Genomic DNA, 57,037 nt, shown 5'->3' with positions numbered 1-57,037 from the left:
TCAGCCACGCTAAGCAGTTTCCGCACCGGTCCACGTACCCCTTTTCGGCATGTCGCCGTCGCGGCGATCCCGCGCTGGAGCCGGGGCCGTCGCGGTCTCAGGACATGCCGAACCCGGCCGTCCTAGCGGTAGTCGCCCGGCGTCAGGCCGTGCCGGGCCATCTTGTCGTAGAGGGTCTTGCGCGGCAGGCCGAGAGCCTCGGCGGCGGCGCGGACATCGCCGCCGGCCATGATCAGCTCGTCGCGGATCAGTTGGCGCTCGAAGCGATCGACCTGATCGGCGAGGCTGCCGGCCGCCAGCTCGGCGGCGGGCTGCGCCGTCGCGGCGAGCCCCAGCGCGCAGCGCTCGGCAAAATGGCCGAGCTCGCGGACGTTGCCCGGCCAAGCGTGTCGGCGCAGGTGATCGCGGATTGCCGCCGTGACCGGCGGCACCGGGCGCCCGAACTTCTCGGCGGCGCGGCGCAGGAAATGCTGGAAGAGCAGCAGCACGTCGTCCCCGCGATCGCGCAGGGGCGGGATCGTGATCGTGATGACGTTGAGCCGGTGGTAGAGGTCGTCGCGGAAGGTGCCCTGCGCGGCCGCCTGCCCGAGATCGACCTTCGTGGCGGCCACCACCCGCATGTCGACCGGCCGCACCTCGTTGGTGCCGAGCGGTTCCACGGTTCGCTCCTGGAGCACCCGAAGGAGCTTGACCTGCAGCGGCAGCGGCATGCTCTCGATCTCGTCGAGGAAGAGCGTACCGCCCTGCGCGTGCTCGATGCGGCCGACGCGGCGCTTGAGGGCCCCGGTGAAGGCCCCGGCCTCGTGCCCGAACAGCTCGCTCTCGACGACGCTGTCGGGCAGTGCCCCGCAGTTCATCGCCACGAGGTTCCGCTCGGCGCGACGGCTCCACCGGTGCAGGGCGCCCGCCACAACCTCCTTGCCGGACCCGGTCTCGCCGAAGACCAGCACGTCGACATCGGCCCGCGCGACCTCGCGCACCAGGGCGCGCAGCCCCACGATCTCCGGGGACGTCCCGAGGAAAGCCGGATCCTCCCCGGTGGCCGCGTCGAGCCGGGCCCGCAGCGCCCGGTTCTCCATGACGAGCCGGCGCCGCTCGAGCGCCCGGCGAACGGACCCGACGAGCGCTTCGGCGGGATAGGGCTTGGCCAGGAAGTCGTACGCACCCTCCTGCATGGCGGCCACCGCCATGCGGATGTCGCCGTGGCCGGTGATGAGGATGACCGGCAGGTCGGGATCGACCCGGCGCAGTCGCGCCAGGAGGGCGACGCCGTCGAGCCCCGGCAGCCGCACGTCGGTGACGACCACGCCGGGCGGCGCGGCCAGGATCGCCGCGAGCGCCGGCTCGGCGGCCGCGAAGGTCTCGACGGTGAAACCTTCGAGTTCCAGGCTCTGGCCATTGGCCCGGCGCACGTCCGCCTCGTCATCGACGAACACGACGCGCTCGGTCTCCGCCTGCGCGTCTGCCGATCCGTTCACGGTGTCGCTCCCACGGGCTTGCCCACGCTCGGGACCGCGTCCCCCGCCCGGATCAACTCCATCCGGAAGACCGTCCCGGCGCCGTCGCCGCCGGCCAGGATCAGGTTCCCGCCGCAATCCTCCACGATCCCGCGGGATATGGCGAGGCCCAGGCCGAGGCCGTCCGCCTTGGTCGTGAAGAACGCGTCGAAAACCTGGCCGCACACCTCCGCGGGGATCCCGGGCCCGGTATCGGCCACCTCGATCGCGACCCGCTCGCCGCTCTCGACGAGGCGCAGGCAGACGCGGGCCTCCGCGCGCCCCGCCACAGCGTCGATGGCATTCTGCAAGAGGTTGACCAGCACCTGCTCCAGCCGCGGACCGTCTCCGAGGACGCGTAGCTCCGGGGCGGGCCGGTCCGCCTCCAGCAAGACCTGGAGCGCGGCGGCGCGCGCCGCCACGAGTTCCAGCGCGTTCGCCACCACCTCGCGCAGTAGCACCGGCTCCCGCCGCGGCGAGGCGCGCCGGGCGAAGCCCTTGAGCTGCCGCGTGAGGCCGGCGATCCGGTCGGTGAGCCGCCCGATGGCGGCGGCGTTCTCGGCCGCGTCCTCGCCCCGACCGCGGCGAATGAGGATCGCGGCGTTGTCCGCGTAGGAGCGGATCGCCGCCAGCGGCTGGTTGATCTCGTGGGCCATGCTGGCCGCGAATTGGCCCAAGGCGGCGAGCCGGCCGGCCTGCGCCAGTTCGCGGCCGAGGCGCTCGCGCTCGGCCTCGGCGCGCTGCCGCTCAGCGATCTCGGCGCGCAACTGGGCGTTGGTCTCACGCAGCGCCCGCGTGCGCGCCTCGACGCTGGATTCCAGCTCCGCCCGGCGCGCCGCGGCCTCGGCGAGCCGGGCCCGTGTCCGGCGCCCCCGATCGGCCAGGGTGAAGAGTCCGTACCCGGCGAGCGCCGTGACCAGGGCCGCGATGATCCAGGCCTGCAGGCGCTCCCGCTCGACGGCGGTCCCGACCGGCGTCAGTGTCCGCAGTTGCCAGTCCGTGCCGGGCACGGGCGCCTGCGACTGGATGGCGGTCCAGGCCGGGACCGACCCGCGTCCGACCCGCACCACGTCCGGTTCGCCCGCGACCGGATGGATCGGCAGCCGCTCGAGGCGCGCGGCGCCGAATTCCTGTCCCGCCTCGATCCGTGCGCGTTCGGCCGCGTCGACGGCGTGGAGGGTGTCGAAGCGCCAGTTCGGCTCGCTGGTGACGAGGACGATGCCCCGGGCATCGGTCACGAAGGTGACCTCGCGGGCGGCGCGCCAAGCCGCCTCGACCGCGTCGAACTCGACCTTCACCACCACCACGCCGGTCCCGGCCCCGATCCGGCGCGCGAGGTACAGGCCCGGCCGACCGCTGACTGTTCCCAGGGCGAACTGGGATCCGGCCCCGCCGGCCAGAGCCTGCTTGAAATAGGGGCGGAAACCGTAGTCCCGGCCGACGAAGCTGCGATCCTCCCCCGCGTTGCTCGCCGCGACCGAGAGACCGTCGGCGCGGATGACGTAGATGACCGCTGATCCGGTGGCGGCCGCGACCTGGGCGAGCCGCCGATCGACACGATCCAGGAGGTCGCGTCCGGGATCGGGGCCGACCGCGGCGGCGACCTCGGGGTCGGCGGCGAGCGCTAGCGGCAGGGACGCTTGCTTCTGCATCTCCGCGAGCAGCACGCCGACCTGCAGGCCGATCGCCGAGCGGGCGCCGCGCCGCAGGTCCGACAGGGCCCAGCGCTCTGCGGCCCGGCCGGCGAGCCACGCCGCCACGAGGATCGCGCAGAGCCCGACCAAGACGGCGAGGCCCCGGCGCGAGGGCTTGCCCTGGCCGGACAGCGTCAGCGCGCTCAACGGCGGCCGGCCTGTCCGGGAATCCGGACCGTTCCGGCTGGCCGCGTGCGAGAATCCGCATTCTGGCGCGCCTCGCCCACCGCCGCCTTCAAGAAAAAGCTCATCTTAATCAGCTGGTTAAAGAAAAGTAGCGGCCGGCGTCCGAGTGGCATGCCGGTTGCCATTCCCGTCACGTAACGCAGCCATGTCGCCAGTGAACGGCTGCGCGCCGAAAGGCCAACAGCAAGCGCGGACACCGTCGGCTCACGCCGACGCAAGCCGCCCCATCCGAAGCTCGCGACAGGGAGAACGCCCCATGGCTGCCGTGCCATCACCACTCACCGCCCCGCATCCGCCCGCCAGACCGAAGCCGCTGTACCGGACGCTCTACTTTCAGGTCCTGGTCGCCGTCGCGATCGGCATCCTGCTCGGACATTTCTACCCGCAGCTCGGCGCCGAGTTGAAGCCGCTGGGCGACGCCTTCATCAAGCTGGTCAAGATGATCATCGCCCCGGTGATCTTCCTGACCGTCGTCTCCGGCATCGCCGGCATGACCAATCTCGAGAAGGTCGGCCGGGTCGGCGGCAAGGCCCTGATCTACTTCCTGACGTTCTCGACGCTGGCGCTGATCGTCGGCCTCGTCGTCGCCAACGTGCTCCAGCCGGGCAACGGCCTGCACATCGACCCGAAGTCCCTGGATCCGAAGGCGGTCGCCACCTACGCCGGCAAGGCGAAGGAGCAGAGCATCGTCGACTTCCTGATGAACATCATTCCCACGACGGCGGTCGGCGCCTTCGCGGGCGGTGAGATCCTGCAGGTGCTGTTCTTCTCGGTGCTGTTCGGTTTCGGCCTCGCCTTCCTGGGCGACCGCGGCAAGCCGGTGCTCGACATCATCAAGGTCCTGTCCGAGGCGATCTTCGGCGTCGTCAACATCATCATGAAGGTCGCCCCAATCGGTGCCTTCGGCGCGATGGCGTTCACGATCGGCAAGTACGGGATCAGCTCGCTCGCCAACCTCGCCTACCTCGTCGGCGCCTTCTACCTGACCTCGGCGATCTTCGTTCTGGTCGTGCTCGGCGCGGTCGCCCGCTACAACGGCTTCTCGATCATCAAGCTCATCCGCTACATCAAGGAGGAGCTGCTCCTCGTGCTCGGCACGTCGTCGTCCGAGTCGGCGCTGCCCTCCCTGCTGGAGAAGATGGAGCGGGCTGGCTGCTCGAAGCCGGTCGTCGGCCTCGTGGTGCCCACGGGCTACTCGTTCAACCTCGACGGCACCAACATCTACATGACCATGGCTGCGCTGTTCATCGCCCAGGCGACCGACACGCCGCTGAGCCTCGGCGAGCAGGCGCTGCTGCTGCTCGTCGCCATGCTGTCGTCCAAGGGCGCCGCGGGCGTGACCGGCTCGGGCTTCATCACCCTCGCGGCGACGCTCGCCGTGGTGCCCTCCGTGCCGGTGGTCGGCATGGCGCTGATCCTCGGCGTCGACCGCTTCATGTCGGAGTGCCGCGCGCTGACGAACTTCATCGGCAACGCGGTGGCCTGCATCGTCGTGGCGCGCTGGGAGAACGAGGTCGACGAGGCCAAGCTCGCCGCGGCCCTGTCCGGTCAGACCCTGGCGCCGCTCGCGCCCGCGCCGGCTCTCCAGCCGGCCGAGTGACAAGTCGGCGGCGCGGGCCGCGCTTCGGCGAGGCCCGCGCACATCGTGCGGAACACAGATCGCGCCGCGCCCCGGAGGGATCCGCGGCGCGGCGCCCGTACGTCGGTGCGCGACGCAGCTGCGGCGGAACGCCGTCAGGCAGCGTTGAGGGTGTGGGGCGCGAAGGCGGCGACGACCGGCCGGAAGGCGCCGACGATCGCCGGGTCGAGCCGTCCCGCCATGCCCTCCAGGATCGCGTAGGCCGCCTCGCTGGCCATCGGCGGCTTGTAGGGCCTCTGCTCGATCAGGGCCGCGTGGATGTCGCAGACGGTGACCAGACGGACCAGGTCGGGGATCTCGTCGCCCTTGAGGCGGTCCGGATAGCCCGATCCGTCGAGCATCTCGTGGTGCGACCGGACCACGTGCAGCATCTGCTGCTCGAAGCCCTGATCGACCAGCATGCTATAGCCCTTCTCCGGATGGAGCCGCATGACGGCCAGTTCGGCGTCGTCGAGCCGCCCCGGCTTGTTGAGGATCGCGGCCGGGATATGGATCTTGCCGACGTCGTGCAGCAGGGCCGCCTTCGTCAGGCGATGGCGCTCCTGCTCGCCGAGGCCGAGGCTCGCCGCGAAGGCCGCCGCCAGCCCGGCGACGAGCAGGCAGTGCTGGTGCGTGGCATCGTCGAACTGCCGCACCGCCCGGACCCAGTCGCGGATCCCGGTCTCCCGGATCGCGAGGTCGATGGCCTGGGTCCCGTTGTCGATGACCTCCGGCGTGATCGGCTGATCCGGCACGAAGACCGAGGCGTAGAAGCCGCGCGCCGCCGCGGCCGTCCGTAAGGCGCAGGCGGGCACAGGCTCATCCGAGAAGGCCGCGACGCGCGCGGGTGCGCGCGACGCACCCAGCGTCTCCCGCAGGCGATCCGTGTCGAAGGGCGCGCAGAGCGTGTGCGTCGCGCCGAGGGCGACGCCCAGGAGCCGGGTCCGCGGGCTGTCCGTTTGGAGCAGGATGATGAGTGGGACGCCGTGCCGGACCTCGGCCAGACGGCGGCGCAGACGCTCGACGGAGGCCGATCCGAGGTCGAGGACGTCGGTGACGATCGCGGTCGCGCTGCCGAGAGGCGCCTCCGCGGCGCGCAGGTCGTGGACCTCGCAGGACAGGCCGTCGGAGAGATCCTGCGCCAATCCCTGGCTGCGCGCGGGATCGTCCGTGATGAGAAGTATCCGGCCCATCGGCACGCCTTCCGGACCGTGCCTTACGGGAACATCGCGTCGACCGTGTCCTGCGAGACCGAGGCGTCGCCGGGCAGGACGGGACCATTGAGCAGGGCCGCCTCACCGCTGCGCCTGTCGGGTGGCGGGCTCGTCGGCACCGACGCCTCGCCGGGCCCGGACCAGGCCCGTAGCATCTCGCCGATCCGCTCCTCGACGAGCACGATGGTGCGCACGACCTTCGAGATGCGCTGGCCGGTGAGGTCCTGAAAATTACAGGCCTCGAAGATGGTCTGCATCTCGATCTGGATCGCCGCGGCGTCGGCCCTGTTGGCGTCCTCGCCCGATCGCCGCACGATTCCGCGCGCGAGCGTGTCCACCTTCTCCGAGGCCGTCAGGATCGCGTTGGTGGCGTCTTCCGTGCCCTGCACGACGGCGTGGAGTTCGTCGCGGGCCCGGCTCGTCTCCTGTTCCTGCCGAAGTTCGGCGATCTCCTGACGGGTCCGCGCGATCGCGTCGGAGATCGACAGGAGCTGGGTTCGCAGGAGCCCGACCCCCTCTTCGATGGAGACAACGTCCGGCAGAGCACGGGCCATGATCGGGGATCGCCAGGCGGTTTATAGTGGCTCGCGAAAATATCGGCGATCTCTTAAGCTGCGCTTAATGCGATTTATCTCGATTTGGTTACCTATCTGCCAGGGAGATCACGACTTTAAAACGGCCTATTTCCGAACAGGGCGCCGCTCAAATCGCGTCGCTCGCGCACATTGTCTCGTGAAGTCGGAGAACAGGTGCTCACGTGTCCGTTACTTCGGCGCCGAACGGCGCTATTCCAGCGAAGCCCTGCTGCGTGACCGGGAACGCGATGTTTTCAACTGTTGGTTGACGATAAGAGACTATACCGTCATCTGCCGCGCAGGATTGTGGTGAGGAAGAGTCGACTTTGAGCAGTGATGCGCGGAGAAAAGTAAGCTTTTGATGCTTCATCGAGCTCGGTGGTTCCAACTTCGAGCTGGGATGTGAGCACGGCAATCCGAGCGGCGTGGCGCTCGCTCGTCATCCGGGAGCTGGCCTCGCGGTACGCGCAGGCCCGCGATGGTGCGACGGCCGTCGAGTTCGCTCTGGTGGCTTTGCCGTTCTTCGCACTGGTCGGGGCCTGCCTCGAGAACGGGATCGTTTTCTGGGAGCAGGAGATCCTGCAGCAGGCGGTGTCCGACGCCAGCCGGCAGATCTACACGGGCGCGTTCCAGACGACGAATGCGGGCACAACCGACACCGCGACGCTGATGAGCCGCTTCCGCACGGCGATCTGCACGCAACCGAATGGCACCCCCCGGGTGACGATCTTCACCTGCGCCAACGTCCGGGTCAGCGTGACCAAGGTGGCCGACTACGACTCCGCCAATCCGGTCTCGCCCGTCGCGGCCAACGCCAGCGGGGCGAGCGACTGGAATCCGAACTTCGCCGGCTACGCGTGCGCCGGAAACTCGGCCATCGTGGTCGTGCAGGCCGCCGTGGATATCCCGGTCTTCTTCCCTCTGCTCGGTGCCGGTGTGCCCAATCTGCCGAACAAGCGGCGAGTGCTACAGGCCGCGACGGTGTTCAAGGTGGAACCGTACACCGCACCGTCGGGGTGCTCTTGATGGACGGTCTGCCGGTCCGCCTCAGCCGCTTTCGCCGCGACGAGCGCGGGATCGCCGCCGTCGAGTTCGCGCTCGTCCTGCCCCTGCTGATCATCCTGTACTTCGGCACCGCCGAGCTGACGCGCGTCGTCGACGCGACCCGGAAACTGACCCTTTTCGCGCGCACGCTCGGCGATCTGTCCGGTCGCATGGACAATGCCCTGGCGACGCAGGACGGGATGACGAAGATCGCCGGTGCGGCGACCGCGATCCTGCGCCCGCTGGACGCATCCGGTTTGCAGATCGTCGTCAACGCGATGGGCGTGGAGTCGATCAACGGGACGCTCAAGGGCTTCGTCTGTTCGAGCTGGCCGCAGAACGCGACGAAGCGCCCGGCCAATCAGGCCAACGGGAGCAACGGGCTCCCCGCGACCCCGGCCGCCTATCAGTTCGACGGTGCCCGCTACATTTTGGCGGAAGTCACGATGCCCTACACCCCGATCATCGGGAGCGCCCTGTACCGTTGGATCTTCGGGGGCCGCGGCTTGACGTTCACGCGGCAGGTCCCGTGGTCGGAGCGAACGCCCAGCGAAATCGTCATGCCGGGCGGCGCCGCCTGTCCGGTCTACAACTAAGGTTCGAGGAAGGTCCGTGTCGGTATTCCGTATCCGGTTGAACCGTGCTCTCGAGATGGTCGCGACGGCGTTTTTTCGGGCGCGCTCCGGTCAAGTCGCGGTCACGTTCGCGCTCGTGACGCTGCCGGTCATGTTCGCCACGGCCGCGGCGGTCGATTACGGGCGCCGCAACGCCGCCAAGACCCAACTTGACGCCGCGCTCGACGGCGCCGTGCTCGCGGTGATGTCGCAGAAGACCAACACGATCCCGACGACAACCTTGCAGAACATGGAGACCCAGTTCCGTACGGAGGCCGCCAAGGTCCCGGGTGTGACAGTCACCTCCTTCACGCCCGGAGCGCCGGTCAACACCTCGAAGACGCTGAGCCTGACTGCGAGCTACACGGCGACGGTCAAGACCAGCTTGGCGTCGATGATGCAGATCCCGGCCATGCCTGTCAGCGGCACGTCTTCGGCGACCCGCAATACGTCACAATATATCAACTATTACCTCTTGCTCGACAACTCGCCGTCGATGGGTCTCGCGGCGACCGATGCCGACGTCCAAAACATGAAGATCGCGACCAACGGTTGCGCATTCGCGTGCCACCAGCACACGTTCGACAAGAAGGGCAACATTACCGGCGATGATCAGAACGACAATTATCACATCGCTTTGAGGAACAACATCAAGCTGCGCATCCAGGTCCTGCGGGAGGCTGTCTCCGCGCTCGTCGATCAGGCGAACGTCAGCATGCTGCTGCCGCAGCAGTTTCAGATGGAGATGTGGACCTTCAACGATTCGGTGACACAAACGAAATTGCAGGCGATGACGCCGACGTTGAACAACATCAAGAACGCGGCCCCGAACATCGACATCGCGTACGCATACTACAATCAGTCGGACAATCAGACCGATTTCGAGCGCGCGATTGCGAGAATGAACACGACGATCCCAGCCAGCGGCGACGGTCTGACACCGGATAAGCCGATCCGCTTTCTCTTCCTGGTCACCGACGGTGTCGAGGATACCGGTGGGAGCGTCACCAACCAGAGCGCGGGTTTCCAGATACAGAGCAACCGCTTCATCGGGCCCCTCAGCCCGTCGACCTGTTCGGCCCTTAAGAACAAGAACGTCAAGATCGGCATCATCTACACGCAGTACCTGCCGATCTACGACAACGATTTCTATAACCGGTACGTGAGGCCTTACGAGTCGCAGATCGGGCCGTCCCTGCAGGCCTGCGCATCCGACGGTATGTATTTCCCGGTCACCACGAACGGCGACATCACCGCCGCCATGCTGAAGCTTTTCAGCACCACGCTCGCGAGCGTGCGGCTGAGCAACTGACACGCTGCGTCGGGCTCAGCTCGGAGGTGGCGATCCGAGGACGTTGACCCACAGGACGATGGTCTGGCTGCGCGGGTCGGGATTGCTGAAGCGGTGCGGCCGCCGGCTCTCGAAGCGGAAGCTGTCGCCCTCCGCGAGCTGAAGCGTGCGCGACTCGACGATCAGGGTGAGCCGCCCAGCGAGGACGAGGCCGGCCTCCTCCCCGTCGTGACTGAACAGCTCGTCGCCGGTGCTCGCCCCGGCCTTCAGCACCATGTGGAACAGGCTCATCCCCTGCGTGCCGCCGGGCGGGGTCAGGAGCTGCTTGGTGATGCCGGCCCGCCAGAGCTGAAGTTCCGGCCGGTCCTTCCGGAAGACCACGATCGGGTCGGGGTCAGGCGCGTCGGGCCCGGGCTCGAAGAGGCCGCCGATCCCGATCTGCAGCGTGTCGGCGAGCAGCGCCAGGACCCGAAGGGACGGCGACGACAGACCCCGCTCGACCTGGCTGATGAAGCCGATCGACAGGCCCGTGCTGGACGCCACAGCTTCGAGCGAGAGACCGCGCGCGCGCCGCAGGCCACGCAGGCGCTGACCCACGGCCCGGTCGACCGGTTCCGGACCCGTTGCCTCGCTGCGGGGGATGCTCACGGTCACGCCAGCCTGCCTCTCCTGGGCTTCTTCATGCACGTGAAAGTCGCTTGCGTCGATACCGAAAACATGCGGTATTCTTCACGAGAATGAAAGCGGGCGCCGGCTTCCGCCGCGTGACCCGGGCAATGCACGGGAGCGGCACCATGAGAAGACGGTTGGCGAAGCTGTGTCTGTCGTCGGCGCTGCTCCTCGGCATCCTCGGGGCCGCCGTCGGCGCGCAGCCCCTGAAGGTGGGTTCGACGCCCACGGGTCTGCCCTTCACCTTCCTCGACACCAAGACGAACACCATTCAGGGCGTGATGGTCGACCTGGTCAACGCGGTCAGCAAGGAAGCCGGCTTCACGGTCGCGGTGGAGCCGCTGCAATTCTCCACGCTGATCCCGGCCCTCACTGCCTCGAAGATCGACATCATCGCGGCGGCGATGTTCATCACGCCGCAGCGCAAGGAGGTCGTGTCGTTCTCGGCGCCCGTCTACAGCTACGGCGAGGGGCTGATCGTGCCGAAGACCGACACGAAGGATTACACGTCCTTCGCCGACCTGAAGGGTGAGACCGTCGGCGCCCAGGTCGGCACCGCCTTCGTCGAGCCGCTGAAGAAGTCGGGGCTCTTCAACGAGGTGAAGATCTACGACGCGATCCCCGACATCATCCGCGACGTGAATTCCGGGCGGCTGAAGGCCGGCTTCGCCGACGCGCCGATCCTGGCCTACTACGTGAAGCAGGGGCTGTTCCCCGGCGTCCGCCTGGTCGAGACCTTCAAGCCGACCGTGGTCGCCTCGGTGGGCCTCAGCGTCCGAAAGACCGACACCGAACTCTTGGCCAAGATCGACGCGGCGCTCGCCAAGCTGAAAGCCGATGGGACGCTCCAGGCGATCCTCACCAAGTGGGGCCTGCCGCCGTCGGCCGACCGGTCCTGACTTTCATGCGCGAGTTCCTCGCCGACGCCCAGGACTACCTGCCGATCCTGCTTCAGGGCGTGCAGCTCACCATCCTGATCACCCTTGCGTCCCTGGTGGTCTCGACCCTCCTCGGGCTGGTCTGGGCGGTGATGCGGGTCTCCGGCATCGCGGTCCTTTCGGGCTTCAGCGCGGTGATGATCAACATCCTGCGCGGCATCCCGATCATCGTGCAGTTGTTCTACATCTACTTCGTGATGCCCGATTTCGGCCTGTCGCTCACCGCCGTCCAGGCGGCGATCATCGGGCTCGGCATCGCCTACTCGGCCTATCAGGCCGAGAACTTCCGCGCCGGCATCGAGGCGGTGGATCGCGGCCAGGTCGAGGCGGCGCTGTCGATCGGCATGGGCTGGGGCATGACCATGCGGCGGGTGATCCTGCCGCAGGCGATCCGGATCGCGCTGCCGCCCTACGGCAACATCATGATCATGATGCTCAAGGACTCGTCGCAGGCCTCGACCATCACGGTCGCCGAGCTGGCGCTCCAGGGAAAGCTGATCGCCTCGTCGACCTTCAAGAACACCAGCGTCTACACGCTGGTGGCGCTGATGTACCTCGCGCTGAGCCTTCCGCTGATCCTGATGGTCCGCCACTTCGAGGCGAAGGGGCGGCACCGATGATCGTGCTGGAGGACGTCCGGAAGCATTACGGCGCGCTGGAGGTGATCAAGGGCGTCTCGGCCGAGGTCACGAAGGGCGAGGTCGTCTGCATCATCGGGCCCTCGGGATCCGGCAAGTCGACCCTCCTGCGCTGCATCAACGGGCTCGAGGCCTACGACGGCGGCGAGATCCGCGTCGACGGGCAACGGGTGGACCGGGACAAGCGCGGCATCAAGGCGATCCGCACGCGGGTCTCCATGGTCTTCCAGCGCTTCAACCTGTTCGCCAACCGGACCGCCCTCGAGAACGTCGTCGAGGGGCCGATCCACGTGAAGGGCGAGCCCCGTGGGGAGGCCGAGGAGCGGGCGCGCGCCCTGCTCGCGCGAGTCGGGCTCTCGGGCAAGGAGCACGCCCGGCCGAACGAGCTCTCCGGCGGGCAGCAGCAGCGTGTCGCGATCGCCCGGGCACTCGCCATGCGACCGGAGGCGATCCTGTTCGACGAGCCGACGTCGGCCCTCGATCCCGAGCTGGTCGGCGACGTGCTGAAGGTCATGCGGGCTCTGGCCGACGAGGGCATGACGATGATCGTGGTCACCCACGAGATCGGCTTCGCCCGCGAGGTCGCCGACCGGGTCCTGTTCCTCGACGGCGGTCGCCTCGTCGAGCAGGGGCCGGCCGCCGAAGTCCTCAACCGGCCGCAGAACCCGCGCACCCGGGACTTCCTGCAGCGCGTGCTGCACCCGCTCTAGGACAAGCCGTGGCCGAACCGTTCCCGCTCGCACCCTCGCTCTGGGCCACCACGGCGGCGCCCGCGCCGGACACGCCGCCCCTCGCCAGATCGGGGTTGGCCGAGGTGGTGATCGTCGGCGGCGGGTTCTGCGGCCTCTCCACCGCCCTGCATCTCGCCGAGCGCGGCATCCGACCCGTCGTGCTCGAGGCGCAGGAGGTCGGCTACGGCGGGTCCGGTCGCAACGGTGGCCAGGTCATCCCGGGCCTCAAATACGATCCCGCCGACCTCGTCGCGCGGTTCGGTCGGGAGCGCGGCGAGCGGCTCGCGCGCTTCGCCGGCGGGACCGCCGACGTCGTGTTCGATCTCATCGCCCGGCACGGGATGGACGTGCCGCACCGCCGCTCCGGCTGGATCCAGGGCGCCCATACCGAGGTCGGGCTCGCCGAGGTCGCGAAGCGGGCGGCCCAGTGGGCGGAGCTCGGGGCCCCGGCCCGCGTCCTCGACCGGGCCGAGACCGAGCAGCTGCTGGGGACCGACCGCTATCTCGGCGGCTGGCTCGACGGCCGCGGCGGGGCGATCCAGCCCCTGAGCTACGCCCGCGGCCTCGCCCGGGCTGCCCAGAAGGCCGGCGCCACGATCCACGGCGCGTCGCCTGTCACCGCCCTCGAACGGACCGGGTCGGGCTGGACGGTCACGACGGCCCAGGGCGAGCGGGTGACGACCGGCCGGGTCGTTCTGTGCACCAACGGCTACACGGGCGGGCTCTGGCCGAACCTCGCGCGGACGGTGATCGCGGCGAATTCGTTCCAGGTCGCGACGGTGCCGCTGACCGACAACCTTCGGCGCTCGATCCTGCCCGAAGGTCACGTCTCCTCGGACACGCGGAAGCTCCTGCTCTATTTCCGTCTCGACCATACCGGCCGCCTGCTGATGGGCGGGCGCGGGCCGTTCCGGGAGCCGCGCAGCCCCGCCGACTGGGCGCATCTCGAGCGGATCGTGGCCAAGCTCTTCCCGCAGCTGGACGGGATCGCCTTCGACCATCGCTGGTGCGGCCGGGTCGCGATCACCCGGGACTACCTGCCCCATCTCCACGAGCCGGCGCCCGGCCTGCTCATCGATATCGGCTGCCAGGGTCGGGGCGTCGGCCTGCAGTCGGCGATGGGCCGGGCGATGGCCACCTACATCGCCACCGGGGATGCCGGCAGCCTGCCTTTGCCGCTCACGCCGATCGAGCCGCTTCCGCTTCACGGTCCCAACCGGCTGTACGTCTCGGCGATCATCGCGTGGTACCGCCTGCGTGACGGGGGCATTCGCTGATCGGTCCGGCGCGCCGTCGAACGCGCCGTCACCGCGGGTGCCACAGCGCCGCGCTGAAACCCAGAGCGACGGCGCCAGGGCGAGGAGCGCGCTCCGATGCGGGCCGGTGCCTACTGGAAGCGCCGCATCTCCGGTGCCAGCGAGCGCCCCGCGTCGAGCAGGGCGCGGACCTTGCGGGTGGCGTGCTGGAGAATGTCCGGCCGCGCGTCCTCGTAGGACGTCTCCTCGACGAAGCTCCGCAGCGCCTCCGTGATCCGGTCCTCGATCTCGTCCATGAGAGCCAGTCCCTCCGGACCTTCCCGCCGGAGATGCGCGTCCGCGAGCGTCAGGTAGGCCGCGCTCGCCAGCAGGAAAGCGATCCCGTTCGCTTCCTGCGCCGCCGCGGAACTCGCGTCGCCGCCGTCCATGCCGTCTGCGACGTCGTCGTCCATCGGCTCACATACTCCCCGTTCGTTGCCCACGCTGTGCCGCCCCCGCCGCGGCGCGCCAAGTAGAGAAAAAGGGTCGGTCCCCGTCACCATTCGGGCGACGTCGGGGGCCGATCCGACCTTCCGGTCCCGCTCCGGTCTCAACGGCCCGGATCGGCGCGGTCCTGGGCCGCGCGCCGCTCGCGCATCCGGTGGAGCGCCCGGCGCCAGGCATCCACCACCGCCTCGCGTGCGCGGGATTCGGTCTCGCGGGTGGACTCCGCCGGTCGGGCCTTGCCGTCGGGCTGCCTGCTGCGGGCTCTCGGATCTCGGTTCATGATCGCCTCCTGTCGTGTCGGGACCGAGAGACACCGGATCGGGCGACGCCGCGGTGAGCCGGCACACGCGGACCGTGAAAACCGCGTGCGGCGGAGCACAGGCGGCCGACAGCCCCGAGGAGCGCGCAATTTTTCTGATCGTGGACCGAAGAGTTTTTCAGGAGCGCCGAACTGCATTCTCGGAGTACTGTCACGAGGCCGGCATGTGCCCTCGTGCAGTGCCGCAAATATTGATGCGGTGCAATAACGATCGTATTCAAAACTCAGCCGACTTCCGGGGCCGAGACGTCCCGGCACCACGGGGGCGGCGCATGGCACAGTCGGAGGCGGCGGGCATCACGGCCGGCCGCTCCTGAGGTGCCGGGGAGGATCACGGGCTCCATGAGGAAGAACAAGGTCATCTCGGCGGAAGAGGCGATCGCGCTGATCCGCGAGAACGACGTCGTGACCACCACGGGGTTTGTCCAGAGCTGCATCCCGGAGGCCCTGCACGCCGCCCTCGAGAAGCGGTTCGTCGAGACCGGATCGCCGCGCGGCCTCACCCTGATCATGACGGCGGGCGCCGGCGACAGCAAAGGGCTCGGCACCGGCCGCCTGCACCATGACGGCCTCCTCTCGCGGGTCATCGCGGCCAATTTCGGCCGCATGCCGAAGGTGGCCAAGGCCGCCCAGGACAACCTGATCCGCGGCTACAACCTGCCCCAGGGCGTGATCTCCCAGCTCTATCGGGCCTGCGCGGCGGGCCAGCCGGGCCTGTTCTCGAAGGTCGGCCTGAAGACCTATGTCGACCCGCGACACGGGGGCGCCAAGGTCAACGAGCTGACCACCGAGGACATCGTCAAACTCGTCGAGGTCGATGGCGAGGAGTGGCTGTTCTACACGGCGACCAAGATCGACGTCGCCTTCATCCGCGCCACCTCGGCCGACCCGTCGGGCAATCTCTCCTACGAGAAGGAGGCGCTGACCCTGGACTGCCTCGCCCAGGCCATGGCGGCCCGAAACAACGGCGGCATCGTCATCGCCCAGGTCGAGCGCATCGTCGACGACGGCTACCTCCTGCCGAAGGACGTGCGTGTCCCCGGCATTCTCGTCGACTGCGTTGTGGTCGCCGAACCCGAGATGCACCGGATGAACTACGGCGTGATGCACGACGCCGCGCTGGCCGGCGAGATCCGGGTCCCGGTCACCGGCATCAAGCGGATGGCGCTCAACGAGCGCAAGATCATCGCGCGCCGCGCCGCCTTCGAGCTGCCGCCGAACGGCGTGGTCAATCTCGGCGTCGGCGCGCCCGAGGGGATCTCATCGGTCGCCAACGAGGAGAAGATCACCCCCTACATCACGCTCACCACCGAGGCGGGCGCGGTGGGCGGAGTGCTGGCCTCCGGTTCGAGCTTCGGCGCCGCCACCAACGCCGATTGCATCATCGACCAGAACCAGATGTTCGACTTCTACGACGGCGGCGGCCTCGACATGACCTGCCTGGGCATGGCCGAGTGCGATGCGGCCGGCAACGTCAACACCTCGCGGTTCGGCGGCAAGCTGAACGGCTGCGGCGGCTTCATCAACATCTCGCAGAACGCCCGCACCGTCGTGTTCGCCGGGACGTTCACGGCCGGCGGCCTGGAGATCGCGGTGAGCGACGGTCAGGTGCGCATCGTGCAGGAGGGCAAGGCCCGCAAGTTCGTGACCCAAGTCCAGCAGAACACGTTCTCCGGTCCCTACGCGGTCGAGCGCTCGCAGCCGGTCCTCTACGTGACCGAGCGCTGCGTCTTCCAGCTGACGCCGGAGGGGCTGGAACTGGTCGAGGTCGCGCCCGGGATCGATATCGAGCGCGACATCCTCGCCCACATGGACTTCGCCCCCGTGGTGCGCAATCCGGTGCCGATGGACCCGCGGATCTTCCGCGACGAGCCGATGGAGCTGATCTCGGACCTGCTCAACCTCGATCTCAAGTCCCGCGTCAGCTACGACGGCGAGCGCAACATCCTCTTCGTCAACCTGGAGGGCTGGTACTGCCGGGTGAAGGGCGACATGGACGAGCTGCGCATGACCATCGTCGAGGCCTGCCGGAAGGCGGGTCAGCGGGTCAACGCCGTGATCAACCACGACGGCTTCCGGCTCAATGAGAACTTGGTCGACGACTACGCCGGCATGGTCCAGTACCTGCAGGCCAACTACTACGCGACCACCACCCGCTACGCGACGAGCGCCTTCCTGCGCCTCAAGATGGAGGAAGCCCTGAACAAGCGCGGGGTCGCGCCGCACGTCTTCGAGCGCAAGGAGGAGGCGCAGGCGTTCGTGAGCAGCACCGCGGACAAGAAGGCCCGCAAGCGCATCTCCCCGGCGGTCGCGTCTGCGGCCTGACGACCGGCCGGTCTCACACACTCCGGGAGCGCGGGATGCCGGTCGCGCCCGCCGCGTGGCCGGTGCCGTAGTCGGATTCAGGCGATCGGCAAGCCGAGGACCCGCCGCGATTCCTCGGACAGCACCGCGTGGCGGGCGGATTCGGGTCCGTCATTCGGCGTCTGCGCGGCCGCCTGCGTGACCAGGTCCCGAAACCGCTTCTTGTCGAGGGCGCGGCCGCGCAGACTTCCGAGCACGGCGTCCAGCACCATGCGGACGGCCTTGGCACGCTGGCGCTCGCGATCGAGTTCTGCGGCGAGGAGCGGATCCCCGAACTGGGCCGCGCCGAGCGGCGCGACCAGCACGGCGCTGTCGATGACGGCGGGGTCCCGATCGTCCACCTCGGCGGCGGTATCCGCGATTCCTTCGAGGATCTTGGTCGCCTCGGTCAACAGGATCCTGTGCTGTACCGCTGCCGAGTGATTCCCCGGCACTTTCTGGCTGGCCGCGCCGATCAGGCGCTTGAACTTGGCCCGATCCAGCCCGAATCGACCGATGCTGGCGCGCAGCGCTGCCAGCACCGTGCGGAGCGCGTCGGTCCTATAGGTCGCCTTGAGGAGCTGGTCCCGCAGGGCCCCCGCCGAGGCCATCTCCACGAAGGACGTCTCGGGCAGTTGCTGCACCTGCTCCGCCAGCTCGACGATCGCGCGCTGCATCAGCGCGGTGCGCTGCTCGCGGATCTCGTCCGGCGCCAGGCGCTGGCGTCCCTTGCGGAGCCACACGAAGAATTCCGTCGCGTCCATGTCGAGGGAATCCTCGACGCGCAGATCGATGTAGCCGAGCTGCGACAGCTCCAGGATCATCAGGTTGAAGCTCGCCGGCACGAATACCCACGCATGGGCGTCGGCGTAGTGCGGCAGCTGCGCGGCGCCGAGCCACTGCGCCTCGTCGGTCAGCGGGTTGGCCGGGATGGCCGGCCGCGTGTCCCGGCCCGACCAGGCGCCGACCGTGCCGTTGTCCTTCAGCGCCATGTTCAGGGCGTAGTCGATGTGGGTCCGGACCGTGTGACGGTTCCGCTTCTCCAAGAAGGCCGCGATCGCGTCCGCCGTCCCGGTCAGGGAGCGGTAGAAATCGAAGCATTTGCGCTTGTCGGGCACGGCCAGGATCACGACGCCGTCCGGCCGGAGCAGCGTCTCGGCGGCGCGCAGGAAGGTCACCACGTCGGTGGTGTGCTCGATGACGTGGCTGGCGATGAACGCGTCGAACGTCCCGTGCTGCTCCACCGGGACCGCGTCGGCGATCGAGCCCCCCGTCCAGACGAAATCGACCTCCTCGATCCGGTCGACGGTCTGGTCGTGATACTTCTCGATGAGCTCGGCGCGCGGCGCGTGATCGATGACGAACGTGTTCCAGCCGTCGCGCTTCGGCGCGAGCGGGCTGAAGCTCGGGCCAACCTCGACGATGCGGGCATCCTTGGTCAGCGACCTCAGGAGTTGCTGCGCACGATCCATTGCATCTAAGCTCCGAACAAACGCTTCGCGAATGCGCTGTGGAAGCGCGGTGAATGCCGCGTTGGCGGGAAGGGATGCCGTTGCACAAGAGGCCGCTCGCCGCCGTGACCATGACCTACAATGAAACGACCATGCTTCCGCTCTGGCTGAAGCACTACGAGCGGCAGGTCGGGGCTGAAAACTGTTATATCCTCGACCACGGCTCCGACGACGGCTCGACAACCGGGCTGCGCGCGAACGTCATCCGATTGCCGCGACTGCCCCTGAACGAGTGGGAGCGCGCCCACACAGTCAGGGATTTCTGCGCATCTTTGTTCATCGGCTTCAAATATGTTCTCTATGCGGACAGCGACGAGCTGATCCTTCCAGATCCCGACGTGTCGCCGAACCTCTCAGACTATATCGCCGCGCGATCGCTGCCCCCAATCCTCGATCTGTTCGGAGCCGATGTCCTGCACGTGCAGGACGAGGCTCCCATCAACGTCGCGGCGCCCATCTCTGGCCAGCGGGGATTCATCCGTCCGATATCGACCCTGTGCAAGTCCACCATCGTGTCGGAGCGGGTCGACTGGCATGTCGGCTTCCATTGCCTGATCCAGGATCACCGCCCCGATTTTCGCGACCTGTTCCTGTTCCATCTGGCGTATTTGGATCACGACATACTCTTCAGGCGCCAGCAGAAGCGGAATGCGGCCGCGCCGATCGGCATCCCGAATTCGCACCACGCCATCGACCCGACGGAGTTCCTGACCTTCGTGAAGGCGGATGTCGGCCGGATCCCGCGCCGTCGCGTTCAGATGCGGCCGGGTGAGGCCCATTTCGAGACGACGAAGCGGATCTTCGCCGACGCGATCGAGCGTAAGAGTGTGGTCCAGGCGCCCGACCTCTGGCAGCTGCCCGAACGCTTCGTCGGTTCCTTCTAAGTCCGGATAGGCGACCCCGCGCGGAGACCGTCGCGGATGCGCGGGCGCCGCCATCCGGTATACGTCGGACCGCCCGACGCCGCTTCGGCTGCGCTGGCGAAGCCGGGAGGAGGCCCGACCCTGCGCGACGAACAGAGCCTGACTGCGCCGGATGCCGACGCGTGCCGCGCCGACGCGCCCAGCGCCGGTCGCGTCGCGGATCTTGCGCACGCGGCGCTCATCGGCGAATTGGAGACATGGCCCAAGCCCGGCCTCGTGAGCCCGGTCGATTCCGGCAGCCACGACGACATGGATGCGGAGACTCTCCGCCGCAGCGCGGCGGCGATCCGGCCGTTCTTCGCGGAGCTGGTCGCGGCGGGTGCCCGCGCGGCGGAGATGGCGGATTTGCGGGCCATCGGTCTGAAAGCCGAGATCGCGATGATGCGGGCGACGGGCGGCGTCAACGCGCATCGGGGCGCGATCTTCTCGCTCGGCCTGATCTGCGCCGCGGCGGGAGCGAAAGGTGAAGGGCACGGTGTCGGGCGGGCCGGGGCCGAGGCCCTGGCCGAGGCGGTTGGGCATCTCTGGGGGCCGGCGATCAGCCGGGCACCGGTCTCGGCTGTCAGCCACGGCGGCCGCGCGGCGCGGCGCTTCGGCGTCGGCGGCGCCAGTGCCGAGGCCGCTTCGGGCTTCCCGACCATCCGGGCCGTCGGCCTTCCCGCCCTCCGCTTCGGCCGTTCCTGCGCCCCCGGCGATCCCGAGGCGGCGCGCGTGCACTGCTTCTTCGCGCTCCTGGCGGTCGTCGATGACACGAATCTCCTGCACCGCGGCGGCGCCGACGGCCTCGTCGGCGCGCGCGCGGCCGCCGCGACCTTTCTCGACGCCGGCGGCATCGCGGCTCCGGCTTGGCGCGAGCGCGCGGCGGCGATCCACCGCTCTTTCGTGGCCGCGCGCCTGAGTCCCGGCGGGTGCGCCGATCTCCTCGCCGCGACGCTGCTGCTGGACGCCCTGGCCTCCGCGCCCTGACGCGCGAGCAGCCCCGGGTCGCGTCGGTCGCAGTTTCGCGGGTGCGGTCGATACCTACATCCGGATCCTGTTCCCCCTCCCCCGCCGGACCGCCCGTGACCCTGTTCAGGATCGCCCTCCTCGCGCTCGCCGCGCTCTTCCTCGTGCCGGTGGCGGTCTCAGCCCTGCTCTACGCGACGCGCGCGAGCGGCGACTGGCGTCTGGCGGATCGGTCCAGCGCCGGACTGCTGCCGCGCGCGGACGCGCATCCCGGCGCCGTGCTGCGCATCTTCTCGGCACGGACCGTGAGCTGGCGCGGCATCGTGGCGACGCACAGTTGGATCGTCCTCAAGGAGCGCGGCGCCCGCGCCTACAGCCGGTTCGACTACACGGCCTGGGGGCAGCCGATCTGGGTCGACCGGTTCGTGCCGGACGGGCGCTGGTTCGGGAACACGCCGACGACCGTGTTCGCGGCCGACGGGCCCGAGGCGGAGACGATGCTCCCGCGGATCCGGCAGGCCGTGGCCGAGTACCGCTACAGCCGGCCCGGCGACTACGTCGTCTGGCCTGGTCCGAACTCGAACACCTTCGTGGCCGCCGTCATGGCGGCGGTTCCGGAGATCCGCGCGAGCCTGCCGACGACCGCGATCGGCAAGGATTTCCCCTACGACGGGCGCTGGATCGGTCCGACGCCGTCCCGAACCGGCATTCGCCTCAATCTCGGCGGCTATGCCGGCCTGACGCTCGGCTGGGTCGAGGGCCTGGAGCTGAACCTGCTCGGCGCCGTCGCCGGGATCGACCTGCGGCGGCCCGGGATCAAGTTGCCGGCCCTGGGGCGGGTCGGCCTCTGAGCGCTCTCCGGGCAACCGCGAAGCCTGCAGAGTCGGAGTTGGGCCACCGCGTGGCCCGGGGCGCACGAACGGCAGCGCCCCGGGCCACGCCGCTCACGGAGCGAGGTCGTGGACCGGCTCCTTCACCGGCGTGGCGCTGCTGTTGAGCACGGTGCTGCCGGTCGTGACCGGCTTGAGCACGGCGCGGTCGATCTGCGGCGGGGTCGGGAGCCGGAGCTGCGCGCTCGTGTCGGCCCACGCGCGGGCGACACGGTCCGGATCGTCGTTGAGCTTCGTGCCGTAGCTGGGAACGATCTCACGGATCTTCGCCTGCCATTCCGGCGTGGCGACCTTCTGGGCGAACACCTTCTCCAGGACCTGGAGCATGATCGGCGCCGCCGTGGAGGCACCGGGCGAGGCCCCGAGAAGGGCCGCGATGCTGCCGTCCTTGGCGTTCACGATCTCGGTGCCGAGCTTCAGCACGCCGCCCTTGTTCGGGTCGCGCTTGATGATCTGCACGCGCTGCCCCGCCTGCCAGAGGCGCCACTCTTCTTTCCTCGCCTTCGGGAAGTACTCGCGCAGCGCCGCGATCCGGTCGTCGTCCGACAGCATCAGCTGCCCCGCGAGGTACTCGACCAGCGGGAACTCGTCGACGCCGACCTTCATCATCGGCCAGAGATTGCTGGTGGTGGTCGAGCTGAGGAGGTCGAAGTACGAGCCCTCCTTGAGGAACTTGGTCGAGAAGGTCGCGAAGGGCCCGAACAGGATCACGCGCTTGCCGCCGAGCACGCGGGTGTCGAGATGCGGCACGGACATCGGCGGGGAGCCCACCGACGCTTTGCCGTACGCCTTGGCGAGGTGGAGCGTGGCGACGTCGGGATTGTCGTTGATCAGGAACGAGCCGCCCACCGGGAAGCCGGCGTAATCGTCCCCTTCGGGGATGCCGGATTTCTGCAGCAGGTGCAGGGCGCCCCCGCCCGCGCCGATGAAGACGAACTTCGCGTCTAGCGTCCGGCGCGTCCGGTCCTTCAGGTTCTTCGCGCTCACCCGCCACGAGCCGTCGCCGTTCTTGGTGATGCTCTCGACCTCGGTCGAGAGCCGCAGGCTGAAGCTCGGCTGCTTCTGCAGGTGGGCGACGTACTGCCGGGTCACTTCGCCCCACTCGCAGTCGGTGCCGAGCGGCGACCACGTCGCGGCGACCTTCTGCTTCGGGTCACGTCCCTCCATCATCAGGGGAACCCACTTGCGGAGCTGCTCCGGATCCTCCGAATATTCCATGCCGGCGAAGAGCGGGCTCGCCTTGAGGGCCTCCCAGCGCTTCTTCAGGTAGGCGATGTTGTCGTCACCCCAGACGAAGCTCATGTGGGGCGTGTAGTTGATGAAGGCGCGCGGGTCCGTCATCACGCCGGTCTTGACCTGGTGGGCCAGGAACTGCCGGGTCACCTGGAACGCCTCGTTGATCTCCACCGCCTTGGCGATCTCGATCTGCCCGTTCTTCTTCTCGGGCGTGTAATTCAGCTCCGCCAGGGCCGAGTGTCCGGTGCCGGCATTGTTCCAGCCGTTCGAGCTCTCGAGGGCGACCTGATCGAGACGTTCGATCATCTGGATCGACCAGTTCGGCTCCAGCTCGTTCAGCCAGACGCCGAGCGTCGCGCTCATGATCCCGCCGCCGATCAGCAGCACGTCGACCTTGCTGTCCGCGCCATCGGCCAGGGCCAGCGGGCCCGGCAGGGCTGCCAGCGCCAGGCCGGTCGCGGCCGTGCCGAGGAGTTGCCGCCGGCTGAGGGGCAGCACGTTCGCGGCCCGGCGGTCGCGCTGGTGTTGGTTATCGTCGTCGCCACGCATGGGCAGATCCCGCTTTTGCGTACCGGACCGGCCGATTGGCCGCCCCGCGTACGGAAGACACTCGATGCGACGGGCGCGAACTCCGCCCGTCCGGCCTTCCGGATCGTTTCCCCGTTCCCGTCGCGGTACGCTCGCGGCCTCGCTCGACCCGACACGACGGTCCTGCGCTGGTCCGCATCGCTTCCATCGTCCCCGGCCCGCACGGATCGCGGGACGATGGGACGCGCTCGCGCGACGCAGGCCTTCCCTCCGCAATGGCGCGCGATCACGCCGGAGAACGGATCTCCGGTTCAAGACCTCGCTCGCGCGGTGGCGCGATTGCCGGGTGGGCGGGAAGATGCTGGCTGGCTTGGCTCAGCAGATTGATGGTGGCCTCATAGAGGACGAGGCTTCAGAGGACAATCACTGCCGGGGTTGCAATCACCGCCATCCTGTCAGTCCGCCGCGACGACCGGCGGCCACGGCGGCGACCCGCCGATAGACTTGCCCCGGCCGCTGGACCGCGTGTCAGCGTCTGGCGGCGCCGCCGGACGTGTCGCTACGGCATGTGCTTGAACCGGATGATGCTGCGCGACAGCCGGCCGTCATCCCAGTTGGGCATCACGCGCCAAGGGGTCGTGACGTCGGCGTAGTCGCCGTCGATGTGGATGGTGCGACGCTGCTCGGTGCCGACCCATTCGGGTGCCCAGGCCGTCTGCACGCTCGTGACCCACTGGTCGCCCTCGATCCGGTAACGTCCGATATAGGCGACGAGGGTCTTCATCAGCGCGGCCCGCTCGGCGTCGGTGGTCGCGGGCTTGCGCGCGCTGCCCTCGAGGTTGAAGGCGACCCAGCCGTCCTTGGTGAAGATGACGCGTCCGCGCGGCGTGCCGCCCATGGCGTCGATGAGCTTGCCGGTCTCCTTGTCCTCGACCTTGTAGGAGACGAGGTCCCAGGTGCCGACGATCCGGTCCGCCAAGTGCGCGCCCACCACTGCCGCTCCGACATGGTCCGGCGCGGACGCGCTCCAGGCCCGGTCGGCGGCCAGGAGGAGGGGAAGCCACAGGAAAGCGCGGACGGCCGCGGCGGCCGTTCGTTGTGCAGGCATGGTCTCGACCGAGTTTCGCGTGCCGCGGCGCCGGTACGCGCCGCCGCCGCGTTCTGCGGGCCGGCGCGGCCGGTTCCAAGCGCCGCGCGAGCAGTGCTGGTAGACCCTCAGCGCGCTTGCGGCGGTTGCCCCGCGGCGAGCCGTCCTCAGCCGCCGTTTCGGGCCATGCGGGTCGTCACCGTGCCGGCGGCGAGGCTCGGCAGCGGGTCCTGCGTGCCGCTGACGACCACCAGACGCTGCACCTCGCCGCGCAGGAAGGCTTGCAGGAACCGGTCGTAGTCGCGGAACGACACGCAGCCGTTCGAGTCGCCGCGCGGGCCCAGCATGTAGGTGTGCGCCAGCAGGCCGACGCGGCCGTAGACGGCTTCGTTGCCGCCGACCGGCGTGAGGCGGATCGCCCGCACACCGTGGAACGGCCGCTCGCGCTCGGTGAGGTCGTAGGTACCCGGCGGCGTCGGCCCGCGCATCCGCACATTGACGAGGCGCGGATCGTCCAGACCCTCGCCGAGCCCGGAATGGGCCTCCAGGCGTTCGCCGTTCGGCAGGGTCACGGTCTTGGCGGCGATGTTGTAGACCGCGATGCCGGCCGTGGGGCCCGGATCGCGGGTCGGGGCCAGCGGCGGCGAGACGCGCTGCGCCGGCGGCGCGACGTCGGCCGGCTTGCTCTCCAGGGCCGTGTAGGCCAGGGCCGGTCCGCGCTCGATGCCGAACAGCTTCTCGAGGAACGAGCGCTCCTCGGGCTGCGGCGTGGGCTGCGCGGCCGGCGGCAACTCGCGGCGCGCCATGCGCCGCTCGGACCGTCGGGCGAATCCAGGGCCCAAGGGGGCGCGGAATTCGGGCGGACGCGGGATTGGCAGCGGGACGACCACCGCGCTGAGCGGCGTCTCGGCGGCCTGCGTCCCGGGCTGGGAGCCGGCCTCGGCGCCGATCTCGGGCTCGGCTTCGGGCGTCAGCGACGGCGGGGCGATCTGATTCCACGCCCAGCGCGACTGCGGAGCGCCGATGGTCTCGCGGCCGGCATCGGGCGAGCCTGCAGCCCCTAGTTCGGCGGTGGCGGTCTCGGCCCCGTCCTCCGCAGCCGTTGCGGGCACCGGCGCTTCCGTCCGGGGGCTCTCGATTCCGGTCACCGGGACCGGGGCGCGATGCAGGACGCTGCTCCCGAGGGCGGCCATCGTCACGAGGCCGGTGAGCACCGTCAGAGGCGCGAGCCAGGTGTTGCGCGCGTTCCGGGTCTTGGCGCCGTCTAGCGGCACGGATTCGACAGCCATCGCGGTTGCCCATGCTCCTCGTCGCGAGGCGGGGCGTGCCGGCTGCCGCTCTCCGGAAAGGCGGAGACGTCGCGGCGGGCGGTCCGGCCCCGCTCAGAGTGAGACAGCGGGGCCGGGCCGGCTTTTCTGGGGCGACGCGATGATCGATCTTGGCCCGATCGGGACCATTTTCGGGCGCGCCGCCGCAGTTCTCGTAGTTCGAACCGGTCTATCCGTGACCGAAATACTGCTAATCGTTGTCGATCTGGCGCCCGAGCAGAGCGATCGCCTTCTCGTAGACCGGTGCCGCGTTCCAGCCCTGGATGGCCGCGAAGTTCGGCTCGCCGGGCTGGTAGCCCGCGCCGGCCCGCCAGCCATGGGCCTTGAGGAAGTTGGCCGTGGACGACAGGGCCGCACCGACGTTGTTCAGGTCGCCGGTGCCGTAGGCCAACACGTTCTTCGGCAGGAACTGGGTATGGCCGACCTCGCCGTGGGCCGCGCCTCGGGTGTTCGGCGTCAGGAGACCGCGATCGATCAGGGTCAGCGCGGCGTAGAGCTGGTCGGTGAAGTATTCCGAACGGCGGCAATCGTAGGCGAGCGTCGCCACCGCGGAGAGCGTGTTGACGTTGCCGCGGACGGCGCCGAAGCCGGTCTCCATGCCCCAGATCGCCAGGAGCGGGCCCGGCGGCACGCCGTAGCGCTGCTCGATCGAGTCGAAGAGGGCCGCGTTCTGCTGCTTCAGAGCCCGGCCCCGCTTGACGATGGTCGGGCCGCCGCGCTTGGCGAGGAACTGGTCCAGCGACAGCTTGAAGCTGTGCTGGCCCCGGTCCGCCGAGATGGTGGCGGTCGAGTAGGTCGTGTTCTGCAGCGCCGCGAGGCTGGCCGCGCTGGCCCGGCCGCGCGCCTCCTCGGCGAATTGCCGCTTCCACGCATCGAAACCGGCCGCGGTGTTGCCGCACTGCGCGGCCTGCACCTGCCCGGCGCTGAGAGCGATCCCGGCGATGGCCGCGACCGCGATGGTCTGACGCCGCAAATTCTCGATCACGCGAAACACTCCTTCGGCGCGTCGTCGCGCCCTGTCCTGCTGGGGATACCGGGTCACATCTCGTCGATATCAGGGCGAGAAGATGTCGAAGGCGCGACCTTGGGTCTCCTCACCCTCAAATCATCGCGCATCTCCGCATCCGCGACGAGGCCGCAACGGCGAGGTGTTCGGAGCATCGTGAACGCCGCGTGAGCGGCGGGCCAACACGCGGCTGCGCGGACCGCAGCGCGCCAAGATCAGGTTGGCCGCCGGAACGATTAGGTCGCCTTCAACGCAGCCGTTTTGCGTCTCAGATCAGTATGTTGCCAGCAAACCGATTGCAGATATGCGGATTTGATCGATCTGTCACAAGCTTGTCAAACGCGCGACATAGCTTTGCCGGCGGAAAGACTTGGGCGGAGATGCGGCGTGGGGTCGTTGATGGTCCGGGCGGCGATGCATGAACCGAGATCCCGCCTCCCGCGCCTCCGCCCGTCCTGACCGGTCCGCGGCATCGCGCGGCGCCGCCCTGCGACCTTGCGAGCCGGGCGAAGCGGGAGAGCGTCGCCGGCGCAGCGCTGAGCGGCACGACGGCCCGTGATGTGGACCGGGCCCGGGAACGCCAGCCCCAAATCCGCGACCGGCGGTCGGTCCAAGCCACCGTCGCGTCGACCCAGCCTATAACCGAACAGGACGCCCATGGCCCTCGGAATGCACGACACCGGTTCCACGCGCGCGGGCCCGCTCGGGCCCGATCTCGACCGCGACGGCGTCGCCAAGGCCTACGGTCGCTGGGCCCCGGTCTACGACCTGGTCTTCGGGCCCGTTTTCGCGCAGGGCCGCACGCTGGCGGCCGCCGCGGCCGAACGGATCGGCGGCCGGATCCTCGAGGTCGGCGTCGGCACGGGGCTGTCCCTGCCCGCCTACCGGCGCGCCCGCAGCATCGTCGGCATCGACATCTCGGCGCCCATGCTGGAGAAGGCGCGCCAGCGCGTGGCCCGGCTGCGCCTGCGCAACGTCGAGCGCCTCGCCGTCATGGATGCCGAGCAGCTCGACTTCCCGGACGCCGCCTTCGACGTGGTGGTGGCCCAGTACGTCGTCACCGCGGTCCCCAATCCCGAGGCGGCGCTGGACGAGTTCGCCCGGGTGTTGCGCCCCGGCGGCGAGATCGTGATCACCACGCGGATCGGTGCCGAGGCCGGCCTCCGGCGCACGGTGGAGCGCGCCCTCGCACCGGTGACCAGCCGCCTCGGTTGGCGGACCGAGTTCTCCTGGGAGCGCTACGCGGCCTGGGCCGCCGCAGCGCCGGTGGAGATCGTCGAGCGCCGCGCGCTCCCGCCGCTCGGCCACTTCTCCCTCGTCCGCCTGCGCAAGCGCGCCGCCTAGGCACGCATCAGCTTCGACCAGCCCACCACAACCTTCGATCGGGGACGCACATCATGGCGAGCTTTCTCGAGGCGCTGCGCATCCAGCGCTGGGACGACCACCGCTACTACCACCACAACCGCGTCAATCAGAGCTTGCACGTGGTGAGCGCGATCAGCTTCCTGGTGGCCTACGCCCTGGCGTTCAAGGACCCGGCCACGGCGGCCTTGATCGGCTGGCTGGTGGCAATGACGTCCCGGCAGGCCGGCCATCTGTTCTTCGAGCCCAAGGGCTACGACCACGTCAACGACGCGACGCACGAGCACAAAGAGGAGATCAAGGTCGGCTACAACCTGCAGCGCAAGATCGTGCTGCTGGCGATCTGGGCGCTGTCCCCCCTCCCGCTCTACTTCGACCCGAGCCTGTTCGGCCTGATCGCGCCCCATCAGAGCACCGCGGACCTGATCCGCAACGTCGGCTGGATCTGGCTGTGGCTGGCGCTTGCCGGCCTGCTGTTCCGGATGGTCCAGCTCTTCCTGCAGCGCGACGTCCAGACCGGCCTTGTCTGGGTGACCAAGATCCTCACGGACCCGTTCCACGACATCAAGCTCTACCACAAGGCGCCGCTCGCCCTGCTGCACGGCGAACTCGTCGAGGAGCAGGAGCCGCACGAGCGCGGCGCCTGAGATTGGATCCCGGGTGCCGGTCCCGCGCGGCCGGCACTCCAATCAGGCTTGATCCGGCGCGCGCAGACCCAGGCGGTCCCCGAGCCTGCCCAGGCGGACCGCCGCGACCTCGCGCAGGATCGACCGGCGGATCGCTCTGTCGCTCGGCACTTCACCCTCCCACCAGCCATCCGCACGCATAGCCTGAGCCGCCGCCACGAAGCGCGTCGCCACGGCCTCGAAAGCCGCGTCGTCGTAGGCGAGGCTGAAGATCATGCGGCCGGTTCCGACCCACGACAGGGCCAGCCCCTCGGCGCGCAGGTAGAATTGCAGCATCCAGTTGTAGCGCGACGGCTTGGTGTACAGGACCGTCCAAACCGTCGACATGTTGGCGACCCGGACCGGCAGGTCGGCCCCCGCCAGGAGGGTGTTGAGGTGCCGCGCGCGCGCGTCCCAGGTCGCGTCGAGATCGGCGTAGAGCGCGGCCACCGCCGGGCTGTCCAGCCGGTCGAGGAACGCGCCCATCGCGCCCATGACGTAGGGATGGGCGTTGAAGGTGCCCCGCGCGAAGCAGATGTCGACGGGGCGGTCGTCCCTGTACCGCCGCATCAGGTCGGCGCGCCCGCAGAGGACGCCGACGGGCAGGCCGCCGCCGAGAGTCTTGCCGTACGTGACCATGTCGGCGCGCAGGCCGAAATAGGCCTGCGCGCCGCCGCGGGCGAGGCGGAAGCCCATGAAGACCTCGTCGAGGATCAGCACGATGCCCCGGGCGCTGCACACCGACCGGAGTTCGTGGAGCCACTTGGTGTAGGCGGCGCGGTCGAAGGCCGCTCTGCGGCCGCTGTCGACCAGCGCGGAATCGGCCGGCGCCCCGGCATTCGGGTGCATGGCCTGGAGCGGGTTGACCAGGACGCAGGCGACGTCGCGGCGGGTGGCGAGCACCCGCAGCGTCCGCTCGGACATGTCGGCCAGGGTGAGCGTGTCGCGGGTCGGGACCGGGTTGCCGATGCCCGGCTGCACATCGCCCCACCAGCCGTGATAGGCGCCGCACAGGCGCACGATCCGGCGGCGGCCGGTGTGGTAGCGGGCGAGCCGCACCGCCTGCATCACCGCCTCGGTGCCGGACATGTGGAACGAGACCTCGTCGAGGCCCGAGATCGCCCTCAGCCGCGCGACGTTGCCGGTGACGACCGGGTGGAGCGGCCCGAGCACGGGGCCCAGCGCCGAGACCCGCGCGGCACCCTCGTCCAGGCAGGCCCGGTAGAAGTCGACGCCGAACAGGTTCACGCCGTAGGAGCCGGCGAGGTCGTAGAAGACGTTGCCGTCGAGATCCGTGACCGTGACGCCCGACGCGGCGGCCGCGAAGGCGCCGGTGCCGAGATGCGCGCGCACGTGCCGGGCGTACTGGAACGGTACCCGGTAGAGCCCGGTGAACTGGAGGTCCGAGAGCCCGGCGCGGACCGACTCGGTCTCGGCCCGTGTCCTGGCGAAGCGCGCCCGGAACAGGTCGGAGAGCCGCGCGAAGCCGGCCTCGCGGCGGCACGCCACCGCCTCGTCCGGATCGTCCGACCGGAAGAAGGCGCGCTCCGAATAGGAATAGTGCGGGATCAGCCGGGCGACGCGCCGGGCCATGCGGGCGTGGCCGGTGAGCGAGCGGTGCTTCGCCCGCGAGAGCTGCAGGCGTTCGGCCGCCCGTGGCAGCGCGAGAACCGCGGCGGCGGTGGTGGCGGACAGGGTGATGAGGAGCGCGGACATCGCCCCGCGCCCTACCGGAGACGGTTCACGGCATGATGACGGTTGCGGGATCCCGGCTGCGGACACTCCTGGCGCGGATCGGTGCGCAGGAGGATCTCAATTTTCTGCTGACGAACCGTCTGCCGCGCCGCCTGGCGACCCGCTTCATGGGCTGGTTCAGCCGGATCGAGCAGCCGCTGATCCGGGACCTCTCGATCGCGACGTGGCGGCTGTTCTGCGACGTCGATCTCCGCGACGCGCGGGAGACGCGCTTCCCCAGCCTTCACGCCGCCTTCGTGCGGGCCCTGCGCTCAGGCGCCCGGCCGATCGCGGCCGACCCGACTCTGCTGACGAGCCCCAGCGACGCGATCCTGGGGGCCCACGGCCGCATCGAGGCCGGCCGCCTGTACCAGATCAAGGGCCTGTCCTACCGACTCGCCGACCTGCTGGGCGGTGACACAGCGCTGGCGCGCGCCCACGAGGGGGGCTGCTACGCCACCCTGCGCCTGACGGCCGGGATGTACCATCGCTTCCACGCCCCGCACGACCTGCGCGTCGAGTCGGTGCGCCACATCTGGGGCGATACCTGGAACGTGAACCCGATTGCCCTGAAGCGCGTCGAGGCGCTGTTCTGCAGGAACGAGCGCGCCGTCCTGCGCCTGCGCCTCGCTCCGGGCGGGCACGCGGTGACGCTGGTGCCGGTGGCGGCCATCCTCGTTGCCGGTCTGCGCCTCGGCTTCCTGCCCGAGGGGCTCAATCTGCGCGAGACCGGGGGACGGCGCATTCCCACCGCGGCCCGGCTCGCGAAGGGCGCCGAGATGGGCTGGTTCGAGCACGGTTCCACCATCGTGGTGCTGGCGCCCGCCGGCTTCGAGCTCTGCCCGGGGCTCGCCGTCGGATCGATCCTACGGGTCGGCGCGCCCCTGATGCGCCTGCCGCAGCCTCCCGGATCGCCCGGCGGCTGAGCGCGCCGCCTCAGGCTGCCTGAACCGCCGCGAGGAATCCCGCGACCGCGGCGTTCAGGGTCTCCGATTGCCGCGACAGGGCGGTGGCCGCGTCCAGCGCCGCGGCCGCGGTCCGGCCGGTCTCGCCGGCGGCCTGCGTGATGGTTCCGATCGTGACCGTGACCGCCCGCGTGCCGTCGGCGGCTTGGCTGACGTTCCGCACGATCTCCTGCGTCACCGCCTCCTGCTCTTCCATCGAGGCCGCCACGCTCGTCGCGATGGTCCGAAGGTCCAGGACGGACGCGGTGATCGCCTGGATGACGTCGACGGCGCGGTGCGTCTCCTTCTGGATCGTCGCGACCTGATCGGAGATCGTCTCGGTCGCTCGGACGGTCTGGGCCGCCAGCTCCTTCACCTCGGTGGCGACGACCGCGAAGCCGCGACCCGCGTCTCCGGCGCGGGCCGCCTCGATGGTGGCATTGAGCGCGAGCAGGTTCGTCTGCGCGGCGATCCCGGCGATCAGGCTGATCACGGTGCCGATCCGCTCGGCGCCGTCGGCGAGGCTCATCACGAGGGTGTTGGTCTCCGTCGCCTCGGCCGCCGCGCGCTGGGCCATGTCCGAGGAGCGCGTGATCTGGCCGTTGATGACCCCGATCGACGTCGCCAGTTCCTCGCTGGCCGCCGCGACGGTCTGCACGTGGACCGAGGTCTGCTCGGCCGCCGAAGAGACCTGGAGCAACTGCGTCGCGGTCTGTCCGGCGTTCCGGTCCATGGTCGCGGCGGCACTTTCCATGGCCCCGGCGCTGGTCGCTAACGCCGCAGTCAGGCCCTCCATCTGCTGGCGGAACGTCCGCGTGGCGCGGTCCATGGTCTCGGCGCGGCGCGCTTTCGCGGCCGCCTCGGTGGCGGCGGCCACATCCGCCGCGCGCTTCGCGACGAGCGCATCCTTGAAGACCTGGACAGCCTTGACCATCGCGCCGATCTCGTCGCCACGGTCCGCGCCGTCGATCCGCGCATCGAGGTCGCCCGCGGCGAGACGGGTCATCGTCGCCGTCGTCCGGCCGATCGGGCGGGTGACTTGGGTGAGGATCACACGGACGCCGTACCCGACCGCTAGGGCGGCGCCGGCCAGTGTCGCCAAGAGCAGCATCCGCAGGCGCTGCGCCATCGCGTCCGCGCGTTCGAACTCGGCGCGGGCCTCGCGGACCTGCAGGTCGGACAGCTCGCCGATGGTCGCCGTTGTCGGGCTCATCGCCCGGAGGAGATCGATCCGGGACGCGGTCACAGCGTCAAGGTCCCCGTTCGTCAAGGCGCGGACGAGGTCGGCCACGATCGCCGCGTCGCGGTCGAATCGCGGCGTCAGCTTCGCGACGAGCTGTGTCTCCTCGGGCGTGAGATACGTGGTCAGGTAGGCGGCCCAGGCTTCCTTCGCCCGTGCCAGCTGGTGATCGAGGATCGTCACGGCTTCGGCCGCCTGTATCGCGTGGACCTCGAAATCTCGCGTCGCGGTGAGGATGGCATCGAAAGCATCGCGCATCGTGCCGAACTGGCTGAGCGGCATGACTCTGTCGGCGTAGATCGATTCGAGACCCCTGAAATTTTTATAGAGCGCGTAATTACTGAGCCCTGCTGATCCTATGAGGAGTGTACCCAGTACGGCGAGAAGTGCGAATAGCCTGCCCTTGATCGTGTTAATCATCGATGGCGACCGTATCGTTGTCGGAGCTCTGAGCGACGATGGCGGTCTAACACTCTGCCTGTGCAGTTCAAGATGTTTCTGGTGTCTTGGAATAGAAAATCAGTACCGTATCTGCGAGGTTGGCTCCGATATTATCTGGCAAATTACGTTTTTGTTGCAGTAACGATCTGAGCAATAAATCGATGGTGCGTGCAATGCTAATTCTGTTCCTCGGGTCGACGTTGGAGCCCGGGGGGTTCAGGTGATGCATCTCGTTCGATGCTGGGGGTGGCGCGAATGCCGCGCAGCCGCGCCGATACGCGCTCGCGAACATCTGTTCAGGACGCTGTCCTGATGGACTTCTCTGGATCGCGTGATTGGAGCATGCCGGCCTCGACCGGCGCGCTGGAGCGCCGTCGCGATCAGCGCACGCGCGGCGGCTGGGAGCGCCGCGTTGTGCCCGAAGATCCGCTGGCGTGGAGCGTCTTCAGCCGGACTGGGCGGTAGCCCGACCGCGAGCAGGTTCTTCAGCCAGGAGCATGCCGGCACCGCGTCGAGCCGCGAATATCGCCCCGCCATCTACGGAGCGAAGTCCCGCTGTAGCCCGGCGTACAGACCCTCGAGTGACGGGCCGCGTTCGACGACGGGGCCAGCCGCTCAGCGCTGTACCGCCTCGATATCATCCTCGTAGATCGAGTCCGGCTGGCAGGCGTGCCATTCCTTCTTCTCGTCCGCCTGTCCTTTGCGGCCCCAGCAATAGCCCGCCTGAGCCAAGCGCCCACTCAGCCGATCGCGCAGCCGACACTGCTCCCGGACGATGGCCGGATCCCCGGTGCCCTCACAGGCCCGCGCGGCGTTCGCCTCGGCCGTCAGCAACTCGGGAATGGTTGGAAGCTGCTGCTGGGCGCGCGCGCCCGTGGCAGCGAAGACCAGAGCGAGGACGGCGAGATCAGCGCGCATGGGGCGCAGGATAGACGCGCGTCGGCATCCGGCAATTGCAGGACGCTCCGCACTCCGGCGTTTTCTGGGTGGGGGCTCGCCGCGCCCAGGGCCGCCGCCTCGGCCGCGACGCCGATCCGACCGCACCCGGCATCGATCGACTTCCCTGTCCGCCTCGCGATCGGCCATCACCCCTTGGCGGCCGCGCGGACATGCGCGAACAGACCGCTCCCGCCGCGCTCGATATCCTCGCGCACCGCATCCCGGGCCGCGACCGGGTCGCGGTCGCGCAAGGCGTCGATGATGCGCCGATGAGGGTGCGGTTCCCAGTCGGGGACGCCGTCGTCGTAGAGGTGCGAGAGGATCGGGCCGCAGCGCACCCACAGGAGTTCGACGATCTCGTACAGGATCGGCATCTGCCCGATCTTGCACAGCGTCAGGTGAAACTCGGTGTTGACGTTCACCGCGCGCGCGAAGTCGCGGCTCGCGTGGCATTGCGAGATCTGCGCGTGGATCGCCTCCAGCACGTCGACCTCGGCCGATTCTCTGGCAGCCCCAGCGGCGGCGGCACGTCCCTCGAGATCGGTGCGGATCGCGCGGATCTCCAGGAGCTGATCCAGGGTCAGCCGAGGCACGACGACGCTGCCGCGCGCGTCGAGCGCGAGGGCCTTCTCGGCGACGAGCTTGAGCAGGGCCTCGCGCATGGGCGTCGCGCTGATGCCGAAGCGGGCCGACATCGGGCGAAGGCGCAGGCGCGTATCGGGTCGCAGCTGTCCGCGCATCAGCGCGAGGCGCAGCTCGCGGTAGGCCCGCTCGCTGAGGCTCTCCTTGACAATCGGACGAACCCAATCCGGCATGATTTCGCCGGTTTCCAGTTCGGACGCCGAGGCGCTTGACATATTCCTCCCCTTGGTCCGATGTCCGTTATAACAAATAACGGAATGCGTCGACGGCACGTACCGTAGGGCATGCCGCCGGGCCGAGAGGCTCGGCGGGAGACAGGGGACGGAAATGCTCGCGTTGCGCAAGGCGACGGCCGACTTCGGGGCTGACCTCGTCCACGTCGATGCACCCACCACTCCGGGGGCTGGCCGCGTGACCGTCACGGTCGCCGCGGCCGGCATCTGCGGCAGCGACATCCACGCCTACGAGTGGACCCCCGGCTACGGGTTCATGATCCCCTTCATGCCGGTCACCCTCGGCCACGAGTTCGCCGGGACGGTCCGCGCCGTGGGAGACGGCGTGACCGGGCTCGCTGTCGGCGACCGGGTCACCTGCTGCCCGACAGTGCCGCGCGGCGGCTGCGCGGCCTGCGCGCCGAGCGGCCGCAGGATTGCCAGGGAAGGCGAGTCGTCGGCCTGCACGCGGACGGGGCCTTCGCCGAGCAGGTCGTCGTTCCGGCCGATAATTGCCGCCGCCTGCCCGACGGGATGCCGCTGGCCGTCGCGGCGCTGGCCGAGCCGCTGGCGGTCGCGGTCAACGCGGTGGACGTGGCGGAGGTCGGGCCGGGCGACCGTGTGGCGGTGCTCGGCCCGGGCCCGATCGGCCTCTGCATCGCGTTCGTGGCGCAGCACCGGGGCGCGGACGTGCTGCTCGCCGGTCTCGACGACACCGCGCGCCTCGACCTCGCTCGACGAATCGGCATCCGCGCGACGGCCGATCTCGCCGGCGTCGGCCTGGACGACGCCGTCCGGCGCACCTTCGACGGGGAGGCTGACCGGGTGATCGAGGCGACGGGATCCGCCCGATCGGTGGTCGACGGGATGGGCGTGCTGCGTTCCGGCGGCGTGATGGTGGTGGCCGGCATCCACTCCGGATCCCTCGACCTCGACCTGACGGGTTTCGTGCGCAGCAAGAAGCAGCTGCGCGCGGCCCACGACACGACGGCGCGCGCCTTCGACGCCGCGATCGCGCTCCTCGCGGACCATGCCGGGACGTTGAGGGCGCTGATCACGCACCGTCGTCCCCTCGCGGAAGCCTGGGCGGCGTTCGATCTGGCGCGGAGCCGGCAGGCCATCAAGGTGCTGCTTCTTCCCGAAGCGGCGGGGAGCCAGGGGGCCGAGCGATGAGCACCACGATGCGAGCCGTGATCGCCGTCGGGCAGGGCGGCCCCGAGGTCCTCCGGATCGTCGAGCGACCGCGCCCCGAGCCGGGCGAGGGACAACTGCTCGTGCGGGTCGAGTCCGCGGGCATCAACCGGCCGGACGTGATGCAGCGCGAGGGCCGCTACCCGCCGCCGCCCGGCGCCTCCGACGTGCTGGGGCTCGAACTCGCCGGCATCGTGGAGGCGCTCGGATCCGGTGCCGGGCGCTTCCGAACCGGTGATCGGGTGATGGCGCTGGTCCATAGCGGCGCCTACGCCGAGTGGGCCGTCGTCGACGAGGGGGTCGCGCTGAAGGTGCCGGACGGCCTCCCGGCGATCGAGGCGGGGGCGATCCCCGAGACCTACCTCACCGTCTGGAGCAACGTGTTCGAGCGTGCCCGGCTAAGGGCGGGCGAGAGCCTGCTGATCCACGGCGGCGCCTCGGGGATCGGCACCACCGCGATCCTGCTGGCGAAGGCTTGGGGCGCCCGCGTGATCGTGACCGCGGGCTCGTCCGAGAAATGCGCGGCCTGCCTCAGGCTCGGCGCGGACGCCGCGATCGACTATCGGCGGGAGGATTTCGTCGCCGCGGCCCGGGCCGCCACCGACGGGGGCGGGCCCGACGTGATCCTCGACATGGTCGGCGGCCCCTACATCGCCCGCAACCTCGACGCCGTGGCGGTCGACGGGCGCATCGCCCAGATCGCCTTCCAGCAGGGCTCGCGGGTGACGGAGATCGATCTCCAGCCTCTCCTGACGAAGCGGGTGACGCTGACGGGCTCGACGCTGCGGGCTCGCCCGGTCGCCCTGAAGGCCCGCCTGGCCGAGGCCCTCGCGGAGCACGTCCTGCCGCTGCTCGCGGCCGGGCGCGCGCGGCCACCGATCGATTCCGTGTTCGCGTTCGACCGGGTGGCTGAAGCCCATGCCCGCATGGATGGGGGCCAGCAAGTCGGGAAGATCGTCCTCTCGATCAGTGACGCCGCGCGGGGGAGCCGCTGATGTCCGAGATGTCCGAGCGCGCCAACATGACCGGCGCCCACGCCCTGGCCGCGGCGCTCCACCGGCACGGGGTCCGCGACGTGTTCGGCCAGAGCATCCCCTCGGCGCTGTTCCTGGCCGCGCCGCACCACGGCATCCGCCAGATCGGCTACCGCACCGAGAACGCGGGCGCCGCCATGGCCGACGCCTACGCGCGGATCTCGGGCCGGGTCGCGGTGGTCGCCGCCCAGAACGGTCCCGCCGCCACCCTGCTGGTGCCGGGCCTCGCGGAAGCGCTGAAGGCATCCGTACCGGTGTTGGCCATCGTCCAAGACGTTCACCGGCAATTCACGGACCGGAACGCCTTCCAGGAACTCGATCACCTCGCCCTGTTCGCGGGCGTCGCCAAGTGGGTCCGCCGGGTCGCGGTCGCCGAGCGCATCGACGACTACGTCGACATGGCCTTCGCGGCCGCGGCCTCCGGGCGGCCCGGTCCGGCGGTGCTGCTGGTGCCCCTGGACCTGCTCGACGAGCGGCCGGATTTCGAGGCCTCGGCACCGCGCCGAGCGGCCAGCCTCGGCACCTTCCCCCTCGACCGCACGGTCGCCGACCCGGCCGGGATCGCGGAGGCCGCGGACCTGATCGCTGGGGCGCGGCGCCCCCTCGTGATCGCGGGCGGCGGTGTCCATTCCTCCGGCGCCTATTCGGAACTCGGCGCGCTGCAGAGCCTCGGACTGCCGGTCGCCACCACGGTGATGGGCAAGGGCGCCGTCGCCGAGACCGACCCGCTCTCCGTCGGCGTCGTCGGCTACTTCATGGCGCCGCGGGCGCGCTCGTCCCACCTGCGCGCGCTCGTCACGGAGGCCGACGTCGTCCTCCTCGTGGGCAACCGCACCAATCAGAACGGCACCGACAGCTGGTCGCTCTACCCGGCAGGCGCCCGATTCATCCATCTCGACGTGGACGGGGGCGAGGTCGGCCGCAATTACGAGTCCCTCCGCCTCGTTGGCGATGCCAAGCTGACCCTCGCTTCCCTCGCCGAGGTCCTTCGGCAGCGCGACCTGTCCGGTCTGAAAGGCCGCCGCGCGGCGCTCGCCGACACCATCGCCCGCGCCCGCGAGGCCCAGGCCGGCGACATGGCCCGCCTCGTCGACATGGAGGCCACCCCGATCCGACCCGAGCGGATCATGGCCGAGATCGACGCGGTGACGACGCCCGAGACCGTCGTCGTCGCCGACGCGAGCTACGCCTCGATCTGGATCGCCAACTTCCTCACGGCGCGGAGGGCCGGCCAGCGCTTCCTCACCCCGCGCGGCATCGCCGGACTCGGATGGGGCCTGCCCTTCGCCCTCGGCGCCAAGGTCGCTCGCCCGGACGCGCCCGTGATCTGCGTGACCGGCGACGGCGGCTTCGGCCACGTCTGGTCGGAGCTGGAGACGGCGCGGCGCATGCGGCTGCCGGTCATCGTCGTCGTCCTGAACAACCAGATCCTCGGCTACCAGAAGCACGCGGAGCTGAGCCTGTTCGGCGACTTCACCGACGTCTGCGACTTCGAGGCGGTGGACCATGCCGCGATCGCCCGCGCCTGCGGCTGCGCCGGGACCCGCGTCGAGCGCCCCGGAGATCTCGCGCCGGCGCTGCGCGACGCACTCGCGAACGACGCCGTCACGGTGATCGACGTGATCACCGACCAGCGCGCCTACCCGCCGATCACCAGCTTCGAGGGCAAGGACGCCCTCGCCTACTGACGCCCCCGACTGGCCCCGACGAGAAGGCGCACGAAGCGCCGGGCCGACGACTGACACGGGAGGAAACGATGAGAGTTCTGGCGCGTGCACTCGCCGCCGCCCTCGTGCTGGGCGCCGCGGCCCAGGCGACGGCCGAGACGCCTGGAACATCGTCGGCGGCTACGCCGGCCAGCGCTCCCTCGGCCAAGGCATATTCTACGGCCTCGGCGCCTATTGCGGCATGCTGCTCGTCGGTGCCGGGATCAGCCCGTGGATCGGCATCGTGGCCGGCGCCGCACTCGCCGTGCTAGTGGCGCTGGCGATCAGCTTCCCGTGCTTCCGGCTGCACGGACCGTCCTTCTCGCTGGCGACGATCGCCTTCCTCGAAGTTTTCCGCGTGCTGGCCCTCCATTTCCGGGACCTGACCGGGGGTGCCACGGGACTGGTGATCCCGCTGAAGTTCGGCTGGGCCTGGATGATGTTCCGCGATCGCTGGCCACCGCTGGCCATCGCCTTCGGGCTCCTGCTGCTGACACTCGCGATCGCGTGGTGGATGCGGGCGCACCGGATCGGCTTCCACCTCGTCGCGACCCGCGAGCGGGAATCGGCCGCCCACGCGGCGGGCGTGCGCACGGTGCGCGTGCGGCTCATCGCCGTGGCCGTGTCGGGGGCGCTCACCGCCATGGTCGGCACCTTCCACGCCATGTACCTGACCTTCATCGAGCCGGCGGCGATGTTCTCGCTGACCCTGTCGATCCAGATCGCGATGTTCGCGCTGATCGGCGGCCTCGGCACGGTGTTCGGGCCGCTGCTCGGCGCGAAGGCCCTAGGGCTGCACGGCCTCGTCTACGGCCTTGTGCTGGTGCTCGTCGTCCTGTTCCTGCCCAACGGCCTGATGGGGCTCGTCACCCGCTTCGCGCGGTCCGGCGCCGGCGGTCGCGGCGTGAAGGCCGGTGCTGTTCCGGCCGCGCCGCGCGCCGCGGAACGGCCGCCGGTCGGCGAGGCCGTCCTCCGGGTCGAGGGCCTTCAGAAGCGCTTCGGCGGCCTGCACGTCACCAACGACGTCGGCTTCACCCTCCGGGAGGGCGAGATCCTGGGTCTGATCGGCCCGAACGGGGCCGGCAAGACCACCGTCTTCAACATGATCTCGGGCTTCCTCAAGCCCGACGCCATAACGGTGAGCGTGCGCGCGCCGGACGGGACGTGGCAGCATCCGGGCCAAACGGCGGATTTCGCGACGCTCGGCGTCGGCCGCACCTTCCAGATCGTGCAGCCCTTCGCCGCCATGACGGTCGAGGAGAACATCATGGTCGGCGCCTTCCACCGCCACCGCGACGTCCGCGAAGCGCGGGCGGTCGCGCGCGAGACCGCCGAGCGAATGGGGCTCGCGCCGTGGCTCGGAAGCGAGGCGCGCGGTCTCACCATCGGCGGTTTCAAGCGGCTCGAGGTCGCCCGCGTGATGGCGATGCGCCCGCGCGTGCTGCTCCTCGACGAGCTGATGGCCGGCATCAATCAGATCGACGTGCGCCGCGCCATCGATCTGATGCTGTCGATCCGCGATACCGGCGTCAGCATCATCGCGATCGAGCACGTCATGCAGGCGGTGATGGCGCTCTCCGACCGGGTGATCGTCCTGAGTTCCGGGCAGATCATCGCCCAGGGAAGCCCGCAGGACGCGGTCCGCTACCCGGCCGTGATCGAGGCTTATCTCGGCAAAGAGTTCGCCCATGCTCACGCTTGAGCGCGTGGATGCCGGCTACGGCGCGACCAGCATCCTGCACGCCGCCTCGCTGGAGGTGCGCGCCGGCGAGGTGGTGACGATCGTCGGCGCCAACGGTGCCGGCAAGACGACGACGCTGCGGACCATCGCGGGCTTCGTGACGCCGACGCACGGCCGGATCCTGTTCGAGGATGAGGACGTCACCCGGCTCTCAGGCCACGAGATGGTGGCGCGGGGCGTCACCCTGATCCCGGAGGGGCGCCAGCTCTTCCCCGAGATGACGGTGCGGGAGAACCTGCTGATGGGCGCCTACCGCCGCGCCGCGCGCGAGCGCCAGTCGGAGACGCTCGCGGACGTCCTCGACCTGTTCCCGCGGGTGCGCGAGCGCCTCGACCAGAACGCCGGCTCCCTGTCCGGGGGCGAGCAGCAGATGGTGGCCATCGCCCGCGGGATGATGGCGCGTCCCAAGCTCCTGATGTTCGACGAGCCCTCCCTCGGCCTCGTGCCGATCGTGGTGGCGCAGGTCTTCGCGGTGGTCAACCGGATCGCGAGGACCGGCGCCACCGTGCTGATCGTCGAGCAGAACGTGTTCCACACGCTGCAGGTCGCCGACCGGGGCTACGTGCTGGAGAACGGCGAGATCGTCCTCGCCGACGCGTCCGCGGCCCTGCTCGACAACGACCACGTCCGCCGCACCTATCTGGGGATCTGAGATGACCGAGCGGCAGACCAATCCCGAGGCGATCGCGCGGCGCCCGAGCCACGCCGGCCGGCGCGTCCTCGTCACGGGGGCTGGCCGCGGGATCGGCCGGGCGATCGCGGAGGGATTCGGTTCGCGCGGTGCCCTGGTGGGCGTCGCCGACCTGAACCCGGACGACGTTGCGTCGACGGTCGCGGCCATCGAGTCGGCGGGCGGCCGCGCCCTGCCGCTGCAGCTCGACGTCGCCGACCATGCGGCAGTCAAGACGGCCGTGTCGGAGGCCGCCGCCGCGATGGGCGGCGCCTTCGATACGGTCATCAACAATGCCGGCATCTCGCCGAAGCACGACGGGGCGGCCCACCGGGTTTGGGAGATGGATCCGGCGGAGTGGAACCGCGTCGTCGCGGTCAACCTGACGGGGGCGTTCAACACCGTCCGCGCGCTGACGCCGGCGATGTGCGCGGCCGGGCGCGGCTGGATCGTCAACATGTCGTCGGTGGCGGGCAAGACCCACTCGCCGATCGTCGCCTGCCACTACGCGGCGTCGAAGGCCGGGCTGATCGGGCTCACCAAGCACCTCGCGGCGGAGCTCGGCCCGTTCGGCATCCGCGTCAACGCGATCGCGCCCGGCCGCATCGAGACCCCGATGGTCCGGGCGGTGGGCCGCGCCGTCAACGACGAGCAGGTTCGCCTGACCCCGATGGGCCGCCTCGGCGCCCCCGAGGAGGTCGCGGATCTCGCCCTCTATCTGACCTCCGCCGAGGCCAGCTTCGTCACCGGACAGACCGTCGACGTCGCCGGCGGCCTCTACATGACGTGAGCCGGAGCCGGTCAGGACAGACATGGACGGGAGTACGGCCATGAACAGCGCGCTCACGGCAGCCGGGATCACCGGACGGACCCGGGTCTACGGGATCCTGGCTGACCCGATCTACCACGTGAAGGCGCCCGAGGTGATGGGGGCGCTCTTCGCCCGTCACGGCGTGGACGGCGTCCTCGTCCCGCTGCACGTGACGGCGGACGGCCTGGCCGCGGTGGTGGACGGGCTCAGGCACCTGCGCAATTTCGGCGGCTTCATCGCCACGGTCCCGCACAAGACGGCGATGACCGGCCTGTGCGACGCGCTCACCCGCGAGGCCGAGCAGATCGGGGCCGTCAACTGCGTCCGACGGGATGCGGACGGGCGCATGATCGGCACGATGCTGGACGGGATCGGATTCGTCGAGGCGCTGCGCGTCTCCGGCCTGGAACCGCGCGGCCGAAATGTTGCCCTCGCGGGGGCCGGCGGCGCGGCGAGCGCCATCGCCTTCGCGCTTGCGGCGGCGGGCGTGGCGCGCCTGACCATCCTTAACCGCACCGCCGACCGCGCCGAGGCGCTGGCGGCGCGCCTGCGCGCCGCCTACCCTGCCCTCGCGATCGCCGTGGAGGGCATCCAGGCGGAGCACGACCTCCTCGTCAACGGCACGTCGCTCGGCATGCGCCCGCAGGAGGCCGCCCCCTTCGATCTGACCGCCCTCCACGCCGGCCAGTTCGTCGCCGAGGCGATCATGGATCCGGAGACCACGCCGCTCCTCGCCGCCGCGCTGGCGGCCGGCTGCCGCATTCAGAAGGGGCTACCGATGCTGGAGTGCCAGATCGCCCTCATGGCCCGCCACATGGGCGCCCTCTGAGGCTGGATCCGAGGACTGAGCATGGCGCGCACCGTGGGATCGACCGACATCGACGTCGTCGCGGCGGGCGTCTTCGACTACGTGATCGTGGGCGGCGGCACCGCGGGCTGCGTCCTGGCCAACCGGCTGACCGAGTCCGGGACGCGCCGGGTGCTGCTCCTCGAGGCGGGGGGGCGGGCGCGCAGCCCCTGGGTCTCGATCCCGGCCGGGTTCAGCCGCCTGCTCCAGCACCCCTCCTACAACTGGCGCTTCCGGACCGAGCCCGAGGAGGCGACCGGCGGCCGGGTGATCGCGGTCCCGCGGGGCAAGGGCCTCGGCGGGTCGACCCTCATCAACGGCATGATCTACGTGCGCGGGCAGCCGCAGGACTACGACGCCTGGGCGCAGGCCGGCTGCCGCGGATGGGGCTTCGCGGACGTGCTGCCCTACTTCCGCAGGCTCGAGGATTACGACGGGGCGCCCGACCCCCTGCGGGCCCGCGGCGGACCGCTGCCGATCACGGAAGTCGCCGAGCGGCCGGCGATCGCCGAGGCCTTCATCGCCGCCGCGCGGGCGGCTGGGCATCCGCGCAACCCCGACTACAACGCGGCGAGTCAGGACGGCTTCGGCTACTACCAAGTGAACCAGCGTCGCGGGCGGCGGGTCAGCGCCGCCGACGCCTATCTGCGGCCGGCCCTCGCCCGTCCGAACCTCGCCGTCGTGACGGACGCGCACGTCCTGCGGCTCACCTTCGACAGGGATCGGACGAGCGGCGTCGCCGCTCTGGTCGGTGGCCGCGAGCGGCTGTTCCGCTGCCGCGGGGAGGTGATCCTTGCCGCGGGGGCGGCGCAGACCCCGCAGATCCTGGAACTGTCCGGCCTCGGCGACCCGGCGATCCTCGCCGGCCTCGGCGTGGCGGTGCGGCGCGCGCTCCCCGCCGTCGGCACCAACTACATGGACCATTACTGCACGCGCATGAATTGGCGCGTGCGCCTGCCGGTGACGCTGAACGAGCAGACCCGCGGCCTGCGCCTCGGCGTCGCCGCGGCGCGCTACCTCGCGACGCGGCAGGGTATCCTGGCGCTGGGGACCGGCCTCGCCCACGGGTTCGTGCGCACGCGGCCGGGGCTCGATGGGCCCGACGTGCAGTACTTCTTCATGCACGCGAGCTACGCCAACGCCGCCGAGCGCAAGCTCGACCGCCTGCCCGGCATGACGATCGGCGTCACGCAGCTGCGACCGGAATCGCGCGGGACGATCCACGCGGCGTCGCCCGACCCGCTCGAGCCCCCCGCCATCCGCCCGAACTTCCTCGCCACCGAGGAGGATCGCCGGGCGATGGTCGAGGGCATGAAGATCGCGCGCACCGTCGTCGCGCAGGCGCCGATGGAACGCTTTCGCGGGGCCGAACTCAATCCGGGGCCGGACTGCCGGACCGACGCGGACTGGCTCGATTTCGCCCGCCGCGACGGCCAGACGATCTACCACATCTGCGGCACGTGCCGCATGGGCGGCGATCCGGGTTCCGTGACGGATCCTAACCTGCGCGTGCGCGGCGTGGCCGGCCTCCGGGTGGCGGACGCCTCGATTATGCCGCGGATCGTCTCCGGCAACACGCAGGCCGCGGTGTTCATGATCGCCGAGAAGGCCGCCGACCTGATCCGGGCCGATGCCTGATGCGGTCTGGCCATCGGGCGCCGCGGCGCGTACGGCAGGTTCGCGCCAACCTCGGCCGTACTGCGCCGGTCCCGGCCGTGTCTCGGCCTCGACCGGCACTGTACGGCGCACCAAGTCTCACCGCGGGCGTGCTCGCCAAGACCGGCGGCAAAGGATCGACGTCATGCTCTACATGGTCCACATGCAGGTCAACATTCCGGCGTCCCTGCCGAAATCGGAGGCGGATCGCCTGAAGGCCGAGGAGAAGGCCTACGCCCAGAAGCTCCAGCAAGATGGCAGATGGCGGCATCTCTGGCGCATCGCCGGGCAGTACGCCAATTACAGTGTCTTCGACGTGGCGGGAAACGACGAGCTCCACCAGATCCTGAGCTCGCTGCCGCTCTACCCGTACATGGCGATCAGCGTGACGCCGCTGGCGCAGCATCCCTCCGCCATCGCGACCAACTGACGGGACGATCGTCATGCCCTACATGATCGAGACCTTCGACAGGCCCGGGAGCCTGGACGTCCGCAGGGCGAACCGCGCGGAGCACCTCGTCTACCTCGACCGGATCAAGGCCCGGCTTCTGGCCTGCGGCGCGAAGCTGAACGACGATGGCAGCGACGCCGGCGGCGGCCTGTACGTCGTCGATGTCGAGACCCGCGCGGAGGCCGAGGCGCTCATCCAGGCAGACCCGTTCTACAGGATCGGTCTCTTCGAGCGCGTCGAGATCCGGCGCTGGCGCAAGGCCTACCTCGACGGCCGCAGCTATCTCTGAGATCGGCGGAGCGCGTTTCCGGAGAGAAGAAGCGCTGCGGCGCGGAGCGGCCGCACGAGAACCAAAGAGTGGGGAGGATACAATGATCCGTCGCAGCTGGGTCGCGGCCGCCGCGTTCGGCGCCGCTGCTTTGACCACCCTGCCCGCCTCCGCGCAATACGCGGATGGCGGAATCAAGATCGGCATCCTGACCGACATGTCCGGCGGCTACTCGGACCTGGCCGGCCGCGGCTCCGTGACGGCCGCGCAGCTCGCGGTTGAGGATTTCGGCCGCCCGATCAATGGTCGAAAGGTCGAGCTGATCTTCGCCGATCATCAGAACAAGGCCGACATCGCCTCGTCGATCGCGCGCCGGTGGTTCGATACCGAGGGTGTTGACGCGATCTTCGACACCAATTCCTCGGTCGCGGGGCTGGCGGTGCGCGAGGTCGCGCGCAGCAAGGGCAAGATCGACATCAACTCCGGCGCCGGCTCCATGGCGCTGACCAACGCCGCGTGCTCGCCGACCGGCGCCCACTGGTCCTGGGATACCCACTCGCTCGCGGCCGGCACCGCCGCGGCGCTGGCGGATGATCCGAAGAACACGTGGTTCTTCATCACAGCCGACTACACCTTCGGGCACGACCTGGAGGCGCAGGTCACCCGCGTCGTGAAGGCCAAGGGCGGTACGGTACTCGGGTCGGTCAAGCACCCGTTTCCTAATCCGGATTTCTCGTCCTACCTGCTGCAGGCGCAGGCCTCGGGCGCGAAGATCATCGGCATGGCCAATGCGGGCGCCGACACGATCAACACCATCAAGCAGGCGAGCGAATTCGGGATCCTGCAGGGCGGCCAGAGGCTGGGCGGCCTCAACATCTTCCTGACCGACATCTATTCCGTCGGGTTGTCGGCAGCGCAGGGCATGATCCTGACGACGGGCTTCTACTGGGACATGGACGAGCAGACGCGCGCCTTCGCCCGGCGCTTCGGCGAGCGCATGGGCGGCCGGATGCCGACCATGGTCCAGGCCGGCGATTATTCGGCGGTGCTCCACTTCCTGAAGGCGGCCGAAGCTGCCGGCACGGATGACGGGCTGAAGGTGATGGCCGAGATGCGCGCGCTGCCCATCCAAGACTTCTTCGCACGCAACGCCACGCTGCGGCCGGACGGCCGCCTCGTGCACGACATGTACCTCGCCCAGGTGAAATCCCCGGCGGAATCGACGGGGCCTTGGGACTTCTACAAGATCCTGAAGACGATCCCGGGCGACCAAGCGTTCCAGCCGCTCTCGGAGAGCACGTGCAAGCTCGTGAAGGGCTGACGCGCCTCCGGCGGCCTCCCGGACCGTGACGACGGTCGACGCCGATGATCGCGGCGCCGGAAGTGCCGGTCCCCTCGCTCCCACGGGAGAGCCGACAGGGCGCGGCTGTCTCGACCGGTGTGCCCGTTCCGTGAGAGCGGCGCATCGCGATCGGGACGACGCTAGTGGGACGTGCTCTCGACCGCGGCGGCGAAGACGTAGCCGACCCCGCGCTCGGTCAGGATGAGCTTCGGGTCGCTGGGCCTGCGCTCGATCTTCCGGCGCAACCGCAGGATCTGCACGTCGATGCAGCGATCGAACACGTCGTCGTGGACGCGCGTGACCTGCAGCAGGTACTCGCGGCTGAGCGGCCGCTGGGGCGCGTCGAGGAACGCCGCCAGGAGCGCGTACTCGCGCTTGCCCAGGACGACTTCGACGCCATCCGGATTGATCAGGCGTCGGCGCCGGCGATTGAGGACCCAGCCGTCGAAGCGCCGGTACGGCGCCTCCGCCGGGCGGGACGCGGCCTGCGCCGCGACGCGGCGGAGGACGGCGCGGACGCGCGCCAAGAGTTCGCGCAGGCCGTAAGGCTTGACGATGTAGTCGTCCGCGCCGAGTTCGAGGCCGAGCACGCGATCGAACTCCTCGCAGCGGTGCGCCGTGGTCAGGATGACGGGAAGGTTGCTCCCCGCCCGCAGATCCCGCAGAAGGTCGAGCCCGTTCTCCGCGCCCGGGCGGAGGTTGAGCACGGCCAGATCGAACTGCGACGGATCCGCGAGCTGCGCGCGCGCCTCGGCCCGGGTCGTCACCGGAACCACGCCGACCCCGTGCTCGCCGAGGTAGCCGCATACGACGCGCTGCACGTCCGCGTCGTCGTCGACGAGCAGGACGCGTAGGGCATGGTGCTGCACGGGCGATGCTCCTCCGGGGTTTGGCCGTCGAATCTGCGGAGTAGCGCCCCGAGGCCGCCCGAGGCCGTACGGCCTCCCAGGGGCTGCCGGATGCGCGTGGTCTGCTTTCGCCGGCCGATCGATCTGTCCTGTCCTCCGATGACGGCGCGGCTGAGCGGCAGAGCCGCCCGAAGCGACGCCGGACGAGGCTGACGGTCAGGCGGCAGTCGCCGAGGTCGCTGTTCGCCGCGTAGCCGCCCGTCGGACTCCACCAGCCGCGGCCGCCGAAACGGTCTCGGAAGCCGTGGTGGAACCCGCCGTGGTGGAAGCCGTGATGGAAGCCGCCATGGTGACCGAAGCGTCCGTGTCCGAACCCGCGCGCTTCGGCAGGTCCGGGGACGGTCGCCGAGGCGGCGAGGGCGAGACCGGCCAGGATCGCGGTCGTAAACGAGGTGGTCGCCATGCTGAGTCTCCCGTTGCGATAGGGAGACGATGAACCGGCCAAGCAGGGTCGACTGTGATCCGGGTCACAGAGTCGGCGCGGGCCTGCGCGCTGGCGGCGGTCGCTCGGGGATGCGGCTAGGGCTCTGCCGCGCGCGGGTGGCTCAGCCAGACCTCGAGGGGCCGGCTGCGGCCGCGGATGGCCGCGGTCCGGCCCTCGAATGTCCCCGCCGACAGGTCGAGCCCGGCCGCAAGCGCCAGTTCGGCGCTGAGCGCCAGGCGGGCGTTGGCGTCCGCCGCGACCGCGAGCAGGCGGCTCGCGACGTTGACCGTGTCGCCCGTGGCGGTGACGTGCTGGTTGGTGTCGCTGCCGAGGCGCGAGAGGATCACCGGCCCGTAATGCGCGCCGATGCGCAGATCGAGGGCCGGCCCGGCTTCGGACAGGACCGGGCTGCGCGCGATCCAGGCGCGCGTGCGGGCGATGAGCTCCTCCGCGGCCTGGACGGCGTGCACGGCTTGCTCCGGGTCCGGATCGAGCGCGCCGAACAGGACCATGGCGCCGTCGCCCATGAAGTTCACGACGACGCCCCCGCGCAGCGTCACCGCCGCGTCCACGAGATCGTGGAACGTCTTGAGCATCGCCCGGGTGCGCACGGGGCCCAGTTGCTCGCTCCGGCGCGTGAAGCCGGTGAGATCGACGAACAGCACGGCAATGTCCCGCGCGACGGGCTCGGCGAGGTAGCCTGGGTCGCGGGCCAGCCGCTCGGCCAGAGCGGCGGGCTGCAGCCGCCGCAGCACCTCCTCGGAGCGCGCCACCCGCGCGCTCTGGCGGCGCTCGAGCGTCTGGCGGCCCACCGCGCAGGCGAGTGCCGGCACGCCCACCGCCGCGAGCGGCAGGGCGGCGCTGAACCAGATGCCGTGCGCGAAGGCTGCGGCGCCCGCGGTGAGCCAACCGGCCGTCGCGAGGAGTACAAGGATCAGGCCCGGGCCCGGCGGCAGCAGCGCGATGGCGAGCGCCGCCCCGACCGCCAGGAGGACGGCGGCCGCGGCGTCGCGCCGCCGCACGCCGGCATCGCGGACGAGGCCATCCCCCGTGGCGAGGTGGGCGATGCCAGTCGCGAGGAGCTCGACGCCGGGCATGACGGGATCGAACGCGGTGGCGAAGGTATCGCCGCCGCCGAGCGCGGTGACGCCGATCACCACGATACCGTCCGAGAGCGCCGCGGCCGGCGCCGTGCCGTCGAGAAGGGCGCTCGCGCTCACGGTGGCGATCGCGCGCCGCGCACCGTAGGGGCGCAGCGGGAGATGGTAGCCCAGGTCCAGGGGCAGCGCGCGGCCACCGATCTCGACCCGGCCCTTGCTGAGCACGGGGTCGCTCCGCGCCGCCAGGGCCGCAACCCGCAGCACAAAGGACGCGGCGACCCCGTCGGAGGTCCGCACCACCAGCGGGAGATGGCGGGGCACGCCGGACGCGTCCTCGGCGACGTTGACGACGCCCGACGCGACGTCCTCGCCGAGTTTCGGCGTCGGCCGATGGAGCGCGGTGGCGACCGGGATGCCGTCCTCGCTGACGTTCCCGTCGAAGACGGCCGCCGAGGCCAGGATCGCGGTCGTCTTCGCGAGGGCGGCGGCGAGCGCGTTGTCCGCGTCCGGCTGCCGTCCCGCGTCGAGGAAGAGCACGTCGACGGCGATCACGCGCGGGCGCGCCTCCGCCACCCGCTCGATGATCCGCGCCATCGTGGTGCGGGAGACCGGGAAGCCGCCCTCGCGCCGCACCGTCGCGTCGTCGATCGCCACGACCGTGAGGTCGGCCGGCGGCGTGCGCGGGCCCGCGAGCCGCAGGCGCAGGTCCGTGAGGGCGGATTCCAGACGGTCGAGGGGCGTCGCGCGACCGGCGATATGCAGCTGGCCGAGCCAGGCGCCCCAGGCGAGCGCGCCGAGCGAGGCGGCGAGCACGAGGGCGAGGCGCGCCCGGCGGAAGGCGCGGTCGTGCGTGGTATTCGCCGATCGACCGGCGTCGCTCAACGTCCGAACCGCTCGAGCAGGCTCCTGACGCGCTCCTGCGGCCAGCGCCGGACCTCCAGGGCGTCGCGACCGTCATCGACGTCGACCCCCTCGCCCGGCCCGAGCGTGACGGCGATCTGGGGGGCGTCGCGCCTGGCGACGTCGACCCGTCCCTGCGCCACGAAGACGGAGGTGCGCGCCCGGGTCACGTCGACGGCGTAGACCGTGCCCCGCACCGAGGCGACCGCGTGCGGCGTGAGGATCTGGAAGCCGTCCCGGCGGACGCGGCGGCTCGCCGGGATCGTGACGAAGACCGCGTTGCCGCCGATTTCCGCACCCTTGAGATGTCCGTCGCTGTCCGGATCCACAGGCCGCAGGCTGCCCGCGCGCTCGACTTCGAGCGTCAGGCCGTCAGCGCAGTGCAGGATCCGCAGGGGCGGATCGAAGCGCGTCGTCTCCGTGCAGCGCGTCTGCGCGGCGGCGCTCGACGCCGCGAGGGTGACGGCGGCGACGGCCGCCAAGCGCGCTGCGATGCTCATGCGATGAAGCCCTGTCGACCCGATCATGTCTGCGCCCGCGCCCCGAGCGCGACGAGGCGGTGCGAGGCCCGAACGGTGACGCGCGCGCGCCCGAGATCGATCAGGCCCGATCGCCGCCAGTCCTGCAGGACGCGGTTGACGCTCTCCCGGGCCGCGCCGACGAACGCCGCGAGTTCCTCCTGCGTCACCTGGATCTCGGCGCCGAAATCCTCCGACAGCGTGATCAGGCGCCGGGCCAGGCGGATGTCGAGCGGAAGCAGCGTCGCCTCCTCCATGCGCGCGCTCATCCAGCGCAGGCGCTGGCACAGCAGATTGATGATCTGGACCGCCAGAGCGGGATCCCCGGCGAGGAGCTTGAGAAAGGCCCGCCCCTCCACGACGAAGAGGTCGGCCGGCTCGAGGGCCACGGCCTCGGCGGTCCGCGGATGGCCGTCGAGGAAGGCGATCTCGCCGAAGACGTCGCCGGGCCCGAGCAGGTTGAGGGTGACCGCGCGCCCGTCGTCGGAGCCGGCCCCGATGCGGATCTGCCCGCGCCGCACCGCGTAGAGGGCGTCGCCCGGATCGCCCTTCTGGAAGAGGATCTCGTGGCGCGCGAGGCTGCGCGTCGTGCACAGGCCGGCGATGGTCTCGATCGCTTCCGGACCAAGCTCAGCGAAGAACGCGTTGGCCTTCAGGAACCGAATGAGCGTGTGCGGCGTGCTCACGACTGCATCTCTCCGGCCGTCGAGCCGGAGCTTATGCGCGTTTCGGGGCGCGATTAGCAAGGCTTGCACCGCGGGAGCGGAGGATGATCATGGATAGAGCCCGCAAGCGGGCTCGTCGCAGCGACGATTGTTACAGGCCGTGCGCCCGCTTCAGGATCTCCGCGGCCCGTTCGCCGATCACCGCGCACGGCGCCTGCGTGTTGCCGGTGGTCACGCGGGGCAGGATCGAGGCGTCGGCGACCCGGACTCCGTCGATGCCGTAGACCTTGAGCGCGCCGTCCACGACCGCCATCGCGTCGCGGCCCATCCTGGCGGTGCAGCTCTGGTGCCAGTAAGTGACGGCGGCATCGCGGATGTAATCCGCCATCGCCGCGCCCGACAGCGGGCCCGGCATCGACTCGGCGCGCACGTAGGGCCGGAACGCCCGCGCGTTGCCGAGGGCGCGGCAGAGGTCGACGCAGGCCGCGGCCGCGGTCACGTCGGCCGGGTGGGACAGGAAGTTTGCCTCGATGACCGGCGGCGTCGCCATATCGGCGCTCCGGAGCCGCAGGCGACCGCGGCTGGCGGGCTGCGCGAGGCCGGCGAACATGGTCCACCCATGGGCCGGCACGCCGCGCGCCGCGGTCTGCTCGCTCGGAACCGGGAACTCGACCTGGCAGAACAGCAGATCGGGTGCGTCGAGGTCGGGCCGGCTCGTCCAGTACAGGGTGGCCTCGCTGCCGCTGTTGCGCGGCGCGATCGGCGCGGCGTACTCCCAGGTGCAACCGAAGGATACGTGATCCTGAAGGTTCTGCCCGACGCCGGGCAGATGCTGAACCGACGGGATGCCGAGCGCTCCGAGTTCGTCGCTGTCGCCGATCCCCGAGAGCATCAGGACCTTGGGCGTGTGGATCGCGCCCATCGACAGCACGACCTCGCCCCGCGCACCGACCGTCCTGACCGCGCCCGCGTGGACGAACTCGACCCCCGTCGCGCGGCGACCGTCGAAGGTGACGCGGCGGACGAGGGCGTCCGTGAGCACCGTCAGGTTCGGCCGGTCAAGCCAGGGATGGACGTAGGCGCGGTAGAGCGAGACGCGCCGGCCGCCGCGGACCAGCATGTCGGTCAGCGCCGCGCCGCCGGGCCCCTCCATCATGCGGCCGTTGGGGTTGTCGAAGGTCGGGATGCCCAACTCCCGCGCGGCGTCGAGCATGGCGTGGGCCACGGGGCTGGGATCGGGCGCCGGCTGCACCCAGACCGGACCGTCGCTTCCGCGATGCGCCGGGTCAGGGGCACCGCGCCAGTTCTCGATGCGTCGATAGATGGCGCGGACATTCTCGTAGCCCCAGGCCGCGTCGTCCGCTTCGGTCGCGAAGGCATCCCAGTCAGACCGGTGGCCGCGTGCCCACACCATCACGTTGACGCTGGAGCCGCCGCCCAGCCCCTTGCCCATCGCCATGGAGAGCGCGCGGCCGTTCAGGTGCGCGTTCGGCTCCGCGCGGAAGCCCCAGTCCCGCGGACCGCCCAGGTTGGTGGGCCAGAGCGCCGGATCGAGTACGGACTCGGCCTCGTCCGAGCCGCCCGCCTCCAGCAGGAGCACCTGCACTTCGGGGTTCTCCGCCAGTCGCCGCGCGACGACCGAACCCGAGGCGCCGGCGCCGCACACGACGAAGTCGTAGGCCGGCTTCACGTCGGCGGTCAGCCGGGCCTGATTCTCCGCCGCGCGCCGCGCGAAATCATCCCGGACTCGGGCGTCAGAAGTGCTCATGATCTCGAGGGTCCCTGTCGGAGGCGGGTTGGGATCGGCCCGGCACTCGGCCGGGAGCCGGTGGCCCGTGCATCGGCCGCTCCCGAGCGTCGAGGCGGGCGCCCGTCCGGGGGCTGTGGCGGCAGCAGGGTTGGCAACGGCGATGGTGTGTGGCGCCTGTCACGTGAGGATCGCAGCGTCGCGGACGATCATCTGTCCGGGCGCGTCTTCCTCGGATCGTCCGAGGGATTGACGTAGTCGAGGCCGAAAGGCCCGGTTCCGGAGACTTGGATCACGGCCGGTTCGCGCGTCGTCCAGAGGGCGTGGGGCATACGGGCCGGCAGATGCAGGAAGGCGCCCTGCTGAAGCCGCTGGCCGCGGCTCGCGTCGATGGTCTCCCCCATGTCGTGGACGAGATTGCCAGATAGCAAGGTCACGCTCTCGTCGGTCGCGTGCGTGTGCGGCGCGATGACGTAATCCGGCGGGAACCGGAGTCTGAGCGTGAAGGGGCCGGGTCTGTCGGGATCGCCCGCGATGATGCTGATCTCGCTGCCCTTCGGCAGGGACGGCGGCGCGGCGCGCCACCGAACGGCGTCGTCACCGGTGACCATGATCATCTCGCCCGCGCGTGCGTGCGGCGCGAGGCCCGCGAGAAGGAGGACGAGACAGCAGCTTCGGCGCAGACGCATCGACGGTCTCCAGATCGGCGCGTGGGTGGAGCCGCCTGCAGGGCAGCCGGCGGGAGGGTGTGGTCCGGGATGAACCTGTTCGCTGACGCCGAGCTGGTGCCCGTTCCGGCGACGCTCTCGTCAGGTCGAGTTCTGTAGGCCGCGCGCCATCGGACCCGCTACGGCAGAACGCCCGCGTTGACCTGGGCAAATCGCACGACTTCAGCGCGGACCCTTCCGAGACGGTCGCAAGCTCGATAACCCTCGGCCTCTCGGGAGGACACGGGTGACGACCTTCAGCCTCAAGCACGTCCTGGCCGCCTGGAACGCGCGCGAGCTGGATCTCAAATGGGCTCTCGTCGGCCGGATCGCGCTGATCGCCATCCTCTGCGCCGCCGGAGCGGCCGCGTACGCCATGCACGACGTCGCGGCGAAGACCAGGCAGCGAAACGCCGAGACGGCCGGCGAAGTGCACAAGCAACTTCGCCTGCAGCTCCTGCGCATCGAGCGGGCCGCCGACATTTCCGTACGCTTTCCGGACTGGGAGATCGTCACCCGGTACGCCCTGCAACCCGGTCAGTGCGTGCAGCTGATCCCGGCGGAGACCGGCCCGACACGGTCGAGCTGCGTCGGCGTCGAGCCGCACGCGCTCGCGGCACCCGACTGGTTCGCGACGCTCTACAGGTCCCTCTTCTTCGCCGGATCCACCGTCCGTCTGCCGCTCGAGCATCAGGGCTCGCGGAGAGGGATCGTGGAGGCGGACATCGATCCGCACGCCGTCGTCGGTTCGGCCTGGATCGTGCTGAAGCAGGTCTCCGGCGCGCTCGCGGCCATGACAGTCGTCCTGTGCGTGCTGGTCTACGGCGCGGTCGCGCACGCCCTGCGTCCCGCCAATGAGATCCTTGTCGGTATCGACCGCGTCGCGCAGGGCGACCTCGCGTGGCGTCTGCCGAGCTTCCGCCTGCGCGAGCTCCGGCGCATCGCGACGGTGTTCAACGCGCTTGCCGGCCATCTCCAGCTGGCCACACGGGAGCGCGCCGAGCTCGCCCGCCGGCTGATCGATGCCCAGGAGCAAGAGCGCCGGTGGCTGTCGCTCGAACTGCACGACGACGTGGCGCAGAGGCTGACGGCCCTGAGTCTCCTCGCCCGCTCGATCCAGGACGGCGCGCGCTCCGCGGCGCCTTCGGTCTCGACCGAGAGCGCCGAACTCGCCAGCATGGCATCGGACGCGGTGCGGGCGCTCCGGATCACCCTGGCCTCGCTGCGGCCGCCGGAGATCGACGATCTCGGGCTGCGGATCGCGCTCCGCAGCCTGATCGCCGCGCAGGCGCAGCGGGCCGGCGGCCGGATCCAAGTCGCGCTGCGGGCCGACGCGCAGGTCGACCGCCTGCCCTCAGAGGCGGCGGCCCATGTCTACCGGATCGTCCAGGAAGGCCTCACCAACGCCGTCCGCCACGCGGCGGCGCGCAACGTGGCGATCGCGCTGAACGTCGTGGAGACCGACGGCGGTGCGGACGTCCGGCTGGACTTCGCCGACGACGGGAGCGGCGCGCCCGCGGAGGTGCTGGAGCGTTCGCGTCCCGGTCTCGGCCTGCTCGGCATGCGCGACCGCGTCCACGCGCTCGGCGGGCAGATCGTGACGGAAACGTCCCCGGGCGGCGGGTTTCGCCTGCGGGTCCGCTTTCGCGCCGCGCTCGCGGCCAGGGAGGTGTCATGACCGGACGGCGCATACGGGTGATGCTCGTCGACGATCACGCCGTCGTACGGGAGGGATACCGGCGGCTCCTGGAACGACAGCCCGATATGGAGGTCGCCGCCGAAGCCCGGGACGGCGCGGAGGCCTACCGTACCTACCGGGCCGCGGGGCCGGACGTCGTCATCATGGACATCAGCATGCCCGGCCGCGGCGGGATCGACGCCATCCGTCAGATCCGGCAGGTGGATCCGGACGCGCGCATCCTCGTGTTCAGCGTGCATGCCGCCGTCAGCTACGCGCTCCAGGCCATACGCGCCGGCGCCCGCGGCTACATCACGAAGAGCAGCGCTTCGGAGCTCCTGATCGACGCCGTGCGCAGCGTGTTCAACAACAAGCTGACCCTGTGCGCCGAGATCTCACACCTGCTGGCCGCGAGTCGGCTGGAGGAGCAGCCGTCCCCGATCGACCTCCTGTCGCCGCGGGAGTTCGAGATCCTGCGGATGATCCTCGATGCGCGGCACACGGATGCGATCGCTGTCGATCTCAGCCTCTCGCCGAAGACCGTCGCGAACTACCACTACGCCATCAAATCGAAGCTCGGCGTCAGCTCGGACGTGGAACTCGTCTACTACTGCATCCGGTGCGGCCTGATCGATCCGTTCTCCGTCGTCGGAGCGATCTAGGTCTCGCGACCGCGCCGCTCCGGAGCTCCACGCGGACGGCGCGCGGTGCCCTGCGGCGCAGAAGTCAGCACGGGCTGATCGACAGCTCGCCGGCGGCGACACACTTCCCTGACATAGACGCGTGACGCGAACACGCGGCCCGTCGCCGAAGTGTCCGTCGCCAAAGTGTCCGTCGCCGGCCCTCGGCGCCGTCCCCGGTTCGGCGACGGCGTTAACGGATCGTCAGACCCGGTTCGCGCCGATCCCGGCTCCGATTTCGCGCAGCGACGGAGGTGTGCTCCCGGTTCGCGCCGCAGTTCGGACCGAAGCCGGACGCGGAGGCTGCGGCCTCATGCATGTCATTTCTCGGCAAAGCTTGTCCTGATTTGAGGGATCCCCACAGGGAGTGCCCTCAAATGAGTTTGACTTAAAGCACACGGAACTCTGTCCTTACAGATCCGTGCTTACAGAGAAGTTTGACCCTGTTCGCGAACGGCCTCTCACGTCCGCTCAGCTTTGGGTTTCCGCGTTCTCGACCGACTGCGGCTTCCTCGATGGCTCGGAGGATAACAGATTGCCCTCTTCTCACCGTCAGGCGGGCACAGTTTTCCGGATTGAGGCGGCTGCACCACAGCCTGGTTCGGGAAAACAGTCTGCGCAGAACATTCCGCAGCAGATCCGACAACCCGCCTTGGCGCAAGCTAACATGAGAATTTGCCTCGATTTCTGTTACTCCCGGAGGGGCGGTCTCATTTAAGTTTATCTCGATTTGTAGGGAACGTGGTCCGCCTGCTCCCTAGACCCGACATGCCCAGGCGCGGATGCCTGGTCCAACCCTTGGAAACAGAGGCCGGCATCAAACCCGATGCCGGCTCGATCATAGGGCCGATGGGTCCAGACCGCACCCTTAGCGTGATCTGCGGACCGGGCCATGCCCTTCGAGTTTCCGTACTTTCTTTTCGGAATGGCCGCGAGGATACCACCGGCCCCCAACGCCGGGGTGGGCATCCGGTCGAGCGCCCAGATCGGTCAGGCCCGCGAAGGCGCCCTGGCGGTCGGCTCGGCTGGCTTCGCCGATACAGTCGCTGCGGTCCTCACGTGGTCGGATCGGCCGCTCCACGATGATCTGGACGGCGGCCCGGCACGCACGAGGAAGCCGCCTCGGGACGAGGCGAGCCGGACGGCTAGGACAGCCGAGGCAGACTATCAGGAAAGCGTGTCCCGATTTGCGGCCCTGCCAATGGTACGAACTCAAGAGAGCTTGTCCCGATTGTCAGGGAAGCCTGT

The 57,037-nt window shown here is 70.0% G+C and carries 48 protein-coding genes and 2 pseudogenes; 28 read left to right on the top strand and 22 right to left on the bottom strand.

Translation table 11 applies throughout. The annotated features are described in order from the left end of the window. Nucleotides 1-122: 122 nt before the first annotated feature. Nucleotides 123-1,478: a sigma-54-dependent transcriptional regulator gene (locus J3A75_RS05250; RefSeq protein WP_012317390.1), complete on the bottom strand. Its 1,356-nt coding sequence runs from the start codon at nt 1,476-1,478 to the stop codon at nt 123-125. Continuing rightward, nucleotides 1,475-3,337: an ATP-binding protein gene (locus J3A75_RS05245; RefSeq protein ID WP_070998435.1), complete on the bottom strand. Its 1,863-nt coding sequence runs from the start codon at nt 3,335-3,337 to the stop codon at nt 1,475-1,477. Before J3A75_RS05245 ends, J3A75_RS05250 begins: the two co-directional genes overlap by 4 nt. Before the next feature lie 295 nt (nt 3,338-3,632). Between J3A75_RS05245 and J3A75_RS05240 the strand changes: the two genes are divergently transcribed. Continuing rightward, nucleotides 3,633-4,976: a dicarboxylate/amino acid:cation symporter gene (locus J3A75_RS05240; RefSeq protein WP_012317388.1), complete on the top strand. Its 1,344-nt coding sequence runs from the start codon at nt 3,633-3,635 to the stop codon at nt 4,974-4,976. Nucleotides 4,977-5,110: 134 nt separating this feature from the next. On the opposite strand, the gene J3A75_RS05235 is transcribed toward J3A75_RS05240, so the two are convergent. Beyond that, complete coding sequence (locus J3A75_RS05235; protein WP_029360087.1) at nt 5,111-6,187, bottom strand: HD-GYP domain-containing protein; 1,077 nt, start codon at nt 6,185-6,187, stop codon at nt 5,111-5,113. A 23-nt stretch (nt 6,188-6,210) separates the two neighbouring features. Continuing rightward, entirely contained in the window at nt 6,211-6,762 is a 552-nt protein-coding gene (locus tag J3A75_RS05230) for a protein phosphatase CheZ (protein WP_043073074.1), read from the bottom strand. 423 nt (nt 6,763-7,185) lie between these two features. Here J3A75_RS05230 and J3A75_RS05225 point away from each other — a divergent pair, with 423 nt between their 5' ends. From J3A75_RS05225 to J3A75_RS05215, 3 genes are read left to right on the top strand one after another with little or no spacing between them, the layout of a single operon-like run. Further along, the gene (locus J3A75_RS05225; protein WP_070998433.1) at nt 7,186-7,809 is read left to right on the top strand and encodes a TadE/TadG family type IV pilus assembly protein; all 624 of its coding nucleotides are present in this window, start codon (nt 7,186-7,188) and stop codon (nt 7,807-7,809) included. Beyond that, a complete protein-coding gene (locus J3A75_RS05220) occupies nt 7,809-8,423 on the top strand; it encodes a TadE/TadG family type IV pilus assembly protein (RefSeq protein ID WP_012317384.1) in 615 nt (204 codons plus the stop codon). The genes J3A75_RS05225 and J3A75_RS05220 overlap by 1 nt, the downstream gene beginning before the upstream one ends. Before the next feature lie 16 nt (nt 8,424-8,439). Then, on the top strand, nt 8,440-9,753 hold the full coding sequence (locus tag J3A75_RS05215) for a TadE/TadG family type IV pilus assembly protein (protein WP_012317383.1): 1,314 nt from the start codon (nt 8,440-8,442) through the stop codon (nt 9,751-9,753). Between the two features lie 15 nt (nt 9,754-9,768). Here the strand turns inward: J3A75_RS05215 and J3A75_RS05210 are convergent, their stop codons facing one another. Continuing rightward, nucleotides 9,769-10,386 (bottom strand): helix-turn-helix domain-containing protein, encoded by a 618-nt coding sequence (locus J3A75_RS05210; protein WP_012317382.1) that lies wholly within the window; start codon nt 10,384-10,386, stop codon nt 9,769-9,771. A 140-nt stretch (nt 10,387-10,526) separates the two neighbouring features. Between J3A75_RS05210 and J3A75_RS05205 the strand changes: the two genes are divergently transcribed. The 4 genes from J3A75_RS05205 to J3A75_RS05190 are packed head-to-tail and all read left to right on the top strand — an operon-like array spanning nt 10,527 to nt 13,985. Next, nucleotides 10,527-11,300 carry an ABC transporter substrate-binding protein gene (locus J3A75_RS05205; RefSeq protein ID WP_041372476.1) on the top strand — a complete coding sequence of 258 codons (774 nt, stop codon included), beginning with the start codon at nt 10,527-10,529 and terminating at the stop codon, nt 11,298-11,300. A gap of 5 nt (nt 11,301-11,305) precedes the next feature. Further along, entirely contained in the window at nt 11,306-11,959 is a 654-nt protein-coding gene (locus J3A75_RS05200; RefSeq protein WP_059408275.1) for an amino acid ABC transporter permease, read from the top strand. Further along, on the top strand, nt 11,956-12,687 hold the full coding sequence (locus J3A75_RS05195) for an amino acid ABC transporter ATP-binding protein (RefSeq protein WP_012317379.1): 732 nt from the start codon (nt 11,956-11,958) through the stop codon (nt 12,685-12,687). The genes J3A75_RS05200 and J3A75_RS05195 overlap by 4 nt, the downstream gene beginning before the upstream one ends. A gap of 8 nt (nt 12,688-12,695) precedes the next feature. Beyond that, the gene (locus tag J3A75_RS05190) at nt 12,696-13,985 is read left to right on the top strand and encodes an FAD-binding oxidoreductase (protein WP_209649753.1); all 1,290 of its coding nucleotides are present in this window, start codon (nt 12,696-12,698) and stop codon (nt 13,983-13,985) included. Nucleotides 13,986-14,095: 110 nt separating this feature from the next. Here the strand turns inward: J3A75_RS05190 and J3A75_RS05185 are convergent, their stop codons facing one another. Beyond that, entirely contained in the window at nt 14,096-14,416 is a 321-nt protein-coding gene (locus tag J3A75_RS05185) for a hypothetical protein (protein WP_012317377.1), read from the bottom strand. Between the two features lie 137 nt (nt 14,417-14,553). After that, nucleotides 14,554-14,730 carry a hypothetical protein gene (locus J3A75_RS05180; RefSeq protein WP_199825824.1) on the bottom strand — a complete coding sequence of 59 codons (177 nt, stop codon included), beginning with the start codon at nt 14,728-14,730 and terminating at the stop codon, nt 14,554-14,556. A 381-nt stretch (nt 14,731-15,111) separates the two neighbouring features. Here J3A75_RS05180 and J3A75_RS05175 point away from each other — a divergent pair, with 381 nt between their 5' ends. After that, entirely contained in the window at nt 15,112-17,094 is a 1,983-nt protein-coding gene (locus J3A75_RS05175) for an acyl CoA:acetate/3-ketoacid CoA transferase (protein WP_024827629.1), read from the top strand. Nucleotides 17,095-17,171: 77 nt separating this feature from the next. Here J3A75_RS05175 and J3A75_RS05170 read toward each other — a convergent pair whose 3' ends face one another. Next, entirely contained in the window at nt 17,172-18,584 is a 1,413-nt protein-coding gene (locus J3A75_RS05170) for a methyltransferase domain-containing protein (protein ID WP_070998429.1), read from the bottom strand. A gap of 110 nt (nt 18,585-18,694) precedes the next feature. Between J3A75_RS05170 and J3A75_RS05165 the strand changes: the two genes are divergently transcribed. From J3A75_RS05165 to J3A75_RS05155, 3 genes are all read left to right on the top strand, one after another. Beyond that, nucleotides 18,695-19,507, top strand: coding sequence for a glycosyltransferase family 2 protein (locus J3A75_RS05165; RefSeq protein ID WP_245295987.1), 813 nt, complete (start codon nt 18,695-18,697; stop codon nt 19,505-19,507). A gap of 36 nt (nt 19,508-19,543) precedes the next feature. Then, nucleotides 19,544-20,512 (top strand): triphosphoribosyl-dephospho-CoA synthase MdcB, encoded by a 969-nt coding sequence (mdcB, locus tag J3A75_RS05160; RefSeq protein WP_012317372.1) that lies wholly within the window; start codon nt 19,544-19,546, stop codon nt 20,510-20,512. A gap of 95 nt (nt 20,513-20,607) precedes the next feature. Further along, nucleotides 20,608-21,342 (top strand): DUF3750 domain-containing protein, encoded by a 735-nt coding sequence (locus tag J3A75_RS05155; RefSeq protein ID WP_012317371.1) that lies wholly within the window; start codon nt 20,608-20,610, stop codon nt 21,340-21,342. A gap of 93 nt (nt 21,343-21,435) precedes the next feature. Here the strand turns inward: J3A75_RS05155 and mqo are convergent, their stop codons facing one another. The 4 genes from mqo to J3A75_RS05135 form a co-directional block, all read right to left on the bottom strand. After that, nucleotides 21,436-23,166, bottom strand: coding sequence for a malate dehydrogenase (quinone) (gene mqo, locus J3A75_RS05150; protein WP_059407908.1), 1,731 nt, complete (start codon nt 23,164-23,166; stop codon nt 21,436-21,438). A gap of 538 nt (nt 23,167-23,704) precedes the next feature. Then, a complete protein-coding gene (locus tag J3A75_RS05145; RefSeq protein WP_076727932.1) occupies nt 23,705-24,253 on the bottom strand; it encodes a lipocalin-like domain-containing protein in 549 nt (182 codons plus the stop codon). Between the two features lie 146 nt (nt 24,254-24,399). Further along, nucleotides 24,400-25,521: a tlde1 domain-containing protein gene (locus J3A75_RS05140; RefSeq protein WP_063111976.1), complete on the bottom strand. Its 1,122-nt coding sequence runs from the start codon at nt 25,519-25,521 to the stop codon at nt 24,400-24,402. Nucleotides 25,522-25,750: 229 nt separating this feature from the next. Then, nucleotides 25,751-26,545: a lytic transglycosylase domain-containing protein gene (locus J3A75_RS05135; protein WP_012317367.1), complete on the bottom strand. Its 795-nt coding sequence runs from the start codon at nt 26,543-26,545 to the stop codon at nt 25,751-25,753. Nucleotides 26,546-27,223: 678 nt separating this feature from the next. On the opposite strand from J3A75_RS05135, the gene J3A75_RS05130 reads away from it, so the two are divergent. Both J3A75_RS05130 and J3A75_RS05125 read left to right on the top strand, forming a co-directional pair. Continuing rightward, entirely contained in the window at nt 27,224-27,910 is a 687-nt protein-coding gene (locus J3A75_RS05130; RefSeq protein ID WP_043073067.1) for a class I SAM-dependent methyltransferase, read from the top strand. Between the two features lie 53 nt (nt 27,911-27,963). Next, the gene (locus tag J3A75_RS05125; RefSeq protein WP_024827637.1) at nt 27,964-28,575 is read left to right on the top strand and encodes a membrane protein; all 612 of its coding nucleotides are present in this window, start codon (nt 27,964-27,966) and stop codon (nt 28,573-28,575) included. A 42-nt stretch (nt 28,576-28,617) separates the two neighbouring features. On the opposite strand, the gene J3A75_RS05120 is transcribed toward J3A75_RS05125, so the two are convergent. Further along, a complete protein-coding gene (locus J3A75_RS05120) occupies nt 28,618-30,309 on the bottom strand; it encodes an aminotransferase class III-fold pyridoxal phosphate-dependent enzyme (RefSeq protein ID WP_070998423.1) in 1,692 nt (563 codons plus the stop codon). A gap of 32 nt (nt 30,310-30,341) precedes the next feature. On the opposite strand from J3A75_RS05120, the gene asd reads away from it, so the two are divergent. Continuing rightward, nucleotides 30,342-31,253 (top strand): archaetidylserine decarboxylase, encoded by a 912-nt coding sequence (gene asd, locus J3A75_RS05115; protein ID WP_029358463.1) that lies wholly within the window; start codon nt 30,342-30,344, stop codon nt 31,251-31,253. A 10-nt stretch (nt 31,254-31,263) separates the two neighbouring features. Here asd and J3A75_RS05110 read toward each other — a convergent pair whose 3' ends face one another. The 3 genes from J3A75_RS05110 to J3A75_RS05100 form a co-directional block, all read right to left on the bottom strand. Then, nucleotides 31,264-32,931 (bottom strand): methyl-accepting chemotaxis protein, encoded by a 1,668-nt coding sequence (locus J3A75_RS05110; RefSeq protein ID WP_070998421.1) that lies wholly within the window; start codon nt 32,929-32,931, stop codon nt 31,264-31,266. A 636-nt stretch (nt 32,932-33,567) separates the two neighbouring features. After that, on the bottom strand, nt 33,568-33,870 hold the full coding sequence (locus J3A75_RS05105) for a hypothetical protein (protein ID WP_012317361.1): 303 nt from the start codon (nt 33,868-33,870) through the stop codon (nt 33,568-33,570). Between the two features lie 167 nt (nt 33,871-34,037). Beyond that, nucleotides 34,038-34,748, bottom strand: coding sequence for a GntR family transcriptional regulator (locus J3A75_RS05100; RefSeq protein WP_083374271.1), 711 nt, complete (start codon nt 34,746-34,748; stop codon nt 34,038-34,040). Between the two features lie 112 nt (nt 34,749-34,860). Between J3A75_RS05100 and J3A75_RS37205 the strand changes: the two are divergent. The 11 genes and pseudogenes from J3A75_RS37205 (at nt 34,861) to J3A75_RS05045 (ending at nt 46,441) form a co-directional block, all read left to right on the top strand. After that, nucleotides 34,861-35,918, top strand: a pseudogene (locus tag J3A75_RS37205) (zinc-dependent alcohol dehydrogenase). Then, nucleotides 35,915-36,931, top strand: coding sequence for an NAD(P)H-quinone oxidoreductase (locus J3A75_RS05090; protein WP_209649751.1), 1,017 nt, complete (start codon nt 35,915-35,917; stop codon nt 36,929-36,931). The pseudogene J3A75_RS37205 and the gene J3A75_RS05090 overlap by 4 nt, the downstream one beginning before the upstream one ends. After that, nucleotides 36,931-38,658 (top strand): acetolactate synthase catalytic subunit, encoded by a 1,728-nt coding sequence (locus J3A75_RS05085; RefSeq protein ID WP_070998415.1) that lies wholly within the window; start codon nt 36,931-36,933, stop codon nt 38,656-38,658. Before J3A75_RS05090 ends, J3A75_RS05085 begins: the two co-directional genes overlap by 1 nt. A gap of 139 nt (nt 38,659-38,797) precedes the next feature. After that, a pseudogene (locus tag J3A75_RS05080) lies at nt 38,798-40,378 on the top strand (branched-chain amino acid ABC transporter ATP-binding protein/permease); the annotation flags it as partial. Beyond that, complete coding sequence (locus J3A75_RS05075) at nt 40,365-41,069, top strand: ABC transporter ATP-binding protein (protein WP_070998411.1); 705 nt, start codon at nt 40,365-40,367, stop codon at nt 41,067-41,069. The pseudogene J3A75_RS05080 and the gene J3A75_RS05075, both read left to right, overlap by 14 nt. Before the next feature lies 1 nt (nt 41,070). Next, the gene (fabG, locus tag J3A75_RS05070) at nt 41,071-41,877 is read left to right on the top strand and encodes a 3-oxoacyl-ACP reductase FabG (protein WP_053620307.1); all 807 of its coding nucleotides are present in this window, start codon (nt 41,071-41,073) and stop codon (nt 41,875-41,877) included. A 22-nt stretch (nt 41,878-41,899) separates the two neighbouring features. Continuing rightward, nucleotides 41,900-42,727, top strand: a complete 828-nt coding sequence (locus J3A75_RS05065; RefSeq protein WP_245372126.1) for a shikimate dehydrogenase — start codon at nt 41,900-41,902, stop codon at nt 42,725-42,727. A gap of 21 nt (nt 42,728-42,748) precedes the next feature. After that, the gene (locus tag J3A75_RS05060) at nt 42,749-44,383 is read left to right on the top strand and encodes a GMC family oxidoreductase (protein WP_209649749.1); all 1,635 of its coding nucleotides are present in this window, start codon (nt 42,749-42,751) and stop codon (nt 44,381-44,383) included. A 163-nt stretch (nt 44,384-44,546) separates the two neighbouring features. Next, complete coding sequence (gene catC, locus J3A75_RS05055; protein WP_029358481.1) at nt 44,547-44,831, top strand: muconolactone Delta-isomerase; 285 nt, start codon at nt 44,547-44,549, stop codon at nt 44,829-44,831. 13 nt (nt 44,832-44,844) lie between these two features. After that, the gene (locus J3A75_RS05050) at nt 44,845-45,141 is read left to right on the top strand and encodes a YciI family protein (protein ID WP_029358483.1); all 297 of its coding nucleotides are present in this window, start codon (nt 44,845-44,847) and stop codon (nt 45,139-45,141) included. An 82-nt stretch (nt 45,142-45,223) separates the two neighbouring features. After that, nucleotides 45,224-46,441 (top strand): ABC transporter substrate-binding protein, encoded by a 1,218-nt coding sequence (locus tag J3A75_RS05045; RefSeq protein ID WP_012317351.1) that lies wholly within the window; start codon nt 45,224-45,226, stop codon nt 46,439-46,441. 161 nt (nt 46,442-46,602) lie between these two features. Here J3A75_RS05045 and J3A75_RS05040 read toward each other — a convergent pair whose 3' ends face one another. The 6 genes from J3A75_RS05040 to J3A75_RS05015 form a co-directional block, all read right to left on the bottom strand. Beyond that, nucleotides 46,603-47,331, bottom strand: coding sequence for a response regulator transcription factor (locus J3A75_RS05040; RefSeq protein ID WP_070998409.1), 729 nt, complete (start codon nt 47,329-47,331; stop codon nt 46,603-46,605). A gap of 558 nt (nt 47,332-47,889) precedes the next feature. Further along, nucleotides 47,890-49,776 (bottom strand): CHASE2 domain-containing protein, encoded by a 1,887-nt coding sequence (locus J3A75_RS05035; protein WP_209649747.1) that lies wholly within the window; start codon nt 49,774-49,776, stop codon nt 47,890-47,892. Continuing rightward, complete coding sequence (locus J3A75_RS05030) at nt 49,773-50,294, bottom strand: FecR domain-containing protein (RefSeq protein WP_029358491.1); 522 nt, start codon at nt 50,292-50,294, stop codon at nt 49,773-49,775. Before J3A75_RS05030 ends, J3A75_RS05035 begins: the two co-directional genes overlap by 4 nt. A 23-nt stretch (nt 50,295-50,317) precedes the next feature. Next, nucleotides 50,318-50,998 (bottom strand): Crp/Fnr family transcriptional regulator, encoded by a 681-nt coding sequence (locus tag J3A75_RS05025; protein WP_024827654.1) that lies wholly within the window; start codon nt 50,996-50,998, stop codon nt 50,318-50,320. 130 nt (nt 50,999-51,128) lie between these two features. After that, a complete protein-coding gene (locus tag J3A75_RS05020) occupies nt 51,129-52,745 on the bottom strand; it encodes a GMC family oxidoreductase (RefSeq protein ID WP_070998404.1) in 1,617 nt (538 codons plus the stop codon). A 188-nt stretch (nt 52,746-52,933) separates the two neighbouring features. Then, nucleotides 52,934-53,335 (bottom strand): cupin domain-containing protein, encoded by a 402-nt coding sequence (locus tag J3A75_RS05015; protein WP_245295884.1) that lies wholly within the window; start codon nt 53,333-53,335, stop codon nt 52,934-52,936. 343 nt (nt 53,336-53,678) lie between these two features. Between J3A75_RS05015 and J3A75_RS05010 the strand changes: the two genes are divergently transcribed. Both J3A75_RS05010 and J3A75_RS05005 read left to right on the top strand, forming a co-directional pair. Further along, the gene (locus J3A75_RS05010) at nt 53,679-55,109 is read left to right on the top strand and encodes a sensor histidine kinase (protein ID WP_070998400.1); all 1,431 of its coding nucleotides are present in this window, start codon (nt 53,679-53,681) and stop codon (nt 55,107-55,109) included. Continuing rightward, the gene (locus J3A75_RS05005; protein WP_070998398.1) at nt 55,106-55,771 is read left to right on the top strand and encodes a response regulator transcription factor; all 666 of its coding nucleotides are present in this window, start codon (nt 55,106-55,108) and stop codon (nt 55,769-55,771) included. Before J3A75_RS05010 ends, J3A75_RS05005 begins: the two co-directional genes overlap by 4 nt. Nucleotides 55,772-57,037 lie beyond the last annotated feature (1,266 nt).

The organism is Methylobacterium sp. PvP105, from assembly GCF_017876975.1.
GTDB lineage: Bacteria > Pseudomonadota > Alphaproteobacteria > Rhizobiales > Beijerinckiaceae > Methylobacterium > Methylobacterium radiotolerans.
The sequence above is the reverse complement of the archived record's forward strand: the minus strand, read 5'-3'. Positions and strand labels throughout refer to the sequence as shown.

Bases quoted from the DNA above. Each gene is read 5' to 3' on its own strand.
- J3A75_RS05240 (WP_012317388.1), top strand. From the start codon at position 3,633: ATGGCTGCCGTGCCATCACCACTCACCGCCCCGCATCCGCCCGCCAGA.
- J3A75_RS05235 (WP_029360087.1), bottom strand. From the start codon at position 6,187: ATGGGCCGGATACTTCTCATCACGGACGATCCCGCGCGCAGCCAGGGA.
- J3A75_RS05230 (WP_043073074.1), bottom strand. From the start codon at position 6,762: ATGGCCCGTGCTCTGCCGGACGTTGTCTCCATCGAAGAGGGGGTCGGG.
- J3A75_RS05220 (WP_012317384.1), top strand. From the start codon at position 7,809: ATGGACGGTCTGCCGGTCCGCCTCAGCCGCTTTCGCCGCGACGAGCGC.
- J3A75_RS05205 (WP_041372476.1), top strand. From the start codon at position 10,527: ATGAGAAGACGGTTGGCGAAGCTGTGTCTGTCGTCGGCGCTGCTCCTC.
- J3A75_RS05200 (WP_059408275.1), top strand. From the start codon at position 11,306: ATGCGCGAGTTCCTCGCCGACGCCCAGGACTACCTGCCGATCCTGCTT.
- J3A75_RS05195 (WP_012317379.1), top strand. From the start codon at position 11,956: ATGATCGTGCTGGAGGACGTCCGGAAGCATTACGGCGCGCTGGAGGTG.
- J3A75_RS05185 (WP_012317377.1), bottom strand. From the start codon at position 14,416: ATGGACGACGACGTCGCAGACGGCATGGACGGCGGCGACGCGAGTTCC.
- J3A75_RS05180 (WP_199825824.1), bottom strand. From the start codon at position 14,730: ATGAACCGAGATCCGAGAGCCCGCAGCAGGCAGCCCGACGGCAAGGCC.
- J3A75_RS05175 (WP_024827629.1), top strand. From the start codon at position 15,112: ATGAGGAAGAACAAGGTCATCTCGGCGGAAGAGGCGATCGCGCTGATC.
- J3A75_RS05170 (WP_070998429.1), bottom strand. From the start codon at position 18,584: ATGGATCGTGCGCAGCAACTCCTGAGGTCGCTGACCAAGGATGCCCGC.
- J3A75_RS05165 (WP_245295987.1), top strand. From the start codon at position 18,695: ATGACCTACAATGAAACGACCATGCTTCCGCTCTGGCTGAAGCACTAC.
- mdcB (WP_012317372.1), top strand. From the start codon at position 19,544: ATGCGCGGGCGCCGCCATCCGGTATACGTCGGACCGCCCGACGCCGCT.
- mqo (WP_059407908.1), bottom strand. From the start codon at position 23,166: ATGCGTGGCGACGACGATAACCAACACCAGCGCGACCGCCGGGCCGCG.
- J3A75_RS05145 (WP_076727932.1), bottom strand. From the start codon at position 24,253: ATGCCTGCACAACGAACGGCCGCCGCGGCCGTCCGCGCTTTCCTGTGG.
- J3A75_RS05140 (WP_063111976.1), bottom strand. From the start codon at position 25,521: ATGGCTGTCGAATCCGTGCCGCTAGACGGCGCCAAGACCCGGAACGCG.
- J3A75_RS05130 (WP_043073067.1), top strand. From the start codon at position 27,224: ATGGCCCTCGGAATGCACGACACCGGTTCCACGCGCGCGGGCCCGCTC.
- J3A75_RS05125 (WP_024827637.1), top strand. From the start codon at position 27,964: ATGGCGAGCTTTCTCGAGGCGCTGCGCATCCAGCGCTGGGACGACCAC.
- J3A75_RS05120 (WP_070998423.1), bottom strand. From the start codon at position 30,309: ATGTCCGCGCTCCTCATCACCCTGTCCGCCACCACCGCCGCCGCGGTT.
- asd (WP_029358463.1), top strand. From the start codon at position 30,342: ATGATGACGGTTGCGGGATCCCGGCTGCGGACACTCCTGGCGCGGATC.
- J3A75_RS05110 (WP_070998421.1), bottom strand. From the start codon at position 32,931: ATGATTAACACGATCAAGGGCAGGCTATTCGCACTTCTCGCCGTACTG.
- J3A75_RS05105 (WP_012317361.1), bottom strand. From the start codon at position 33,870: ATGCGCGCTGATCTCGCCGTCCTCGCTCTGGTCTTCGCTGCCACGGGC.
- J3A75_RS05100 (WP_083374271.1), bottom strand. From the start codon at position 34,748: ATGTCAAGCGCCTCGGCGTCCGAACTGGAAACCGGCGAAATCATGCCG.
- J3A75_RS05090 (WP_209649751.1), top strand. From the start codon at position 35,915: ATGAGCACCACGATGCGAGCCGTGATCGCCGTCGGGCAGGGCGGCCCC.
- J3A75_RS05085 (WP_070998415.1), top strand. From the start codon at position 36,931: ATGTCCGAGATGTCCGAGCGCGCCAACATGACCGGCGCCCACGCCCTG.
- J3A75_RS05075 (WP_070998411.1), top strand. From the start codon at position 40,365: ATGCTCACGCTTGAGCGCGTGGATGCCGGCTACGGCGCGACCAGCATC.
- fabG (WP_053620307.1), top strand. From the start codon at position 41,071: ATGACCGAGCGGCAGACCAATCCCGAGGCGATCGCGCGGCGCCCGAGC.
- J3A75_RS05065 (WP_245372126.1), top strand. From the start codon at position 41,900: ATGGACGGGAGTACGGCCATGAACAGCGCGCTCACGGCAGCCGGGATC.
- J3A75_RS05060 (WP_209649749.1), top strand. From the start codon at position 42,749: ATGGCGCGCACCGTGGGATCGACCGACATCGACGTCGTCGCGGCGGGC.
- catC (WP_029358481.1), top strand. From the start codon at position 44,547: ATGCTCTACATGGTCCACATGCAGGTCAACATTCCGGCGTCCCTGCCG.
- J3A75_RS05050 (WP_029358483.1), top strand. From the start codon at position 44,845: ATGCCCTACATGATCGAGACCTTCGACAGGCCCGGGAGCCTGGACGTC.
- J3A75_RS05045 (WP_012317351.1), top strand. From the start codon at position 45,224: ATGATCCGTCGCAGCTGGGTCGCGGCCGCCGCGTTCGGCGCCGCTGCT.
- J3A75_RS05030 (WP_029358491.1), bottom strand. From the start codon at position 50,294: ATGAGCATCGCAGCGCGCTTGGCGGCCGTCGCCGCCGTCACCCTCGCG.
- J3A75_RS05020 (WP_070998404.1), bottom strand. From the start codon at position 52,745: ATGAGCACTTCTGACGCCCGAGTCCGGGATGATTTCGCGCGGCGCGCG.
- J3A75_RS05015 (WP_245295884.1), bottom strand. From the start codon at position 53,335: ATGGTCACCGGTGACGACGCCGTTCGGTGGCGCGCCGCGCCGCCGTCC.
- J3A75_RS05005 (WP_070998398.1), top strand. From the start codon at position 55,106: ATGACCGGACGGCGCATACGGGTGATGCTCGTCGACGATCACGCCGTC.